Raw genomic sequence first — 57671 nt, 5'->3', positions numbered from 1 at the left:
GCAGCCTCAGTTTCCATACCACCGACCAGGGCACCACCCTGCAGGCCTGGCTGCCCTTGCCGCCGCCCTTCTCCGACGCCTCCGACGCTTCCCGACCCGCATGACCGACCCTGGCTCCCCCATCCGACTGCTGCTGATCGACGACCACCCGCTGGTGCGCGACGGCCTGCGCCTGCGCCTTGAGACCGTGCCCCACCTGCAGGTGGTGGGCGAAGCCGGCAACGCCGCCGCCGCCCTGGCCTTCCTGCAGGCCTGCCTGGCCGAAGACCCCCAGGGCGGCACCCTGCCGCAACTGGTGTTGATGGACCTGAACATGCCGGGCGTGGGCGGCCTGGAACTGACCGCGCAGCTGCATGAACGCTATCCGCAGATCGCCGTGCTGGTGCTGTCGATGCACGACAACCCTGAATACATGCTGCAGGCCGTGCGCGCCGGCGCCCGCGGCTACCTGCTCAAGGACGAGCCGGCCCAGGAGATCCTGGCGGCCATCGATAGCGTCATGACCGGCCGCAACTACTTCAGCGCCGCCGTGTCGCTGCGCCTGTCGCAAGCCAGCGCCCCCGCCACCCTGCTGACCCAGCGCGAGCGCGACGTGCTGCGCCACATCGCCAGCGGCCACGCCAACAAGCAGATCGCCCAGGCGCTGGGCCTGTCGGTGCGCACCGTCGAAACCCACCGCCTGAACATCAAGCGCAAGCTGGGCATCGACGGCCAGGCCGAACTGATCAAATACGCGGTGGAAAACCGCGGCGTATAACCCCTCCATCCGTCAGGTTTCCGGCTGCGAAGCGGGCCCGCGCTGGAGTAGACTTGCGTGTTCATCGCCATCGCCGGCGCGCAGCCCCCAGGAGTTCCCATGTCATTGGAAAATCACTACACCGCCATTCTCGAAGCCCTGGGGGAAGATCCGTCCCGCGAAGGCCTGGTCGACACGCCGGCGCGCGCGGCCAAGGCCATGCGCCACCTGTGCCGGGGCTATAACCAGAATCTGGAAGAAATCGTCAACGGCGCCCTGTTCACCTCCGATACTCGCGAGATCGTGCTGGTCAAGAACATCGAGCTGTATTCGCTCTGTGAGCACCACATGCTGCCCTTCATCGGCAAGGCGCATGTGGCCTATCTGCCCAACGGCAAGGTGCTGGGCCTGTCGAAGGTGGCGCGCATCGTCGAGATGTACGCCCGCCGCCTGCAGATCCAGGAAAACCTCAGCCGCCAGGTGGCCGAGGCGGTGCAGTCCGTCACCGGCGCCGCCGGCGTGGCGGTGGTCATCGAGGCCCAGCACATGTGCATGATGATGCGCGGCGTCGAAAAACAGAACTCGTCGATGGTCACCTCGGTGATGCTGGGCGAATTCCACGACAACCCGTCAACCCGCGCCGAGTTCCTCAGCCTGATCCGCTGAAGCGCGTGCGCCCATCGCGCGAAACGGCCGGCCCCCGATGGGGCCGGCTTTTTTTCGCCCGCGCCCTGCGCCAAAAGGCGCGGGGCGCGGGGCTTGGCTCCTATCGAATACGGCATCTGGCCCTAGCGCTGCGGCCCCATCCGGGCAAACTGGCACCACAGGCCGCACCGGCACAAGCCGGTCGCGTCGGGGCGCGGCCCATTCTCTACGGGAGATCACCATGAACGCGTTGTACCGCCTCATCCGCCGCGGCATCCTGGCCGGCCTGGCCGCCACCCTGCTGGCCGCGCCCGCCCATGCCCAGACCCGCCTGACCGTGGGCTACCAGCTCATCGTCGGCCCCTTCCTCACCGCCATCGCCGACGGCAGCTTCGATGCCGCCCTGAAAGACGCCGGCTACCAGGTCGACTGGCGCCAGTTCACCTCGGGCGGCGACATTTCCACCGCCCTGGCCTCGGGCAACGTGCCGGTCGGCGTGCTCGGCTCCACCGGCATCACCTCGGCCGCCACCCGCGGCGTCGACCTGCAACTGTTCTGGATCCTGGACAACATCGGCAAGTCGGAAGCGCTGGTGGCGCGCAACGGCTCGGGCATCAACGGCACCGCCGACCTGAAGGGCAAGCGCGTCGCCACGCCGTTCGTATCGACCTCGCACTTTCACCTGCTGGTGGGGCTGGAACAGGTCTGGAAGATCAACCCGCGCGACGTGCGCATCCTGAACATGCAGCCGCCGCAGATCGTGGCCGCCTGGCAGCGCGGCGACATCGACGCCGCCTACGTCTGGCCGCCCGCCCTGACCGAGATCGAGAAGACGGGCAAGGTCATCGCCGACTCCGAAGCCATCGGCCGCGCCAGCGTGCCGACCTTCGACGGCCTGGTGGTCGATCGCGCCTGGGCCGCCAAGAACCCCAAGTTCATGGCGGCTTTCACCACCGTGCTGGCCAAGTCGTACGCCGCCTATCGCGCCAACCCGGCTGCCTGGACCGCCGATTCGGCGCAGGTCAAGAGCATCGTCAAGCTGATCGGCGGCAAGCCCGACGACGTCGCCACCGCGCTCACGCTGCTGACCTTCCCCACCGCCCAGGAACAGGCCTCGCCCGAATGGCTGGGCGGCGGCAAGGAATCGGGCGCCGCGCGCGCCTTCGCCGCCAGCGCCAAATTCCTCAAGGACCAGAAGCAGATCGACAAGGCGCTGGACGACTACAGCGCCCACGTCACCGACCAGTACGCCAAAGCGGCCGCCAAATAGCCGCGGCGAGACGCCGGGCGCGCCGCAAGCCGCGCCCGGTCCCGGCGCCCGCCTGGCCGCGGGCGTCGCACCATGCAAGGGGACCCCGCATGACTGCACCCGCCACGTCCGCCGCGCAGGCCCTGCGCGCGGACCACGTCAGCGTCACCTACCCCGGCCTGCACGACAGCGGACCGGTGATCGCATTGCAGGACGTCAACCTGACCATCGAACCCGGCGAATTCGTCGTCGCGCTGGGCGCCTCCGGCTGCGGCAAGACCACGCTGCTGAGCCTCCTGGCCGGTTTCCTGTCGCCCACCGACGGCGAGATCACGCTGGGCGGACGCCCCATTACCGGCCCCGGCGCCGACCGCGGCGTGGTGTTCCAGAAGCACGCATTGCTGCCCTGGCTGAACGTGCTGGAAAACACCGAATTCGGCCTCAAGCTGCAAGGCGTGGACAAGGAGACGCGCCGCGCCCGCGCGCGCCGCAACCTGGAGCTGGTGGGCCTGAAGGACTTCCACCGTCACATGATCTACCAGTTGTCGGGCGGCATGCAGCAGCGCGTGGGCATCGCCCGCGCCCTGACCTGCGACCCGGCCATGCTGCTGATGGACGAGCCGATGGCGGCGCTGGACGCGCTGACGCGCGAGACCATCCAGGAGCTGCTGCTGGATATCTGGCGCCAGACCGGCAAGATGTTCTTCTTCATCACCCATAGCGTGGAAGAGGCGCTGTTCCTGGGTTCGCGGCTGATCGTCATGTCGCCGCGCCCGGGACGCATCACCCACACCTTCCAGCCGGACTTCAACCGGCGCTACCTGGAGACGCGCGATGGCCGCGGCATCAAATCAAGTCCCGACTTCATCGCCATGCGCGAACAAGTCCTCGGCATCATCTACGGCGACGAACTTGCCGCCGCCGACGCGCAGGCCGTCCATGCCTAGCGGGCTGGGCGGCCGCCGGCCCGCCGCGCCCGGCAAGGTGTACGGCGCGCCCGGGGCCGGCTACAGCGGCCACATCAGCCTGCTGACCAGCATCGCGCTGCTGGCGCTGTGGTTCCTGGCCACCAACGCCGGCTGGGTCAAGCCGCTGTTCCTGCCGTCGCCGCAGGCGGTATACGGCAAGTTCGTGTCCGCCATGACCGACGGCGTGGCCAACTCGACCCTGGCCGAGCACGCCCTGGCCAGCCTGACGCGGGTGTTCTCGGCCTTCTTCCTGGCCTGCGCCACCGCCATTCCGGTCGGCATCCTGATGGGCGTGAACCGCTACGCCCGCGGCATCTTCGATCCGCCGATCGAGTTCTACCGTCCGCTGCCGCCGCTGGCCTACCTGCCGCTCATCATCATCTGGTTCGGCATTGGCGAGTTCCCCAAGATCCTGCTGATTTACCTGGCCATCTTCGCGCCCATGGCGATCGCCGCGCGCGCCGGCGTGCGCTCGGTCTCGATCGAGCAGATCCACGCCGCCTACGCCATGGGCGGCACCCGCCTGCAAATAGTCTGGCACGTGATCCTGAAGGCCGCCATGCCCGAGATCTTCACCGGCATGCGCATCGGCATCGGCGTCGGCTGGACCACGCTGGTGGCCGCCGAGATGGTGGCGGCCGATCGCGGGCTGGGCTTCATGGTGCTGAACGCCGCGCAGTTCCTGGCCAGCGACACGGTCATCATGGGCATCATCGTGATCGGCGTGTTCGCCTTCGCGTTCGATCTGCTGGTGCGGTATCTGGAGAAATTCGCGATTCCTTGGAAGGGACGGGTCTAGGACGCTCACCGTTCCATTTTTTCGCCGATACGCCAACGCCATATCCATTGACAGGGCAATCCCGCATTCCTTTTTTTCGCACGGCTACTCTATCCTGGGAGCGCGTCCCCGGTGTCGGCCGCTCCAGCGTGCCGACCGGGCCAGACGCGCCCCCTACAAGGAGCCGCCATGTCCAGCCAGGCCTCGATGCTCAAGCCTGTGTTGTGGGAACGCCTGTTCGAACGGGAAAGCGCCCCCAACCTCAGCCTGCAAGGCCGCGTGCGGCAGATGCTGGTGTCGGCGATCCTCAGCGGCCACCTGCCGCCCGGCGCGCCGGTGCCATCCAGCCGCTACCTGGCCGATCAGTTGAGCATTGCCCGCAACACCGTGGTGTTCGCCTATCAGCAACTGGTCAGCGAAGGCTACCTCGAATCGCGCGAACGCAGCGGTCATTTCGTCCACGACGGCGTGCTCGAAGGACGCGCCGCGCCTCCCAGCATGGACGGCGACCCCCCCTCGTCGGTCGACCACGTTCGCTGGGACGAGCGGCTGCGCTTTCGTCCCAGCCGCCAGCGCAACATCGTCAAGCCGCGCGACTGGCAGAAGCAGCCCTACCCCTTCGTCTATGGCCAGTTCGACCAGGACCTGTTCCCCACCGCCGAATGGCGCGAATGCTGCATCAAGGCCCTGTCGGTGCTGGACATCCGCAGTTGGGCGCCCGACCTCATCACCCATGACGATCCCGCGCTGATCGAACAGATCCGCACCCAGGTGCTGCCGCGCCGCGGCGTGTGGGCCGATGCCGAGGAGATCGTCATCACCGTCGGCGCCCAGCACGCGCTCTACCTGCTGGCTGACCTGCTGGTCAACGAGGACACCGTGGTCGGCATGGAGGACCCCGGCTACCCCGACGCGCGCAACATCTTCGCCAGCCATACCCGCCACCTGCTGCCGCTGCCGGTGGACGACCAGGGCCTGCGCACCGGCACCCACCTGTTGGGCTGCGACTACGTGTTCGTCACGCCCGGCCACCAGTGCCCAACCACCGTGACCCTGTCACCGACGCGACGCGAGGAACTGCTGACACTGGCGCGCCAGGCCGACAGCCTGATCATCGAAGACGACTTCGAAAGCGAAAGCCGCTGGGGCGACGGCGCCATCCCGGCGCTCAAGAGCCTGGACCGCGACGGCCGCGTGATCTATGTCGGCAGCCTGGCCAAGTCATTCGCGCCGGGACTGCGCATCGGCTACATCGTCGCGCCGCGCGAGCTCACCGCCGAACTGCGCGCGCTGCGCCGCCTGATGCTGCGCCACCCGTCCGCCTATATCCAGCGCGCGTTCTCGCTGTTCATCTCGCTGGGGCACCACCATTCGCTGCTGCGGCGCCAGTCGCAGGCGTACCAGAAACGCGGCGCGGAACTGGCCGATGCGCTGGCGCGCTGGCTGCCCGACTTCACCGCCGTGCCCATCACCGGCTCGTCCTCATGCTGGCTCAAGGGTCCCGAATGGCTGGATGCCACAGAGCTGGCGCAGGCGGCGCAGGCCGAGGGCGTGGTGGTGGAGCCGGGCCAGGTGTTCTTCATGGAAGCCGCCCGCGCGCCCCGCAACTTCCTGCGGGTCGGCTTCACCTCGATCCGCGCCGAGCATATCGGGCCGGGTATCGAGAAGCTGGCGCAGGTGGTGCGCCGCTTCCGTCTGCGGGCGGCGGCCTGATGCGGCGTTGAAATGGAAGCAGTCCGATTTATCGGCTGATTCAACGCGAGACTCCCCAAACTCAAGTTCAATCTGAACGAGCGGCCGGCGTACGCCGGCCGCTCCTTTTGCAGCGATGTCGAAAAAGCGGGGGCTTCCAAGCGCGCTTCGACCCGTCCCGCCGATCGAGATCGCGATGGCGCCCCGGCCACGGGCCGCGTCGACACCCGATCGCTCGAAAACCGCTATGGCAGCCCCTCGTTCCAATGGGTGCGCGCCCCACCACCATGAACAAGATCTACTCGCTCAAATACAATCATCGGCACCAACTGATCGCGGTATCCGAGTTATGCGGCGGACGCCAGCGCGGCTCGACAACCGGCCCCCCCCGGCCGACGGGCAAAAGAACGCCGCTCGGCAAGATAAAGGCCGCCCTGCCGCTGTTGTTCGCCGGCCTGTTACCGGGCATCGCCGGCGCCAGTTACGTAAGCATCGACATTCCCTACCAGACCTACCGGGATTTCGCCGAAAACAAGGGCGCGTTCCAGCCCGGCGCCCTGAGCGTTCCCATCCATGACAAGTCTGGCGCCCTGCGCGGCCGATTGAGCGGCGACATCCCGTTCATTGATTTTTCCAGCGTCAGCGACGACAACGGAATCGCAACGCTGATCGCGCCGCAATATGTCGCCGGCGTAGCGCACAACGGCAGACATGACAGCACCCGCTTTACCGGCGTGACCTACTCCCAGATCCGCAGAGACATACACCCGGATTACCACCGCGAGAGGGACTGGACCCAGGAGTGGGATTTCGATCTCAACCGCCTGGGCAAGCTGGTGACCGACGCGGCGCCGATCGCCATGTTTCCGGTATCGCGAACATCGACACCGCTGCTCTCCCTGGGCGACCCCGATCTCTGGACTGAGGAAGAAAAAAAGAAATTCCCCGTGTTCTATCGGGTCGGAATGGGCATCCAGTTCGTCGGCGACCATCCCGAAAATGGTCACAATCCCTTGACGGGCAAGCTCGCGCCCGGCCTGCACGAGATCGGCTACGCGTACAAATGGGCGACAGGCGGCATCGTCACCCCGATGTGGTCCAACGACACCTTTGTGATCGCGCGGGGAGACAATGGTCTGTTGCCCGCATTCGTGCAACACGGAGACAGCGGTTCGCCCCTGTTTGCCTGGGATGCCGAGCATAAGCAGTGGGTACTTGCGGGCGTGGCGGCAGAAATCGAATTGCCCGCCGGCGAGGCGGGCTATGTCTATTGGTCGCATCCGCCAATGGACTTTCTCAATAGCGTTTACGCCAGGGATAACGATCCGGAAGTCGCCTACGCGGATGGCAAGGGGCCGTTGCTTTGGTCATTCGATAGCGCCCGGGGCGCAGGCAGCCTGGCCCAGCAGGGCCGCCAGTTCCTGATGCATGGCTACAAGAAGACGCCAGGCCTGAGCTACGCGGACGGCAACAGCGCGCTCGACTTCGAAGGGCTCGACGCGGGCAAGAACCTGGCCTTCCGCACCGAAAGCGGCGCAGATCACGGCGAAATCACATTGCACGACCCCATCAACCAGGGAGCCGGCTCGCTGACCTTCCATGACAGCTATATCGTTTCCCCGGAGACGGATCAGACATGGATGGGCGGCGGCATCGACGTGAAGGAAAACGCCACCGTGGTCTGGCGCGTCAACGGCGTGGCCGGCGACAACCTGCACAAGATCGGCCGCGGCACCCTGACCATTGCAGGCAAGGGCGTCAACCCGGGCGGCCTGAAAATCGGCGATGGCAAGGTGATTCTGTCGCAGCGGCCCGACGAGAGCGACAACGTTCAGGCGTTCGACGGCATCACCCTGTCCAGCGGTCGCGCGGAAGTCGTGCTTGGCGACGGCCGGCAGGTCGACCCCGACCATATCGCATGGGGAGCCCGGGGCGGCGTGCTGAACCTCAATGGCAACGACATCACGTTCAATCAACTGCACGCCAACGCAAAAGACCATGGCGCCACGATCACCAACACCGCGACGAAAACAGCGACCGCAACGATCAACCTCACGCCCGTGACTCCGCCCGAGGTAAGCGACTACATTCTGATGCCGGTCAGGGCGGGCACCGGAGAGCGGGGCGATCTCTACAAACAAGGGCTCAGCTACTTCGTCCTGAAGCAGAACAATTTCGGCGCCGTCCCGGTCTACGGCACCCAGGCCAGCGACGACTACTGGGAATACGCGGGGACCTCGAAAATACTCGCGCTGGCGAAGGCCAATGAGCGCAAGCGGGAATACTTCCCCGGACAGACGGAATTCCTCTTCCCGGGAACCCTGCAAGGCAATATCGACGTCAGCATCGCCAACCCGTCGAAAACGGTGTTCATCGCCGACGGCGGCATGGACCTCGGCGAAAACTCGTTCACGCAGCGGCAAGGCGAACTGGTCTTCCAGGGCCACCCGGTGATCCATGCGATCAACACCCCGGATGATGCGCGCAAGCTGCTCGATCTCGGGGATGACTCCGTCCGGACGCAATCCGTGTCGTTTGACCAGCCGGATTGGGAAACGCGCGAGTTCGCCGTCGGGAAACTGGCGCTGACAGACACCACCTTCCGCTTGTCACGCAACGCCACCCTGCTGGGCGACATTGACGCGCAACGCGCGCAGATCATCCTGGGCAGCCCGCAGTTGTACCTGAACAAGAACGATGGCGGCTCATTGGCCCAGGAACCGGTGAAAGGCACCGCCATCGCCAATACGGACGCCGACAAGAGCCGTTACCAGGGCAGGGTTTCCCTGAGCGAGCATTCAACACTGGACATCCACGAGAAATTCGCGGGCGCCGTCGATGCCAGCGACAGCATCATCAATGTCTTCTCCGACCAGGCCGCGCTGACGGAATCCAGCCGCTTCACCGCCAGCGCTTTGACGCTGCACCCCGGCGCGCACCTGCGGGGGGCTGCCGGCTGGTATGGCGACGGCGCCATCGCGGTGGCCAATGGCGCGGCGCTCACGCTGGCCGGCAGCGCCACGAGCCCGTCCTCGACCGAAATCCACACGGCTTATTACTTCACCCGCGGCATCAATCTGCTGGGCAGCGATGCCAGCGTGCACATGGCGCCCGGCAGCCATTCGTTCAGCGATGTCTCCAGCCTGACCGCCAGCGACATCACGCTGGGCGCCCCGGCCGCGGCCGGGGCGCCCCAAACCGTGTACGCCGGCGCGGTGACCGCCGCCGAGGCGAACCTGCAGGCGAACGACAATTCCCGCTGGATCATTACGGGCGACTCGACGCTGAAATCGCTACGCGCCAGCAATGCGATCCTGAACTTCGACGACAATGACCTGACGCGACGAGCCTTCGTGGTGCGGGCCAATCCCGGCTCGCCGCTGGCATCGAGCCGGCCGCTGGCGGCGACAACGAAGACATCCTCCTACACATTGACGGCCGGCACCGTTGCCGCGTCCGATAGCGTCTTTGCCTTTCGTGTCGACCCGTATAGCGGTGAGCATGACCAGTTGACGGTCGCCACTGAGTTGAACGGCAACGGCAACCGTTTGCGCGTGACTGACTTCGGCGTCCCTCCAGCCAGCGCCGCCGTGCAAGCCAGGGAAACCCTGTTGCTCAGCGCCCCGCGGTCCACGCGGGCCGATCTGTTCACGTTGGAGCAGGCTTTCGAAAAACCCGACCCCGCCGATGCGCCCGCGCGCGACAATCCATGGTTGGGCGGCCTCGCGGTGAGCCATGACGCGGACCAACGCCAATGGTGGCTCATCAGCATGCGCCAGGATGCCCCCTGGCGGTTGACGCAAGACCGGCAGTTCGATTCGCTGCAGTTGCCGACAGCGGGCCGCGTGGAACTGTCCCAGTCTGGGGCGGACTGGACGCCGCACACCCTGCAAACCGACACCATGAACGCCAGCGGCGTGCACTTCGCCCTGAACGCGCGACCTGAAGACGGGGAAAGCGACAGTATCGTCATCACCACCCTGGCCCAGGGCGGCGACAACCACCTGGATCTCACGCTCCTGGTTCACGATCCCGCGCCGGCCAGCAGCAGCGGCGCCCTGCTGTTGGCGACCGCGCCCGTAACGACCGCGGACGGCTATTTCAAACCCGGTTCTGTGACGCAAGGGCTCACGATCTACGCGCCCAACCTCGAAATCGTCAGCACGGCCACGCAGAAAAACTGGCAATTGGCATACAAGAGGCTCCCGGAGGCGTTGCCGCCGGGCGAGACCGCGGCGCCCGGAGATACGCCGGCGCCGCCATCGCCAGATGATGCCGATTCCGGCGTCAAGCCCGCGCCGCCGCCCGATACCGGCTCCCCAGCCAAGCCGGACAGCGCCGCAGACCCGGGTTCCTCCGGCCCTGCCGACACGCCATCGGCCGACTCGGGCTCCACCGCCCCCACCGACACGCCATCGGCGGACTCGGGTTCCTCCGCCCCCACCGACACGCCATCGGCGGACTCGGGTTCCTTCGCCCCCACCGACACGCCATCGGCCGACTCGGGCTCCACCGCCCCCACCGACACGCCATCGGCCGACTCGGGCTCCACCGCCCCCACCGACACGCCGTCGGCCGACTCGGGCTCCACCGGCCCCACCGACACGCCATCGGCCGACTCGGGCTCCACCGCCCCCACCGACACGCCATCGGCGGACTCGGGCTCCACCGGCCCCGCCGACACGCCATCGGCGGACTCGGGTTCCTCCGCCCCCACCGACACGCCATCGGCGGACTCGGGCTCCACCGCCCCCACCGACACGCCGTCGGCCGACTCGGGTTCCTCCGCCCCCACCGACACGCCATCGGCGGACTCGGGCTCCACCGGCCCCGCCGAGGCCCACGCCGAAAAGGATCCGGCGCAGGATTCCGCGCCCGGCGCCACGCCGGACACCGGCGCCGCCGGGCACGGCTCGGGCGCCCTGTCGCCATTCACGCCATTTTCCTTGAGGCTGTCCGAGTTGGACGCCCTGCAATCGCGCGAAAGCATCATCGACCGCTTGCAGCAGTCCGGCATCACCGCGGACGACGACACCGTCAAGCAGATTACCGCGGTACGGCGGCAGATCCTCCGCACCGGCGTGCTGGCCAGCCTGCCGAGGGTCGCTTTCGTGCTTGAAACCAATCAGCTCAACAAACGGTTGGGAGATGTGCGCCAATTGAATGAACAGGCCGGACTGTGGTTCAAGACCAGCCACGGACAGGCCGACTATGAGCAACTCCACCTGAAACACACCACGCTGCAGCTGGGTCTTGACCGCAAGCTTGGCAAGCAGTTGTACGGCGTCATGGGAAGCTACACCCAAGGCTCCGGTCAGGGCGAAGGCAGCCTGTCGGAGAAACACACCACGGGCGGTATCGGCCTCTACTACGCCTGGATCAGCGAGGACGGCCCCTTCATCGACGTCGTCGCCAAATACTTGAGAACCAACCAGACCTATCATCTTCCGGCCAACCTGAACATTGACGGACAGGGTGCGCGATCCACGACCTTGCTGGCCAGCGTGCAGGCGGGATGGCGGAAAAACCTGTTCAATGACCGCGCCTTCATCGAACCCTCCATCGAAGTGGTCACCGGCCGCACCAGCGCCTACACGCTGCATGGCGATAAAAGCGGCGTCGATGTGCGGATCAATGCCAGCACGCCGATCTATGCCAAGATCGGCGCCGCTGCCGGGGTGACCCTGCAGTCGGATGACCAACATGCGCTGAGCCTGTCCGCCGGGCTGTTCCGGCTGCAGAACCTGCGGCGCGCGGGCAGCGTCGAGATCCTGAACAACAGCGTTGCGGGGGATCGGCTGAGCCAGCCGATCGCGGACGACAGCCGCTATCTGGTCAACCTGTCGCTCAATGCCAGACTGTCCGCCAACTGGCGTCTATACAGCCAGATCGAAAGCAGCTTCGCCGGCAAACTGAAACACGATTACAGCGGCCAGGTCGGTGTGCGCTATCAGTTCTGAGCGAAGCGGGCGCGCGCGGCTACCGTCACCGTCGGTAGCCGCGCGCGCGTCGACACGAACCGCCGCCGTCACCGCTACAGCACCTCGTCGCGCAGGTAATACCAGCGGTAGAGCAGCGCCTGGCCGATGCGGCGGAACGGCGCGAACAGATGGCCGGGCAACGGCGTGTTGTAAATCGGCAAACTCCAGTTCACCCCGTCCTGCCCCATCATGCGCTGCGCCAGGCGGCGGCCCGCATGCGCCGAGAACGCCACGCCATTGCCGCCGTAACCGAAGGCGTAGAACACCTGGCGCGCCGGATCGGGCTGCGTGATGCGCGGCATCATGTCATGGCTGACGTCGACCCAGCCCGTCCATGCGTAGTCCACGTCGATGCCCCGCAACGCCGGGAACTTGCGCGCCAGCCCGTCACGCAGCAGCGCCAGGTGGCGGGGGTGCTGCGCATCGGCGCCGCGCAGCGCGCTGCGGCTGCCGATCTGCATGCGGCCATCGGGCAACAGCCGATAGTAGAACCGCAAGGTGCGGGTGTCGGTGATGAACACCGTGCTCTTCAGGCCGGCCTGCGCTCGCTCGTCGGGCGTCAGCACCCGCGTCACCATCGAGTTGGACAGGATCGGCATGATGCGGTTGTCCAGCAGCCGGTTCACCCCCTGCGCGGTGTAGCCGCCGGTGGCGAACGCCACCCGCCTGGCCCGCACGGTGCCGCCCGGGGTCTGCAGGCGATAGCCGCCGCCCTCTTCGGTCCAGCCCAGCACCGGGCTGCCCGGATGCAGCCGCACTCCCAGCGCGCGAGCCTGCCGCATATAACCATAGGCCAGCTTCAACGGATGCACGCCGATGCCGTCGGGTTCGAGCAAGGCGCCCATCGCCTCGTGGTCATCGACGTAGCGCTCGCGCAGCTCGTCGCGGGTCAGCATGCGAGTGTCGTAACCGAACTGCTCGCGCATCACCCGCGCCTCGTTGCGCAGGAAATCCATCTTTTTCTCGCGGTGCGCAGTGTAGAGATGGCCGCCCGGCTGCGCATCGCAATCGATCTGCGCCACCAGGCTCTTCCAGTAGTCGAAACCCTCGTGGATCTCGGCGTCCAGGCGCCGGGCGGTCTCCAGCCCCCAGCGCTCGATCCATTGCGAGCGATACAGACGCCCCGAGGCGTTCTGGCCCTGCCCGCCGTTGCGGCTGGTGCAGCCCCACACGGCGCGGTTGGCCTCCAGCACCACCGCCCGCACGCCATAGTCGCGCGCCAGCGCCAACGCCGCCGACAGGCCGGTGAAGCCCGAGCCGACGATGACCACGTCGGCCTCGATGTCGCCCTGGATCGGCCCATCGTCCGCCGGCGGCGGTCCGGCCGTGGCGACCCAGTAGGTGGGCGCGTATTCCTGCCCGCGTCCGGGAGGCGACACCAGCGGGTCATAGGTCGGGTTGTAGGCGCTGGCGGCCGGGCTGGCGGCCGGCGCGCTGGTGGGATCGACGAACGTGCCGGCGGTATTCGGCAGATCGGAGGACATAGCGGCATCCATGGGGCGGGGTCCGGTGGCGGCGTCGGCTCAGGCGCGGGCCGGCAGCGCCGGGCGTTGCTTGCGGAAGGCGTTCTTGACGCGGATCTTGCCGTCCTGGAAGGTGAACACATCGACCATGTCGGCTTCGACCCGCGAGCCGTCCGCGGCCGTGCCGGTGAAGGTGCTTTCCGACACGCCGCGCTCGCCCGCCACCCAGTGGCGGCCGTTGTTCCATTGCGCATCGGGAAAGTTCTTCCAGGCCGCCGCGAAGGCCGCGCGCACCGCCTCGCGGCCGCTGTGCCGGGCGCCCCAGCGCTCGGGCCCGCCCACCGTTTCGAAGACGCAGTCCTCGCTCATGAAGGACATCAGGGCGTCGATATCGTGGCGGTTCCACGCGGCCGCGAACTCGGCCAGCATGTCCACGGTGACGGTCTTTTGCATTGCCTACCCTCCTCGATCGCCGGACGCGACATGCGCCCAGGCTCTGGACCCAAGGTACGCGGGGGGTCGGGCAGGGTCTAGAACCAGACGCGGCAAATCGCTTGCACCAGCCGGCCGTCCGCGCGGACGATGGCGCCGCGACTCAAGCCGCCGCCGGCGCCAGCCGCGCCGCGACCTCTTCGCCCCGCGTCAGGCCGCGCATGCCGATGAAGACCAGCCCCGGCGACTGCACCTCGGCCGGACGCGCCGCGCGCGTGTCGAAACGCACCCGCCGCCCGGCCAGTTGCACCAGCACCCATCCGTGGCGTTCCGTGCGCACCCAGCCCTTGGCCCGCAACCAATGGCGCGGGAGTTGCCGCAGGGCGTCGGCCAGGCGGTCGGCATGCAACAGGGCCGGCGCCGGCCACAGCCAGCTTTGGAAGGGATGCCGGTGATCGTCGCCCCGCGGCGCCCGCGCCGCGCCGGCGGCATCCATCGGCAAGCCCGCCGCCGGCCCGTGCGCCGCGTGGCCGCAATGTGGGCCGCAGGACGCATGGCTCTCGGGCAGGCCGCCGGCCAGCATCGCCAGTTCCACCCGCGCCTCCCGCGTCGCCACGATCGGCGCGCCGCCCGACTGCAGCCGCAGCCAGTCGCGCAGCGCCGGCAGGCCGGCCGCCGGCAGCAGGTCGGTCTTGTTCAGCACCAGCAGGTCGGCCGCGCGCAGCTGGCGTTGCGCGGTATCGGCCAGCAGGGGATCGGCCAGCGTGTCGCGGATGCCGCTGGCGTCCACCAGCACCACCACCGCCTCCAGTTGCAGCAGCGGATCCGACAGGCCCACCTGCGCGATGCGTCCGGGGTCGGACACGCCGCTGGCCTCGATCACGATCCATTCGGGCGCGGGGTCCAATGCCAGCACCCGCGCCAGCGCGTCGTCCAGGCCGCCGGCCATCGAGCAGCAGACGCAGCCGTTGGCCAGCCGGATCACCTTGTCCGCGCGCTGCGCCAAGAGGCCGGCGTCGATATCCACCGGCCCGAAATCGTTGACCAGCACCGCGGCGCGGCGGCCGGCCGCCAGCACGTGGTTCAGCAAGGTGGTCTTGCCGGCGCCCAGGAAACCGCCCACCACTGTCAGCGGGATGCGCGCCATGTCAGGCTGCCTGGAGCGCCAGCGGCCGGCCGCCGATGACCGTGCCCAGCACCTCGATGTCCTTGAGCCGTTGCGGCGGCACGTCCAGCGGATCGTCGCGCAGCACGCAGAAATCGGCGTGCTTGCCGACCTCGATCGAGCCGACCAGGTGGTCCATGTGCAGCGTGTAGGCCGCGCCCAGGGTGATGGCATGCAACGCCGCCTCGACGCTGATGCGCTCGGACTCGCCCAGTACCCGCCCCGAGGCGGTCTGGCGGTTGACGGCGCACCAGGCGGTGAACAGCGGCCCCAGCGGCGTGATCGGCGCGTCCGAATGAATCGCGAACGGCACCCCTGCCCGCGCGGCCGAGGCGCAGGCGTCCATGCGATTGGCGCGGTCCGGCCCCATGGTCAGGGCATGGTGGGCATCGCCCCAATAGAAGATATGGTTGGCGAACAGGTTCACGCACATGCCCAGGCTGGCCATGCGGCGGAACTGGGCGGCATCGGCCATCTGGCAATGCTGCAGCGTGTGGCGGTGATCGCGCCGCGGGCTGCGGCGCAAGGCGCGGTCGATGGCGTCGATCGCCAGCTCGGTGGCCTCGTCGCCATTGGTGTGGATGTGCAGCTGCGCGCCGGCCTCGTGATAGGCCTGCACCAGCCCGTCCAGCTCGCCCGGCGCGATCACCCAGATGCCGTTGGGCGCGCCGTTGTAATAGCCCGGCCAGCGCACCCTGGCGGTGAAGCCCTGGATGGAGCCGTCCACCACCAGCTTGACCATGCCCAGGCGCAGCTTGCCATGATTGAGCCGGCCCGCCTCGCGCAGCTTCGCCAGGCAGGCGGCCGGGTCGCCGGCGTAGGTCAGCGCCGACGCCGCCGGCACGATACGCACCGGGTAGTCGGGCTCGGCCGTGACCCGCGCCAGCGTCGCCAGGCCCTCATCGCCCAATTCGTTGACGAGATCCGTGGCGGTGGTGACGCCGGCCCACTGCGCCACCTTGCCGAACATGCGCAGGCCGCTTTCCGACAGGCCCACGGTGCGGAACGGATTGCCGATCAGCCGCATCACCGGAAACATGGCGGCGAATTCGCACAGCTCGCCGCTGGGCTGGCCGTCGGCGAAGCGGCTGATGCCTTCGATATCCGTATCGCGGTCGATGCCGGCGCGGGCCAGCATCGGCGTGTTCACATTCATGAGATGCATGCTGGCATGCATCACCACCACGGGCCGCTCGGCCGACACCGCGTCCAGGTCGCGCACGCTCATGCGCTGGCCACCGAAGAAAATGGGATCGAAGCCCCAGCCGATCAGTGTCTGTTCCGGCGCGAGGCCGGCGGCGAATTCCCGCAGGCGCGCGGCCACCGCCGCGAAGCTTTTCAGGCCTGGCCACACGCGGCCGTCGGGCCCACGGCGGTCGTAGTAGCCGACGTAGGCGAACTGCCACATGCCCCCTTCCGGCAGATGGCAGTGCCCCTCCACCAGCCCCGGCATCAGGACGTGGTCGGCGTAGCGCTCGTCCAGCTCGGCCGGTCCCCAGCCGGCCAGGTCTTCGCGGCTGCCCACGCCCAGGATGCGGCCATCACGCACCGCCACGTGCGTGGCGCGCGGCTGGGCCGGGTTCATCGTCAGGATGGCGCGGGCGGCAAAAATGGTGGTGCGGGCGGCTTGGGCCGGTCCCGGATGCGGGGCGTCATGCATGCTGCTTGCTCCTGTTCGTGATGTCCGACAGCGCCTGAAGGTCGGGCTTGTTCCAGGCCTTGCCCGGCACCGAATCGATCAGGCGGCGCGTGTATTCGTGTCGCGGGTGATAGAAAATCGTGGCGGCGCGGTCCAGCTCCACCAGTTGCCCGTGTCGCATCACGGCAATGCGGTCGCAGATCTGCGCCGCGACGCGCAGGTCGTGCGTGATGAACAGCACCGACAGATCGAACTGGCCGCTGATGGTCTTGAGCAGGTCCAGCACCTGCGCCTGGATCGACACATCCAGCGCCGAGACCGCCTCGTCGGCCACCAGCAGCCGCGGCTTGAGCGCCAGCGCGCGGGCGATGCCGACCCGCTGGCGCTGGCCTCCCGAGAACTGGTGCGGATAGCGCTCGCCCGCGTCGCCGCCCAGCCCCACCAGGGCCAGCAGTTCGCGCGCCTCGCGCAGCGCGGTCTGGCGGCTTTCGCCGAAACCGATGGGCCCCTGCGCAACCGAATCGACCACGCGCTGGCGCGGGTTGAGCGAAGCGTAAGGGTCCTGGAACACCATCTGGATCTGACGCCGGTAGGGCCGGAAATCCCTTGGCGTCATGCCGACCAGTTCGCGGCCGTCCAGGCGCACACTGCCGCTGTCTGGCGCCACCAGGCCGATCAGCGCGCTGCCCAGCGTGGACTTGCCCGAGCCCGATTCGCCCACCAGTCCCAGGGTCTCGCCCTGGCGGATCTCCAGCGAAATATCCCGCAAAGCCTCGACCCGGCGGCCGCCGGTGACGTAGGTCTTGCACAGCTTGGCCACCGTCATCAGCGGCGGCGTGGCCGCAGCCTCCTCCTTGCCCTCGGGCTTGTGCGGCACCGCCGCGATCAATTGACGGGTGTAGGGATGTTGCGGCCGGTTCAGGATCTCGGCGGCCGCGCCCGCCTCCACCACCGCCCCGTGGCGCATCACCACGATGCGGTCGGCAATGTCGGCCACCACGCCAAAATCGTGGGTAATGAAAATGACGCCGATCCCCATGCGCCGCTGGATGTCCTTGATAAGCGCCAGGATCTGCGCCTGCGTGGTCACGTCCAGCGCGGTGGTGGGCTCATCGGCGATCAACACGTCCGGCTCCAGCGCCAGCGCCATCGCGATCACCACGCGCTGGCGCTGGCCGCCGGACAGCTGGAACGGATAGGCCGCGTACATGGCGCGGGGATCGGGCAGCAGCACTTGGCCGAACAGCTCCAGCACCCGCTGCCTGCGCGCGTCGGCGTCCATGTCCGTGTGCCAGGCCAGCACCTCCTCCACCTGCCGGCCCACGCGCATGACGGGATTGAGCGCCGTCATGGGCTCCTGGAACACCATGCCGAACTTGCGGCCGCGCAGCCCCTGCCATTCGGCCGCCGACAGGCCCACCAGGTCACGCCCGTCGTACAGGATACGGCCCTGGGTCACGCGCAACTGATCCGGCGGCAGCAGCCCCATGATGGCCTGCGCGGTGACCGACTTGCCCGATCCCGACTCCCCCACCACGCACAGGATTTCGTTGCGGTTGACGGTGTAGGACACGCCGCGCACCACCGCCGGGCCGCCGTGGGCGGCGGACACGCCGAGATCGCGGACTTCAAGCAAGGCGCTCATCAGCTTCTCCGTTTGCTGGCCAGCTTGGGATTGAGGGCATCGTTCAGGCCGTCGCCGATCAGGCTGACCGCGAGAACCGTCAGGAAGATGGCCGCGCCCGGCAACGTCACCGCCCACCAGGCGGTCAGGATGTAGGGCCGGTTGCTGCCGATCATCAGGCCCCAGCTCATCACGTTGGGATCGCCCAGCCCCAGGAACGACAGGCCCGCCTCGAACAGGATGGCGGTGCCGATGGCCAGCGTGGCCGAGACGATCAGCGGCGCCAGCGCGTTGGGCAGGATCACCCGCCAGATGATGCGCGCGTTGCTGGAGCCGATCACTCTTTCGGCCAATACGTATTCGCGCCGCTTCAGGCTCAGGAATTCCCCGCGCGCCAGGCGCGCGGTGGCGGTCCAGCTGACCACGCCGATGGCCACGGCGATGGTGACGAGCGACGGCGAGAACAGCGTCACCAGCACCATGGCGAACAACAGCGCCGGCAGCACCTGGAAGAACTCGGTGATGCGCATCAGCGTTTCATCGACCCAGCCGCCGTAGTAGCCGGCCAGCGCGCCCACGGTGATGCCGATGGCCATCGACAGCACCGCCGCCACCACGCCGACCAGCAAGGTGGCGCGGCCGCCATGGATGATGCCGGTCAGCACGTCGCGGCCCATATAGTCCGAGCCCAGCAGCAGCTCGCCGCCGGGCGGCTCCATCGGCGCGCTGGCGATCTCGAAGGGATCGGCCGGCATCACCAGGGGGCCGATCAGCACCACCGCCAGGATGGCGGCCAGCAACAGCAAGCCGATCAGCGCGCCCGGATTGCGGGCGAACGCGCGCAGCGCTTCGTACGATGGCCGCGCCGCACGGGCGACCGCCGGCGCGGGCGCGCCGGACAAGGCGGGAGGAACGTGGCTCATGAGGTCTTTATCCTGGGATCGATCAGCCGGTAGGCCAGGTCGGTAAGCTGGTTCATCACCACCACCAGCAGGGACGCGAACAGCAGGATGCCGAGCAGGGTCGGATAGTCGCGCCGCAGCACGGAATCGAACGCCAGCCTGCCCAGCCCCGGCCAGTTGAAGACCGTTTCCACCAGGATGGCGCCGGCCAGCACGTTGCCGAATTGCAGGCCCAGCATGGTCATCACCGGCAGCACGCCGTTGCGCAGCGCGTGCCGGTACAGCACGATGCGCTCGGGCAGGCCTTTGGCGCGGGCGGTGCGGATATAGTCGGCCGCCAACGCGTCCATGACGCTGGCGCGCGCCAGCCGGCTGTACTGCGCCAGGTACACGAACGCCAGCGTGAAGGCCGGCAGCACCAGGTGGTGCAGCACGTCCAGCGCGCCGGCCCAGCCGCCCTCGGGCCCGCCCGCCGAGCGCATGTCCGACACCGGGAACCACGGCAGCAGCGACGCGAACAGGATGATCAGGATGATGCCGGTCCAGAACACCGGCGCGGAATAGCCCACGATCGACAGCAGCGTGATGCCCTGCGACAGCGGCCCGTTGGGCTTGCGCGCCGCCAGCGCCCCCAGCGCGGTGCCCGCCAGGAAGGCGCTGGACACCGACGTCAGCACCAGCAGCAGCGTGGCCGGCACCCGCTCCCAGATCAGTTGCGCCACCGGCAGGTTGAAGAAGTAGGAATAGCCCAGGTCGCCGCGCGCCACCTGCGACAGATACAGCCCCAGTTGAACCAGGAACGGCCGGTCCAGCCCGTACTGGGCGCGCAGCTGGGCCCGCAGCTCCTCGCTGATGCCGCCCATGGAGCCGGCGATGGTCTCGACCGGATCGCCCGGCGAGATGTGGATCAACAGGAAGTTCAGCGTCACCACCGCCAGCAGCAGCACCACGGCATAGCCGATGCGACGCGCGAGATAGCGCAACATGGCCGCTCTCCTATTGCAGCCAGGTGTCGTCCAGCGGCGACAGCAGGCCCCAGATGCCATCGGGCAGGCCATGCACCTTCCTGGAGGACAGCGTGTGGTACGGAATGATGGTCAGGAAATCGATCGGCAGGTCCTCGGTCACGATCTGCTGGAACTGCGCATACAGCGCGCGGCGCCGGGCCTCGTCGGTTTCGGTGCCGGCCTGCGCCAGCAGTTCGTCGACCTTGGGATTCCTGTAGGACTGCGTGTTGGTCCAGATGATGTCGCGGATATTGCTCGACAGATAGGTGCGGTGCACGCCGATCACCGGATCGCCCCAGTTGAACACGATGTCGGTGGTCATGTCGAAGTCATGGCTGGCGATACGCTTGGCCCAGGTCGGGAAATCGGGCGAGGCGCGCACCTGCACCGCGATGCCGATCTTCTTCAACTGGCTGCGCAGGTACTCGGCGACGTTCTTGCCCTGCACGTCGCTGCCCGGCATGTAGTCGACCGTCAGCGCCATGCGCTCGCCCTTGCCGTCCTTCTTGAAGCCGGCTTCATCCAGCAGCTGCTCGGCCTTCTTCAGGTCCAGCGGATACTTTTTCAGGTCCTGGGTCGCGTAGGGACTGGAGGCCACGATCGGCCCGTCCGCCGGCTTGGCGAAGCCGGCGTTCAGCGCCTTGGTGATGAACCCCTTGTCGGTGGCGTAGGCGATGGCCTGCCGCACGCGCACGTCGTCCAGCGGCTTGCGCGCGGTATTGAACGCCAGCCAGCCAAGCGCGCCGATGCCCTCGTAGCCACGATCGGTCATGACGATCTGCGGGTTGTCCTTGGCGCGGCGCAGGATGGTCGGCTCGGTCATGTACGGCAGCACGCCGATGTCGCCGCGCTCCAGCCCGATCAGCAGGTTGGTGGCGTCGGGATTGATCTTCACCACCACCCGGTCCAGGTAGGGCTTGCCCTTTTCGAAGAACTTGTCGAAGCGCTCCAGCACGATCTCCTGGCCCGGCTTGAAGTCCTTGAGCGTGAACGGGCCCGAGCCGACCACGTTGGCGGAATTGCGTGGATGGTTCTTCAGGTCCTGGCCGTCGCCGTAGATGTGCTTGGGCAGCACCGGCATCAGCGCCGGCGACAGCGCCAGCAGGATCGCCGGATGCGGCTTGCTCATGCGCAGCACGGCGGTGTAGGGATCGGGCGTGTCGACGCGTTCAACGGGCGCCAGCATGCTTTGGAACGGATGATTCTGCTTGACCGCCATCACCGAGAACGCCACGTCCTCGGACGTGACCGGCTGGCCGTCGTGGAACAGCGCGTCGTGGCGCAGGTGCAGGGTCAGCGATTTGGCGTCCGGCGCCAGCTCCCACGATTGCGCCAGGTAGGGTTGCGGCTTCCAGTCGGCGTCGTAGCGCAGCGGGCTGGCGAACAGCTGGGCGCTGGGCAGCGCCGTGGCAATGCCCGATTGCACCGCGCCGTTCAGGTGCCGCGGCACCTGGGTCGAGCCGATCACCAGCGTGCCGCCCGGCTTGGGCGCATCGGCGGCCCGCGCAGCCGGCGCACCGGCCGCCATTGCCCATGCTGTCAGTATTGCGGCAAAGCCGCGTGTCGCGCTGCGCATCATCCACCCCTTGGCATTGTTGGCATGAGCCATTCACACGATGGCTATGACGCTAGCCTAGTCAACCTGGGGGTCCCGGCTTAGTACCAAACCGCGGGACTTGATGGTGCCAGGCCGGCGCGCGCCCCGCTTCAACGCGCGCCGGCCGCCAGGGCCCGCGCATACAGCGCCGCCACCGCGCAGCTGTCGACCCGCGCCTGCACCGCGTCCGAACGGCTGGTCAGCAGCACCGGCACGCGCGTGCCCAGCACCAGCCCGGCGGTGGCCGCGCCGGCCAGCCAGGTCAGCTCCTTGTAGAGCATGTTGCCGGCCTCGATGTCGGGCACCAGCAGGATGTCCGCGTCGCCCGCCACCGGCGAGACGATGCCCTTCTGCTCGGCCGCCTGGCGCGAGATGGCGTTGTCGAACGCCAGCGGACCGTCGATCTGGCCGCCGCGGATCTGCTGGCGGTCGGCCATCTTCGACAGGGCCGCCGCATCCAGCGTGGCCGGCATCGCCGGGTTGACCGATTCGGTGGCGCACAGCACCGCCACCTTGGGCCGCGCCACGCCCAGCGCGCGCGCCAGGTCGATGGCGTTCTGCGCGATGTCGGCCTTCTCCTGCAGGGTCGGGGCGATGTTGACGGCGGCGTCCGTCAGGATGAACAGCTTGGGATACGCGGCCGCCGCCATCACGAAGGCATGGCTGATGCGCCGGCCGGTGCGCAGGCCCGATTCGCGCGCCACCACCGCCGACATGAAATGGTCGGTGTGCAGGCTGCCCTTCATCAGCATGCCGACGGCGCCGTCGCGCGCCAGGCCGGCGGCGGCGCGCGCGGCCAGCGCCTCGTCATCGGGCGTGTCGACGATCTCCAGCGAGCCGGCGCGCAGGCCCAACTCGGCCATCAAGGCCGCCAGCCGGACCGCCGGCCCGACCAGCAGCGGCTCGATGTAGCCGGCCTCGCGCGCCTGCACCGCGGCGCCCAGGCTGGACGCGCACAGCGGATAGGCCACCGCCGTGCGCACCCGCCCGGCCGACAGCGCCGCGGCCCGCAGCGGCTCGAACAAGCGGTCGCTGGCCATGGCGTCAGCCGCGCACCGGGTCGATCGGCAGCGGCACCTCGCCCGGCTGGAACGGCTGGTTGACGTAGCGCTTGTACTTGTCCAGCAGGCGCAGCGGCTGCTTGAGCGCATCGCGGCGGAACGGATCGCCCAGCTCCTGGCTCACCATCATCTCCAGCACCGTGGTCTTGCCCTCGGACTGCGCCTTGCACGCGGCCTGCAGCGCCGCGCCGACCTGGTCGGCATGCTCGACCCGGATGCCCTCGGCGCCCATGGCCCGCGCCAGTTCCGCGAAGTTGGGATTCTGCAGGTTGCTGCCGACGAAACGGCGGCCGTAGAAGTCCACCTGGTTCTTCTTTTCCGCGCCCCACTGGCCGTTGTGGAACACCACCGCCGTCACCGGGATGCGCTCGCGCACGCAGGTCAGCAGCTCCTGGAAGCTCATGCACCAGGCGCCATCGCCAACGTAGGCCACCGCCGGCCGGTCCGGGCGCCCAAGCTTGGCGCCGATCAGCGCGGGCAGCGCGTAGCCGCAGTTGCCGAAGCTCATGGCCGCCAGCATCGAATCCGGCTCGTCGAAGCGCAGGTAGCTGTTGGACACCGAGCAGATGTTGCCGATGTCGGTGGACACCATCACGTGCTTGGGCATGGCGCGCTCCAGCTCGCGCAGCATGCGGCGCGGATGCATGCGGCCGCCGCCGTGCTCGATGATGTCCAGGCTCCAGTCGTCGCGCTCGTGCGACCAGCCGTCCAGTTCCTTTTCCCAGGCGCTTTTCTGCGCCGCGATCTCTTCGCCGCGCGCCGCCTTGGTGGCCACGCAGGCGACCTCGCGATCGCGCAATTTCGCGGCCAGCGCCGCCGCCGCCGGCTTGGCGTCGCCGCAGATGCCCACCGACACCGGCCGCACCAGGCCCAGCATGCGGTGGTCGGCGTCGACCTGGATGATGCGCGCGTTCTGCGGCCAGTAGTCCAGCCCGTGCTGCGGCAAGGTGCCGAAGGGTCCCAGGCGCGTGCCCAGCGCCAGCACCACGTCGGCCTGCGACAGCAGCTTCATGCCGGCCTTGGAGCCCTGGTAGCCCAGCGGCCCGCACCACAGCGGATGGCTGGCCGGGAAGGCGTCGTTGTGCAGGTAGCTGGTGACCACCGGCGCGCCCAACAGCTCGGCCAGCGCCACGCATTCGGCCTGGCCGGCCGAGAACAGCACGCCGCCGCCGGCGACGATCACCGGGAATCTGGCGCTGGCCAGGAGACGCGCGGCCGCTTCCAGGTCTTCTTCGGACCCCGGGCCGCGGCGGATGCGGCGCGGCTCCGGAATGGCCACGTCGATCTCGCCGTAGAAATAGTCGCGCGGGATGTTCAGCTGGGTCGGGCCGCGCTCGGCCAGCGCGTTGTCGAAGGCCTTGGCGGTGAATTCGGCCATGCGGTCGGGGCGGTTGACGTGCGCCTGGTACTTGGTGATGCGCGAGAAGATCGGCAGCTGCTCGGTTTCCTGGAAGCCGCCCAGGCCCATGCCGGAAGTGCCGGTCTCGGGCGTGATCGCCACCACCGGGCTGTGAGCCCAGTAGGCCGCGGCCACGCCGGTGACGAAGTTGGTGATGCCGGGTCCGTTCTGCGCGATGCAGACGCCGTGGCGGCCGGTGACGCGCGAATAGCCGTCGGCCATGTGGGCGGCGCCCTGCTCGTGCACCGTCGGCACGAAGCGGATGCCGGCGGCGGGGAACAGGTCCAGCGCGTCCATGAAGGCCGAACCGACGATGCCGAATACGTCCTTGACGCCCTGCGCCACCAGCGTCTCGACGAACGCTTCGCTGGGGGTCATGTGTTGCTTGCTGCTCATGGTCTCTCTCCTGGCGGACCGGCGCGGCTTGGATTGCATATTGGCCGGGGTGAACCGATACTGCAGCAGAACTCCCGCATTTCCCACCCTGCGGCGTTCCATTTTCTGCAGAATCCGCACCAACCTGGCGGCCTTTCGCCAAATCTTCAAATATTGAAAGATGAAAGACGAATCCTCCGCGGCGCTGCGCGCGCTGACCCTGCTGGAACAGGTCGCCGGTTCCGAGACGCCGGTATCGCTGGCGGCGCTGACCGAGGCCACCGGCCTGCCCAAGCCATCCGTGCTGCGCATCCTGTCGCGGCTGGTGGACGCCGGCATGCTGCTGCGCGAGCCCGCAGGCAAGCGCTACATCACCGGCCCGCGGCTGGCGCTGCTGGCGCGCGACACCCTGCTCAATTCGCCCCTGCGGGCCGAGCGCCACCGCATCCTCGACAGCCTGGTCGACGAAATCGGCGAAACCTGCAACTGCACCATGCTGGATGGCGACGAGGTCATCTACCTGGACCGGGTCGAGACCGCCTGGCCGCTGCGCGTCAACCTGCAGCCCGGCTCGCGCGTGCCGCTGCATTGCAGCGCCAGCGGCAAGCTGTTCCTGGCGCACATGCGGCGCGAGGCGCGCGCGCGGCTGCTGGCGGCGGCGCCGCTGCCGCGCTACACGCCCAACACGCTGTGCGAGACCGCCGCGCTCGAACGCGAGCTGCAGGCGATCCGCAAGGAAGGCGCCAGCTTCGACCGCGAGGAATTCCTGCTGGGCATTGTCTGCATGGCGGTGCCGATCATGCGCGGGCGCCGCGCCATCGCCGCGGTGGCGCTGCACGCGCCGATGGCGCGGCTGTCGATCGACGGCGCGCGCGCCTGGCTGCCGCGCATGCAGGAAGCGGCGCGGGCGCTGGCGGGCACCTACGAACCGTCGGCCGGATAGCGCCACGCGCCCCCGAATTGGCGCGCGCCCGGCGGCCGGTGCGTGCGCCGGTCCGGGCGCCCTGGGGACCCGCAGGCCTTACACTGTCGGCCGAATCCGTATTTATCGCAGTTCCTGCGAGAGCCCCTGCCGTGACCCAGACGCCCTTTACTTCCCTGCCCCTTTTGCCCGCCCTGCTCGACAACCTGCAAAGCCTGGGGTTCGAGCAGATGACGCCGATCCAGGCGCAAAGCCTGCCGCTGATCCTGGAAGGCCGCGACCTGATCGCGCAGGCCAAGACCGGCAGCGGCAAGACCGCGGCCTTTGGCCTGGGCGTGCTGCAAAAGCTCGATCCCACCCGCCTGACGCCGCAGGCGCTGCTGCTCTGTCCGACCCGCGAGCTGGCCGACCAGGTGGCGCAGGAACTGCGCCGGTTGGCGCGCCAGATCGCCAACGTCAAGATCCTGACGCTGTGCGGCGGCGCCGCGGCCCGCCCGCAGGCCGAATCGCTGGCGCGCGGCACCCACATCGTGGTCGGCACGCCCGGCCGCATCCAGGACCACCTGGAACGCGGCAGCCTGGACCTGTCCGGCCTGACCACGCTGGTGCTGGACGAGGCCGACCGCATGGTCGACATGGGCTTCTACGACGATATCGTGGCCATCGCCTCGCATTGCCCCGCCAAGCGCCAGACCCTGCTGTTCTCGGCCACCTACCCCGACAACATCCGCAAGCTGAGCGCGCGCTTCCTGCGCAACCCGGCCGAGGTCAAGGTCGAGGCCCAGCACGACGCCAGCCGCATCGAACAGATCTTCTACGAGATCGACCCCGACGAGCGCCTGGACGCCGTGGCCAGGCTGCTGGCGCATTTCCGCCCGGTCTCGACGCTGGCCTTCTGCAACACCAAGATTCGCAGCCACGATCTGGTCGAACGCTTGCAGGCCGACGGCATCAGCGCCCTGGCGCTGAACGGCGACCTGGAACAGCGCGAGCGCGACGAGATCCTGATCCAGTTCGCCAACCAGAGCTGCGCCGTGCTGGTGGCCACCGACGTGGCCGCGCGCGGCCTGGACATCCAGAACCTGGGCGCGGTCATCAACGTCGACGTCACCAAGGACACCGAGGTCCACGTGCACCGCATCGGCCGCAGCGGCCGCGGCGAGCAGAAGGGCCTGGCCCTGAGCCTGTGCTCGCCCGACGAAATGCGCTGGGCCAACCTGATCGAGCAATACCAGGGCGCGCCGCTGACCTGGGGCGACCTGAAATCGCTGCGCCCCAAGGCCGACCGGCCGCTGCGCGCGCCCATGGTGACCCTGTGCATCCAGGGCGGCAAGAAGGACAAGCTGCGCCCCGGCGACCTGCTGGGCGCCCTGACCGGCGACGGCGGCCTGGCCTTCGAGCAGGTCGGCAAGATCAACATCACCGAGTTCAACGCCTACGTGGCGCTGGACCGCAAGATCGCCAAGCAGGCCTTCTCGCGCCTGTCCAACAGCAATATCAAGGGCCGACGCTTCCGCATGCGTTACCTCGAGGAACTGTAAGCATTCGTCAGCGCCGGCCCGCCGGCGCGCGGCAAGACGCTTGCTGGTCACATTCCGGATTTGTAATAATGGCCCACCCCGCGCCGGCCGGCGCGGGAGCGGGAACCAAAGGCTCGGCGTGCGCTCAAACCGGCGCATCGCATCCCCCTTAACCACCATAAAGAGAAATCCACCATGATCAAATCCGACGACACCGGCAAGCTGATCCTGCGCCTGACCCTCGGCATTCTGATTCTGCTCCATGGCCTGTTCAAGATCACCGGCGGCGGCGTCGGCGGCATCGCCGGCATGCTGTCCTCGCACGGCCTGCCCGGCTTCCTGGCGTATGGCGTGTACATCGGCGAAATCATCGCGCCGGTGCTGCTGATCATCGGCGTCTACACCCGCCTGGGCGGCCTGATCATCGCCATCAACATGGTGGTCGCGATCCTGCTTGCCCATACCGGCCAGATCGGCAGCCTGACCAACAACGGCGGCTGGGCGCTGGAACTGCAAGGCATGTTCCTGTTCACGGCCCTGGCCATCGCCTTCATGGGCGCCGGCCGCTTCAGCCTGGCCGGCAACGGCGGCCGCTGGAACTGATCCCGCCGGGAGCTCCTCTACCCCTGCACCCAGGCCGCCGCGAGGCGGCCTTTTCTTTTTCCTCGCCGAGCCGCCTCAAGAGGAAAGCGCCCCCCTTGGGGGGCAGCAAGCCGAAGGCGCGGCGTGGGGGCCCTCTCCTCGCCGAGCCGCCTCAAGAGGAAAACGGCCCCCTTGGGGGGCAGCAAGCCGAAGGCGCGGCGTGGGGGGCCCTTTCCTCGCCGAGCCGCCTCAAGAGGAAAGCGCCCCCTTGGGGGGCAGCAAGCCGAAGGCGCGGCGTGGGGGGCCCTTTTTCCTCGCCGAGCCGCCTCAAGAGGAAAACGGCCCTTCTGACCCGAACAATTGCTACGAACGACATCAACGGTCACGCCGGCGCAAACATCCGTCACCTGAAAGCTGTTTCGGAACCATTACAGGCCTCGAACTCGGCCCCCTGGCCATGGCCTAATCCCTACGAGCCAGGAAACGGCGCGATACGCGCCAGGCGCTCGGCAGGAGATTGACCATGAAGAAGACGATATTGCTGATGCTGGCGATGGCCAGCGCCCTGACCGGCTGTGTAGTGGTGCCGGCGCGCCCGGCTTATTACCGGCCGGCGCCCGCTTATTACTACTACCCCGCGCCGCACTATTACTATCACGGTGGCTACTACCACGGCTATTGATCCGCGCGCCCCCGCCGCGCAAAGGAAACGCCATGAACGCCCTCGCTTCGGTTCCCCGCCTGCGCCCCCTGGCCGCCGCTGTATTGATGACGGTCTGCGCCGGCGCCCTGGCGCAGACGTACGCGCCGCCGCCCGCCCCGGCCGCGCCCGCCTATGACAATGGCGATCCGGCCAACGCCAACCTGGCGCCGGTCGACCGCAGCCCGCAACCGCCGCCGCCCCTGCCCGTCTACACCCAGCCGCCCGCGCCCGGCGACGGCTACATATGGGTGCCTGGATACTGGAGCCTGAACCGCTACGGCTTCTTCTGGGTCCCGGGCGCCTGGGTGCTGGCGCCTTATACCGGCGCGTTGTGGACCCCCGGCTACTGGGGCTTCGTCGACGGCGTCTATCTGTGGCACGCCGGCTACTGGGGGCCGCACATCGGCTTCTATGGCGGCATCAACTATGGCTTCGGCTACATCGGCATCGGCTACGTCGGCGGTTACTGGGATCACGACCGCTTCTTCTACAACCGCGCCGTGACCAACGTGAACGTCACCCGCGTCACCAACGTCTACAACCACACGGTAGTGGTCAACAACATCGACAACCGCCGCATCAGCTACAACGGCGGTCCCGCCGGTATCCAGCGCCGGGCCGATCCGCGCGAAGTCGCCGCGCGCAACGAACCGCATCATCCGCCCACCGACGTGCAACGCGGCTTCGTGCGCAACGCCGGCGCCAACCGCGCCCAGTTCTTCGACCACAACCAGGGCCGTCCGCCGCAGGCGTTCGTGGACCATGCGCCGGGCCGCGGCGGCCCGGCCGCGGGGATGCGCCCCGGCGCGGGCCCTGGCAACGGGCCGGGAAATGGACCAGGCAATGGACCAGGCAATGGACCAGGCAATGGGCCAGGAAACGGACCGGGAAGCGGCGCGCAGAATCGACCGGGCAATGGCCCGGACCGTGGACCGGGCACCGCAGCGCCCGGCGGCCCGCGCCCGGATTTCAACCGTGGCGGTGCGGGCGGCCCGCCGGCGGCACAGACGCCGGGGCAGCAGGCCCGGCCGCCGCAAGCACAGACGCCCGGCCAGCCGCAAGCGCGGCAGCCGCAAAACGCGCCACAGGCCCAACCGCCGAGTCCATTGCAATCGCGGCCGCCACAGGCCCCGCCGCCCAGTCAAGCCCAATCGCGACCGCCGCAAGCCCAGCCGCAGAATCAGCCGCAAGCTCGACCGCCGCAAGCCCAGCCCCAGGCGCGGCCGCAGCAAGGGCCGCGCCCCGGCCCGGCCCCGGACAACCTGGCGCCCCGCGCGCCGCGCGAGTCGCACGCGGCCCCCGCCAACCGTCCCGAGGCCCGGCCGCAGGGCAATCCGCAGCACGGCGGCGGGCGGCCATCCGGCGGCCAGGAACCGCACCGCGGCGGTGGCGGCGAGCGCGGCGCGCCGCATGAACGGGGTGGCCGCGACTGACCTCGCGAGCACGGCCGCGTTGTCCGCCGGGCTGGATTCCTGCGGACGACGCGGCTACAGTGGTCAGGCCCGGCCCCGTCGATGTCCACGCGGCCCACGGCCCCCCAATTCGCGGAGACCCCTATGAAGCGCCTTGCCCCCCTGTTCCTCGCCTGCGGCCTGCTGGCCGGCCCCGCCGCCCAGGCCGCCCTCAACGTCGGCGCGCCCGCGCCCGACTTCAGCGCCCAGGCCTCGCTCGGCGGCAACGTGTTCACCTTCAAGCTGGCCGAGGCGCTCAAGAAGGGTCCGGTGGTCCTGTATTTCTACCCCGCCGCGTTCACGGCGGGCTGCACCATCGAGGCCCATGATTTCGCCGAGGCCACCGACGAATACAAGTCGCTGGGCGCCACCGTCATCGGCGTCTCGGCCGACGACATCGACACCCTGAACAAATTCTCGGTCAGTGCATGCCGCAGCAAGTTCGCGGTGGCCGCCGATGGCGACGGCAAGATCATGAAGGCCTACGACGCGGTGCTGGACGCGCGCCCCGAGCGCGCGCAACGCGTGTCCTACGTGATCACGCCCGATGGCAAGATCCTGTACGAATACACCAACATGAATCCCGAGGCCCACGTCAGCAACACCATGCGCGCGCTGCGCGACTGGAAGGCCGGCCAGAAATAGGCCGTGGCGGCCGGACGTGGAAACGCGGCTTGATCGGCGCGCGCGGAGCCGTCGGGATCCGTCCGCGTGACGAGCCCCCCTTTGGCGTCAGGGCGTGGCGCGATCCGCTAGTTGAACGGCCACACCGTCGGATGCGTGCCCGGCGGGCTCGACGGCCGCGTCCAGCGCGCCGGCGTCAGCGAGAACTGCGCCGCGTGGCGCACCGCCGTCAGCTCGCCGAAGCCCGAGGGCTCCGTTTCCAGCAGCCCCGCGAAGCCCGGCGTCGCACAGGCCAGGCCGCCGTCGACGCGGCCCAGCGTGCGCAGCCAATGCGCGGTCTGCGCCAGCGATACGCGCACGTGCCAGCTGCCGCCCTCGGTGGCCTGCCGCGCCAGCGCCACCTGCGCGCCGAACGCCATCAGGTAGCCCGAGGCGTGGTCCAGGATCTGCATCGGCAACGGCTTGGGCGCGTCCTGCCCGGCGGCGGCCGCTTCGGCATGGTTGAAACCGGCAGCGGTCTGCACCAGCGAATCGAAGCCGCGGCGGTTGGCCCAGGGGCCGGTGGCGCCGTAGGCCGACAACGACACATACACGATGCCGGGCCGCAGCCGGGCCGCGTCCTGCGGCCCGAAGCCCAGCGCCGCCATGCCGCCCGGCCGGTAGCCCTGCACGAACACATGCGCGCTGCGCAACAGATTGGCCAGCGCGATGCGGCCGTCGGCGGTATCCAGGTCGGCATGAACCGACAGCTTGCCGCGGCTGGTGTCGATAAGGTTGGCGATATTCGGCAGATGCGGGGAATTGACCAGCATCACGTCGGCGCCGTAGGCCGCCAGCGCGCGGCCGCAGACCGGGCCGGCAATGATGCGGGTCAGGTCGAGCACGCGGATGTCCTTGAGGGGACGCGCATCGTGGCCGTACTTGGGCAGCGGCCGCGGATCGGCCTCGCCGATGCGCTCGATCGTCAGCAGCGGCTGCGCCGCGATTGCCTGGCCCTGCGGGTGGCGGTCCCATTCGTCGAAACTGCGCATGGCGGCCACCACCATGCCGGCATCGGCCGCCACCTGTTCGAAATCCAGCGCGCGCCAACGCCCCAGCGCCTGCTCCACCGCCTCGCGGGTGGCGCCGTCCCCGGTGGGACAGCCCAACAGCGCCAGGGCGCCGTCGCGATGGTGCGGGAAATTGGCGTGGATGCGGACCCAGCCGCCATCGCCGCAGCGATAGGCGCCGGTGATCGGATCGCGCGGATCGGGCGTGACACCGTTGATGGTGAAATGGCTGCGGCATTCCTGCGCGGCGTGCCGCAGGTCGACACCGACCTGCTGGCGTTCGCCGCCGCGCAGGTGCCAGATTTCCGCCGCCGCCAGCGCCGCGGCCGCCATGCTGGCCTGGGCCGCGGTGCCCACCGCGAACGAGGACGGCAACACCGGATCCGCGCCGGTCAACACCAGATGCTCGAGCGCCTCGTCGGGCAGATCGAGCGAGCGCCACAGTTGTTGCAGGACGTCGCGCGACGTCTTGGCGGCGGGTGTGCGTCCTTTGAGAAAGGACGGGCGCAGATCCATCAGGTGTCCCATATCGTCGTCTTCTTTATCTGTTGAATGAATTACATGGCGGCGGCGAGGGCCGCGTCAATACAGGGAAAGCGCCAGCGTGTTTCATGGTTTGACGGCGTGGCGCGGCAAGCCAGGGGGGCTTTGGCTGTGGCGCGCCCCGTCCGTCGGCCCGCCGGCCGCGCCACGATCCGTCACATCTACTCGTAGTTTTTACAAGGTGTGCGCGGCGCGGCCGCGCCCCCGGGGCCGCACGCTAGAATGCCAGCCTTGCCGCGCGTCCCGCCCTATTCCACCGGATTTACCCCAATGCACACCCTGATCTGGCTGCGCACCGACCTGCGCCTGCACGACAACCCCGCCCTGGCGGCCGCGGCCGCGGACGGCACCGTCACCGCGCTGTTCATCGCCGCGCCCGGACAATGGCGGCTGCATGGCGATGCGCCCGCCAAGGTGGACTTCTGGTTGCGCAACCTGCACACACTGTCGCGCGACCTGGGCCAGCTCGGCATTCCGCTGAAACTGTTGACCGTCGAAACCTGGAAGCAGGTCCCCGACGCCCTGCTGCGCTTTTGCCGCGAGCACGACATCGCGGCGGTTCACGCCAACACCGAATGGGCCGTCAACGAACGGCGCCGCGACGACGCGGTGGCCTGCCGCCTGGCCGAGGCCGGCATCGACTGGACGCTGCACCACGGCGCCTCGCTGCTGCGCCCGGGCACGGTGGTGACCGGCAAGGGCGACTGCTACCGCGTCTACACGCCGTATGCGCGCGCCTGCCGCGAGCGCCTGCGCAGCGCGCCGCCGCGCGCGATCGCCGCGCCCAAGCCGCAGGCGGCGCCCGCCTGGCAGGCCGATCCGCTGCCGCCCGCCTTCGACGGCTACGCGCCCGCCAGCGATGCCATCCGCGCCCTATGGCCGGCCGGCGAGGCCGCGGCCGGCGACCGGCTCGACGCCTTTGCCGACGGAGTCATCGACGCCTACCGCGACGAACGCGACTTCCCCAGCCTGCCGGCCACCAGCTGCCTGTCGCCCTACCTGGCGGCCGGCGTGCTCTCGCCCGGCCAGGCCCTGCGCGCGGCGCAGGCGGCCAACCACGGCGAGCTGGAAAGCGGCAACGCCGGCGCGGCCACGTGGATCAATGAACTGCTGTGGCGCGAGTTCTACCAGCACCTGCTGGCCGCCTGCCCGGCACTGTCGATGCACCAGCCGATGAAACCCGAGACCGCCGCGGTGCCCTGGCGCGATGCGCCTGATGACCTGCGCGCCTGGCAGGAAGGCCGCACCGGCATCCCCATCGTCGACGCCGCCATGCGCCAGCTCCTGGCGCTGGGCTGGATGCACAACCGGCTGCGCATGGTCACCGCCATGTTCCTGAGCAAGAACCTGCTGATCGACTGGCGCCTGGGCGAAGCCTGGTTCATGGCGCACCTGGTGGACGGCGACCTGGCCGCCAACAACGGCGGCTGGCAATGGAGCGCCTCCACCGGCGCCGACTCGGTGCCCTACTTCCGCGTCTTCAATCCGCTGTCGCAATCGCGCAAGTTCGATCCGCGCGGCGTGTTCCTGCGTGAATGGCTGCCCGAGCTGGCGCATCTGGACGACAGCGCCATCCACGATCCCAGCCCGATGGAACGGGCGGCGGCCGGTTACCCCGCGCCCATCGTCGACCTGCCGCAAAGCCGGCTGCGCGCGCTGGAGGCCTTCGGCAACCTGCCCAAGGCCTGAACGCCGACCAAAATCGTCCATCACATCACGGCCGCGCCTGATCGCGGCCGGTTACGTTTCGTATGGTTTCAGAATGTTTTGACGTAGATCAACCCGGCGATACCGCGCGTCCCCGATGATCCGGCAGCAACACGCCCCCGCCGCCCATCACAGGACGAAAGACGCATGCGCAACAACCAGCCGGTCTACGACAAGGAATACACGCTGCACGACGAGCAGTACCTGATCTCCCGCACCGACGCCCGCGGTCGCATCATCTACGCCAATCCGGCGTTCGTGGAGGTCAGCGGCTTCACCCGCGAGGAACTGGTGGGCGCGGCCCACAACATCGTGCGCCACCCCGATATGCCGCAAGAGGCGTTCGAGGACCTGTGGCACACCATTCAACGCGGCGAGTCCTGGACCGGCGTGGTCAAGAACCGCCGCAAGGACGGCGGCTACTATTGGGTGCTGGCCAACGTCACGCCCATCATCGAACGCGGCGAGACCGTCTGTTATGCCTCGGTGCGGGTCAAGCCGACCCGCGCCCAGATCGAGGCCGCCGACGCCGCCTACCGCCGCCTGCGCGAAGGCCGCGCGCGCGGCTTCAGGCTCAGCCGCGGCCAGGTCCAGCCCACCGGGCTGCGCGGCGTGCTGGCGCGCCTGAAACTGTGGCGCCTGACCGGCGTGCGCTCGCGCATGCTGGCCTGGGCCATGCTGGCGTCCAGCCTGTTCCTGGGCGCGGCCGGCGTGGCGCTGTACGGCATGCTCGACCGCATGAGCACCGAGGAAATCGCGCTGGCGGCCGCCATGCTGGCCGCGGGCGTGATCCTGATCTTCGCCTCGGGCTGGGGCTTTGCCCGCTCGATCACCGGCCTGCTCGTCACCGCCACCGACTTCACCCGCCAGATCGCCGCCGGCAACCTCAGCACGCCCCTGCCGCCGGCCAGCATCCGCGACGAGATCGGCGCGCTGAAGTTCTCGCTGGAAGTGATGCGCAAGAGCCTGGTCAGCATCACCCGCGACGTGCACAACGGCATCGAGAGCGCGCTGACATCAGCCGCCGAGATCGCCGACGGCAACGCCGACCTGTCGGCCCACACGCAGCGCCAGGCGGCCTCGCTGGAGGAAGCCGCGGCCAGCATGGAACAGCTGGCCTCCACCGTGAAACAGACCGCCACCAACGCGCACGGCGCCGACCAGATGGCCAATCAGGCCTCGGACGTGGCGCGGCGCGGCGGCCAGGTGGTCGATGACGCGGTGCGGGCGATGCAGGGCATCGTGCAGAGCACCGCGCGCATCAGCGAGATCGTCGGCATCATCGACGGCATCGCGTTCCAGACCAATATCCTGGCGCTCAACGCCGCGGTGGAAGCGGCCCGCGCCGGCGAGGCCGGCAAGGGTTTCGCGGTGGTGGCCGCCGAAGTGCGCGCCCTGGCGCAGAAAAGCGCCACGGCGGCGCGCGAGATCAAGGAACTGATCGAGGCGTCGAACCACAAGGTCGAGGACGGCGTGCGTCATGTCGAGCGCGCCGGCGAGGCCATGCTCGACATCGTCGGGTCGGTGCGGCAGGTGACCGAGATCGTCAACGAGATCGCCGCCACGTCCAACGAGCAGCACACCGGCATCGACAACGTCAGCCGCACCATCTCGGAAACCGACAGCGCCGCGCAGAGCAACGCCGCGCGCGTGGAGCAGGCCAGCCGCGCGGTGGACAACCTGCGCACCCGCGGCGCACAACTGCGCCACGCCATCGAAGTGTTCCGCATCGCCGGCGCCCAGACCGTGCTGCCCAAGCGCGCCGCCGCGCCGGCGCCGGCGGCGTTGATACCCGCGCCGCGCCAGGGGCAGCCGTTGCTGGAACAGCGCGCCTCGTGACGCCCGCGGCGACGCGGATCCGGGCGCAGGCGCCGGATCGGCCCCCGGTTCAGGCGCCGGCCGCGGCCGCCTGGATCGCCGCCAACTGGCCCGCCAGTCCGGCGCGCGCGGCGGAAAAGCGGCCATCCAGCGCCGCCGTGCCCACCGTGAACCCCGCCGCCCCGGCGCGGCACGCCGCCCGGATGCGCTCGGGCGTGTCGAGCGAGCCGGCCACGATCACCGGCGCGCCCGCCGCGCATACCTGCGCCATCAGCGCCGGCACATCGACGTCGGCGCGGTAGGCCAGCAGGTCCAGCCCATGCACGCCGGGCAGGCCGGCCAGTTGCGCGGCGCTGCGCGCGATCTCCTCGCGCGTGCCGCCGAGGATGCTGGGATGCCCATGGACCCGGCCGGGAAACGGGTAATAGCGGATGGGCGAGCCGGCCAGCAGCGGCAGCGCGTCGGCCGCGTGCGTGCCGCCCAGCAGACAGTCGACCTCCAGTTCGCGCGCGGCGCGCACCGACGCCAACTCGCTGTCCCGGTCCTGCGACACCACTTCCAGGTAGCTGCGCGCGCCCGCCGCGCGGATGGTGGCGTTGAGCCGCCGCAGGACCGCTGGCGGCTGGCCGATGTCCTTGAAACCGATATGGCGCACCCCGCACGCGAGCGCCGTGTCCAGGTGGGCGTCGGCGTCCGCCACGGTGCGGTCGTTGCGGGTCAGCATGAAGATGAAGTCGGCGGGCATGATGTCCAGGATGATAGGAGGTTCAAAGGGATGCCGCATGGGCGGCGAGCCGGAAGGCGTGGTCGATGGCGATCCGCAGGCTGGCGGGATCGGCGATGCCCTGCCCGGCGATGTCGAACGCGGTGCCGTGATCGGGGCTGGTGCGCACGAACGGCAGCCCCAGGGTGATGTTCACGCCCTGCTCCAGGCCCAGGTACTTCACCGGGATCAGGCCCTGGTCGTGGTACTGCGCCACCACCACGTCGAAGCGTCCCTGCCGCGCCTGCATGAAGACCGTGTCGCCGGGCCACGGGCCGCTGGCGTCGATGCCCTCGCGGCGCGCGGCCTCGATCGCCGGCCGGATGATGCGCTGTTCCTCGTCGCCGAACAGGCCGCCCTCGCCGGCATGCGGATTCAGGCCGGCCACCGCCACGCGCGGCGCCGGCGCGCCGCGCGCGCGGCCGCCCTGGTGGGCCAGCCGGATCGCCGACAACTGCGCCTCGAAGTCGGCGCGCTCGATGGCCTGGCGCAGCGAACAATGAATGGTGACCAGCACCGTGGCGATGGCGTCGTTGGCCAGCATCATCGCCACGCGCCGCGCGCCGCCGCGCTCGGCCAGGATCTCGGTATGGCCGGGATACGGCACGCCGGCCGCGGCCAGCGCTTCCTTGTGGATCGGCGCGGTGACCAGCCCGGCCACCCGCCCCTGGCGCGCCAGGTCGATGGCCAGGCAGATCGCCTGGTACGCCGCACGGCCACAGGCCGCGTCGACCCGGCCGAACGGCGGCGGCAGCGGCAGCGCGGACGACGGCACCAGGCAGACGCGGTCCGGCCGCAGCTCGGCGTCGGCCACGTCGGCCACCACCCGCAGCCGTTCGGCCGCGCCCAGCGGCGCCAGCGCGCGCGCCATGACGGCGGGATCGCCCACCGCCACGCAGCGCTCGGCGTAACCCGGCAACAGCAGCGTCTTGGCGACGATCTCCGGCCCGATGCCGGCGGGGTCGCCCAGGGTGATGGCCAGGGGCAAGGCGGGCGCGGGCAGGTCGGCGACCGCGCGCGAAGGATTCATCGGCACAGCAGTCTCCAGGCGGCGTCGCGCAAGGCCTCCGGGCCGCCGAAGCCGCCCGCTTTCATGGCGATCGCCAGTTGCCGACCCGCGCACGCGGCCGTCCCGGCGGGAAAGCCGGGCGCCAGTTCGCAGGTCAAGGTAAATGTGTCGATGGCCAGCGCGTCGAGCAGCGCCGCCAGGGTGTCGCCGCCGGTCGCGATCAGGCCGTCGAAGCGGTGCCGCGCCAGCGCCAGCGTCGCCTGCCGCGCCAGCGCCGCCAGCACCGCGGCCGGATCGGCCTGGGGCGAGCCGGGCGCCATCAGGCAGACCAGCCCGGCGTCCGCGGCGATCTCGTCGGCACGATGCGCCACCTGCGCGCCAGCGGCCCGCAGGGTCTCGCCTTGCGCCCGGCTGGCCGGGTTGGCGCTGCCGATCACCACCAGCACCCGGCACGCGCGCGGCGGCCGCGCCGGACCGGCGACCGCCTCGCCGCAGCGCGCCGCCAGCGCCCGGGCCATGCCGGGAGAGCCGGCCCACAGGCAGGACCCGTGCGTCCACAATTGCGCGACCCGTTCGTCCAGCGCCGCCTGCGTGGTGGCGTCCAGCACCAGCGTCCGGGCTTGCCGCGCGGCATCGCGCAATTGCGCCGCGTCCGCGTCCTCGGGCACCACCCGGGCCGGCCCGATGGCCGGATCGATCAGGTCGAGCAGGCGCGCGGTGCGCGCCGGATGTACCGGATCGGCGGCATAGACACTGGCGTCGACCCGCTCGCCGTGCACGTACTGGATCCCGCCGCGCGTCACCCGCCCAGCCGCGGGAAAGGCCGGCGCCACCACCAGCAGGCGCCGGCCGCTGGCGCGCAGGGCCGTGGCCAGCTCCGCCCGGACGTGGCCGCGCAGCGTCGAATCCAGGGTCTTGTAGAGAACGCCGCGCCCGGCCAACCCGGCGGCGGCCCGCTCCACCGCGTCCACGGCGCCGGCTTCGGCCTGCCCGCGGCTGCCGGTGTCGACCGACAACACGCGCTCCCCGGCTGGCGCGGCGGCGCCCCGATGCACCCGCGCCGAACCGGCCCAGGGCAGGAACGGGCCGGCGCCATCGGCGGCGCTGGTCAGGTCGTCGGCAATGATGCCGACTTGTCGGGATAACGATTCCGGTGTGTCCATACCGGTGATTAAAATGCAGATCACCCACCAGGAAAATCCATCATTTCTGACGTTTATTCGTGATCTATCATCACCAATGCCCGCTACCCGCCGCCCCTCGTTGAACGACCTGCGCGCCTTCGAGGCGGTGGCGCGCCTGGGTTCCGTGCGCGCCGCCGCCGACGAACTGTCGCTGACCCATGGGGCGGTCAGCCGCCGCGTGACAAAGCTGGCCGACGACTTGGGCCTGACGCTGGTGGAACCGGCCGGACGCGGTCTGCGCATCACCGACGGCGGCCGCTTGCTGGCCTCGTCCATGGGCCGGGCGCTGGCGTTGATCCACGACGCCATCGACACCTTGCAGGCGCGCGACGCGCAGCGCCCCGTGGTGCTGTCGTGTGAACGGTCGATCGCCATGCGCTGGCTGATTCCGCGCCTGTCGCGGTTCCAGGACCGGCACCCGGACATCGAGCTGCATCTGTCGGTCGGCGGCGGGCCGCTGGACTTCGCCCGCGACCAGGTCACGCTGGCGCTGCGGCGGCTGGATTTTCCGGTGCATCCCGACTGGATCGTCACCCCGCTGATGGCGGAGCGCATGGGGCCGGTGATGGCCCCGTCGCTGCTGCCCGCGTTCGAGGCCGGCGACTACGTGGCGCTGTCTTCGCGCACCCGGCCGCGCGCCTGGGACGACTGGCTGCGCCAGGCGGGGCTTCCCGCCCCTCGCGCCACGCGCAGCCTGGATCATCATTTCCTGATGGTGGAAGCGGCCGCCGCCGGCCTGGGCGTGGCGCTCAGTCCGCGCCTGCTGGCGCTGGACGACCTGCGCAGCGGACGCCTGGTCGCGCCGGCCGGATTCGCCCCGGATGGCTCGCACTACGGATTGATCGAGTCGCGCGGCGCCCCGGCGGGCGCCGCGCCGGCGCTGGCGGCGTTGAAGCAGTGGCTGGCCGAAGCGGCGGCCGAGGCCTGAAAAAAAGGACGTTTGCCGGCGCCGTTATTGCGGCACGGCGGCGTCCTTGTCGAGCCGCTTGATGAACACCAGCAATTCCTTTTCGACCTGTTTGTCGCCGCGCGCCTGCGCAGCCTTCAGGCCCGACTCCCAGGCGGCGCGGGCGCCGGCCTTGTCGCCGCGGCCGAGGCAGGCCTTGCCCAGCCATTTCCAGGCCACCGAGTAGGCCGGATCGAACACCAGCGAGGCGCGCAGGTGCGTCTCGGCGTCGCCGTAGCACTCCTGCTCGGCGTAGGCCTTGCCCAGCGAGAATCGCAACAACATGTTGTCGGTGCCCTTGGCCAACATGGTTTCCAGACGATCGATCATTTCCCGCATGGCCGCCCTCCTTTGCGCCGCTTGCGCTGACTGCGATGGCACATGATAGGCCGCTGCCGCCGCGTCGGCCGCAATGGCCCCGCGCCGCGCAGGGAAAGCGGCGGCGCATGGCACAAGCATCGGTTTCCTTGCGTTTCAAGCGGCGTCGCGACGGGAATCGCGGTGCGACTATCCTGTCACACGCTCAGGGCCTGCCGCGTCCCCCGCCGCCGGCCGGCCCTGACCGCCTGCTGACGGCAGGCCGCAACCGTCAACCCGCAAGGTGCCCGCTTCATGCCGAACATGCGCCTCTTCCTGCGCCGCCTGGCGCCCCGGCTGCCGCCGCTGGCGGCCCTGGCGCTCGCCGCGCCCCTGCTGGCCGCGCCCCCCGGCACGGCCCCGCCGCCCGCCGCGCCCAAGCCCGCCGCCACCGGCCACGAAGCCGAAGCCCGGGCGCTCGACGCCGCGCTGGTCAACCGCATCACCTGGGGCGCGACCCCGGCCGAATTGGCGCGCATGCGCGCAATGGGCCCGCAGCGCTACCTGCAGGCGCAACTGCACCCCGATCCGAAGGCGCCCCTGCCCGCCGCGGTGCAACAGCGCATCGACGCGCTGTCGATCTCGCGCCAGAGCGCCGAGGACGCGCACGCCGAGCAGCGCCGCCTGCGCCAGGACGCCAAGGATGCCGGCCCCGATCCGAAGCAGCAGGCCCAGCGCGACGCCCGCGCCATCTCGCGCCAGCGCGCCGACGACACCGCCAGCCGCGCGTTCTACCGCGCGCTGTACTCGCCCAACCAGTTGCAGGAACAGATGACCTGGTTCTGGATGAACCACTTCAACGTCTACGCGGCCAAGAACGACATCGGCACCTACATCGACCAGTACGAGGAACGCGCCATCCGTCCGCACGCGCTTGGCAAGTTCCGCGACCTGCTGGCGGCCACACTGCGTTCGCCGGCGATGCTGGCGTACCTGGACAACACCCAGAACGCCGCCGGACACATCAATGAAAACTACGCGCGCGAACTGATGGAGCTGCACACGCTGGGCGTCAAGGGCGGCTACACGCAGGCCGACGTGCAGGAACTGGCGCGCATCCTCACCGGCCTGGGCATCCACAACCAGGACGGGCCGCCCAAGGTCCGGCCGGCGCTGCGCGACCAGGTGGTGCTGGACGGCCTGTTCGTGTTCAACCCGGCGCGCCACGATTACGGCGACAAGCGCTTCCTGGGGCACACCATCCGCGGCGCCGGCCTGGCCGAGGTCGACGAGGCCGTGGACCTGCTGACGCGCCATCCCGCCACCGCGCGCTTCATCAGCGCCAAGCTGGCCGCCTACTTCATGGGCGACGCGCCGCCGGCCTCCGTGATCGACAAGATGGCCAAGACCTTCCAGGCCAGCGACGGCGACATCGCCGCCACCTTGCAGACGCTGTATGGCTCGCCGGAATTCACGCAGTCGCTCAAGACGGGCGTGTTCAAGGACCCGGTGCATTACGTCTACTCGGCCCTGCGCCTGACCTATGCCGACCTGCCGCCCATCGTCAACCCGCGGCCGGGCCTGGCCATGCTGCGGCAACCGGGTCAGCCGTTGAACCAGCGCCTGACGCCCGACGGCTACCCGCAGGCGCAGTCGGACTGGGCCGGCTCCGGCCAGATGACCGCGCGCTTCGAAGTGGCGCGCGCCATCGCCGCCGCGCCGCAGGCCTTCTATCGCGAAGGCGACGACAAGGGGCCGGTGGAACTGCCGCGCCTGCCCGAGCTGTTGCGCGAGAACGCCGGCGACGGCCTGTTCGCGCGCCTGTCGCCCGCCACCCGCGACGCCATCGCCCAGGCGCAGAACCCCAGGGACGCCAACACCTATCTGCTGGCCTCGCCCGAATTCATGCGGCGCTGAGGCGCCGCGGGAGAAACCCATCATGGACCGCCGCCGCATCCTGCAACTCCTGGCCTCGGCGCCGCTCGTCTTCGGCGCCAACCGCTTGTACGCCGCGCCGGCCGCCGCCGGCAACAAGCTGCTGGTCGTCTTCATGCGCGGCGCCTACGACGCCGCCAGCCTGCTGGTGCCGGCCGGCAGCGACTTCTATTACGAGTCGCGCCCGAGCATCGCCATTGCCAGGCCCGGCAGCGGCGCCGGCGCCGCGCTGCCCCTGGCCGACGGCTGGGCCCTGCACCCGGCGCTGGCCGACAGCCTGATGCCGTTCTACCAGAAGCGCCAGCTGGCCTTCGTGCCGTTCGCCGGCACCGACGACACCAGCCGCAGCCACTTCGAGACCCAGAACCGCATCGAACTCGGCCAAGGCGCGGCCCGCGACACGAATGGCGACTTCCGCTCGGGCTTCCTGAACCGCCTGGCCGCGACGCTTGGCGGCAAGGACGAACAGGCGGCGGCCTTCACCTCCGAAGTGCCGCAGATCTTCCGCGGCGCCGAGCGCGTGCCCAACATCGACCTGGGCGGCGCGGCCCGCAAGTCGCGCCTGTCCGAGGCCGACAACCGCGCCATCGCCGCCATGTACCAGCACACCGACCTGGGCGCCTCGGTCGCCGAGGGTCAGCGCATCATGGGCGCCACGCGCGCCGAACTCGACGCCGAGATGGAGGCCGCCAGCGGCAACGCCGTATCGGCCGACAGGCTGGAACAGGAAGCGCGCCGTATCGGCCGCTTCATGCGCGACCGCTACAACCTCGGCTTCGTCGACGTCGGCGGCTGGGATACGCACGTCGGCCAGGGCGGCGCCAGCGGCTTGTTGGCCAACCGGCTCGGCCAGCTGGGGCGGGCGCTGGCCGGCTACGCCGATGCCATGGGCCCGGCCTGGCAGCAAACCACGGTGGTGGTCATCAGCGAATTCGGCCGCACCTTCCGCGAGAACGGCAACAAGGGCACCGACCACGGCCACGGCACGGTCTACTGGGTGCTGGGCGGCCACGTGCGCGGCGGCCGCATTGCCGGCCGCCAGGTCGCGGTCAAGCGCGAGACCCTGTTCCAGGACCGCGACTATCCGGTGCTCAATGAATACCGCGCGTTATTCGCCGGCCTGTTCTCGCGCCTGTACGGCCTGAGTCCGGCGCGGCTGGCGCAGGTGTTCCCGGGCATCACGCCGCTGGACCTGAAACTGGCCTGAATCCAGACCAAGGGTATACCCGTATCGGCATCAGGGATTTGCGCCGGCGCGCGCGGGCCGCTGCTCTAAAATCCACGGTCCCTTCCCTGCCGCCGCGGCCCCCAGCGCCCGGTTTTCTCCCCGGTTTTCCATGCCCCTGCATCTCATCGCGCTGGCCGCCGCCGCCTTCGGCATCGGCACCAGCGAATTCGTCATCATGGGCCTGCTGCCCAACGTGGCCGCCGACCTGGATGTCAGCATCGACATCGCCGGCCTGCTCATCACGGGCTACGCCATGGGCGTGGTGATCGGCGCGCCCATCATGGCCATCATCACCGCGCGTCTGCCGCGCAAGGCCACGCTGATCGGCCTGGCCAGCACCTTCGTGCTGGGCAACCTGCTCTGTGCGCTCGCGCCCGGCTACGCCACCTTGATGGCGGCGCGCGTCTTCACCGCCTTCTGCCACGGCGCCTTTTTCGGCATCGGCGCGGTGGTGGCGGCCGACCTGGTGCCGCGCCACCAGCGCTCCAGCGCCATCGCGCTGATGTTCACCGGCCTGACGCTGGCCAACGTGCTGGGCGTGCCGCTGGGCACCGCGCTGGGCCAGGTGGCGGGCTGGCGCTCGACCTTCTGGGTGGTCAGCGGCATCGGGCTGGTCGCGGTGGCGGCGCTGGCGGCGTGGCTGCCCGGCCGCATCCCGATGCAGCCCGGCAACATCCTGCGTGAATTCCGCGTGCTGCGCGACGTGCGCGTGCTGTGGCCGCTGGTCGCCAGCGTGCTGGCCTCGGCCGCGCTGTTCTGCGTGCTGACCTACATCGCGCCGATCCTGCGCGACATCACCGGCGTGTCAGAACGCGGCGTGACCGGCGTGCTGCTGCTGTTCGGCGTGGCGCTCACGGTGGGCAGCACGCTCGGCGGCAAGCTGGGCGACCGCAACCTGGAAGTGTCGCTGCGCCGCATCTTCCTGGGCCTGCTGCTGGTGTTCCTGGCGCTCAGCCAGGCCATCCACGCGCTGGCGCCGATGCTGGTGATGACCTTCATCTGGGGCACGCTCGGCTTCGCCGTGGTGCCGCTGCTGCAGACCCTGATCGTCGACCAGGCGGCCGAGGCCCCCAACCTGGCCTCGACCCTGAACCAGGGCGCCTTCAACCTGGGCAACGCCGGCGGCGCCTGGCTCGGCAGCCTCGCGCTGGGCCACGGCCTGCCGCTGACCGACCTGCCGTGGATGTCGGCGGCCATCACCGCGGCGGTGTTGCTGCTGACCCTGTGGGGCACGCGCTACTATGGGCGCCACGCCGGGATGGCGCGGCCGCCGCAAACCGGCGCGCTGGCCTCGTCCCGTTCCGACGCCTGACCCAAGGAGCCCGCATGAGCACGATCTACGATTTCTCGGCCCGCGACATCCACGGCGCCGACCAGCCGCTGGCCGCCTACCGCGGCCGGGTGCTGCTGGTGGTGAACGTGGCCTCGAAATGCGGCTTCACGCCGCAATATTCGGGCCTGGAAGAGCTGTACCGCGCCCTGCGCGACGACGGCCTGACGGTGCTGGGCTTCCCGTGCGACCAGTTCGGCCGCCAGGAGCCGGGCAACGAGGCCGAGATCCTCGACTTCTGCACCACGCAGTACGACATCACCTTCCCGCTGTTCGCCAAGATCGACGTCAACGGCGCCAACGCCGACCCGCTGTACCGCTGGCTCAAGGGCGAAAAGCCCGGCGTCTTCGGCACCGAGGGCATCAAGTGGAACTTCACCAAGTTCCTGGTGGGCCGCGACGGCCAGGTGATCAAGCGCTACGCCCCCACCGACACGCCGGCCGGGCTGAAGGACGACATCGTCCGCGCGTTGGCCGCGCCGGCCGCCTGACGGCCGCCAGGCCGGGCAGCCGCCGCCAGCCGCGCCCGGGTCCTGGCGCCGCCGCAGGACGTGCCGCGCTGGCCCTCGCGCCGGCGACGCGCCCGATTCCGCCGCGCCCGTTCAACGCAACGGCGGCAGCCGGCGGCGCACGGTGTGCGCCTTGACGATAGCGGTGTTGGTCTCGGCGAACTCGGTCACGCGTTCCAGGATGCCGTCCAGATGCGTGATCGAACGCAGCACCACCCGCGCGATGAAGCAGTCATCGCCCGTGACCTTGTCGCATCCGACGAATTCCGGAATTTCCTGGATCAGCCCCTCAACCCGCCGCAACTGTCCGGGCAGCGGCCGGATGCGCACGATGGCCTCCAGCGTGTAGCCCAGCGCCACCGGATCGACGTCCAGCGTGTAGGCGCGGATCACCCCCGATTCCTCCAGCCGCCGCAGGCGGTCGGCCACGCTCGGCGCGGACATCCCGACCTGGCGCGCCAGGTCGGCGGTGGTGGTGCGCGCATTGGCCGTCAGCATCTCCACCAGGCGGCGGTCGATGCCGTCCAGGACTGGATTTTCATTCTTTAGGTCATTCTGCATAAATTCCACCCGAACGAAGGTTCAAACACAAAACTGCCGCAGCAACATCATATAACCGGCCCGATCGGCCTGGGATAATTTCTCCATCGAATCACGGACCGCATGGTCCCCTGGAGCCTTCCATGTCCCCCTCATCCGATCGCGTTGGCCTGGCCCAGATGGCCGCCGCCATGACCCTGTCCGGCACCCTGGGCGTGTTCGTCCTGGAATCCGGCCAGAGCGCCTGGAACGTGGTGTTCTTCCGCTGCGTCTTCGGCGCCCTGTCGCTGTTCCTGTATTGCTGGGCGCGCGGCCTGCTCAAGCCCGGCCTGTTCACGGCCCGCACCCTGGCGCTGGCCCTGGCCGCGGGCGCCGCGCTGGTGCTGAACTGGGTGCTGCTGTTCTCGGCCTACCGGCTGGCGTCGATCTCGCTGGCCACCGCCGTCTACAACGTGCAGCCCTTCTTCCTGATCGGCCTGGGCGCGCTGTTCCTGGGCGAACGGCCCACGCGCGGCAAGCTGGCCTGGTCGGTGATCGCCTTCGCCGGCCTGCTGCTGGTGCTCAAGCTCACCGACCACAGCGGCGGCGACGCCTATCTGTCGGGCCTGCTGCTGGGGCTGGGCGCGGCGGCGCTCTACGGCGTCACCGCCGTCATCGTCAAGCGCCTGAAGGGCATCCCGCCGCAGGTGCTGGCGCTGGTGCAGGTGACGCTGGGCGCGGTGATGCTGCTGCCGATGGCCGACTTCCAGGCACTGCCCGCGGCCCCGCTGCAATGGGGCTACCTGGTGGCGCTGGGCCTGATCCACACCTGCCTGATGTACATCCTGATGTATTCGGCGATCCAGAAGCTGCCGACCACCTCGACCGCCGCGCTCAGCTTCATCTATCCGGCCGTGGCGATCCTGCTGGACCTGGTGGTGTACGGCCACCGCATGGACGCCACCCAGGTGCTGGGCGTGGCCATGATCTTCCTGGCGGCCGCCGGCGTCAGCCTGAACTGGCAGTGGCGCCTGCGCGGCGGCGCCCGGCCCGGCGCGGCCTGAACGGGGCCGGGCGCCAAACCCGCACCGCGCCCCCGGGTATTCGGCCGCCCGCCCGGGGCGCCGCTATCATGGACCTTCCGATCCGCCGGCAGTGGCCGGCGGCGCCAAGACGCTGAGGAATCCCCATGATCGATCTCTATTACTGGACCACCCCGAACGGCCACAAGATCACGATTTTCCTGGAAGAAGCCGGACTGCCTTACGAGATCCACCCGGTCAACATCAGCAAGGGCGACCAGTTCAAGCCCGAATTCCTGGCCATCGCGCCCAACAACCGCATTCCGGCCATCGTCGACCAGCAGCCCGCCGACGGCGGCGCGCCGCTGTCGCTGTTCGAGTCCGGCGCGATCCTGCAGTACCTGGCCGAAAAGACCGGCCGCTTCCTGCCCGCCGACCTGCGCGGCCGCGCCGAGGTCTCGCAATGGCTGTTCTGGCAGATGGGCGGCCTGGGCCCCATGGCCGGCCAGAACCACCACTTCTCGGGTTACGCGCCCGAGCGCATCCCCTACGCCATCGAGCGCTACGTCAAGGAAACCAACCGCCTCTACGGCGTGCTGAACAAGCGCCTGGCCGACCGCGAGTTCGTCGCCGGCGACTACTCCATCGCCGACATGGCGGCCTACCCCTGGATCGTGCCGCACGCCAAGCAAGGCCAGGACCTGAACGATTTCCCGCACCTGAAGCGCTGGTTCGACGCCATCGCCGCGCGTCCGGCCGTGCAGCGCGCCTACGCGCTGGCCGACAAGGTCAACACCGCGCCGTCGGTCAGCGACGACGAGTCGCGCCGCATCCTGTTCGGCCAGACCGCCCAGAACGTGCGCTGAGCGAGGCCGCCATGACCGATTCCCCGCTACGGTTCCGCCGCGCGCGCGCGGGCGACCTGCCCGCCATCGTCGCCATGCTGGCCGACGACGAACTCGGCGCCAGGCGCGAAGACCCCTCGGTTCCGCTCAACCCCCGCTACACTGCGGCTTTTGCCGCCATCGAGCAGGACCCGAACCAGTTCTTCGCGGTGGTCGAGCGCGACGCGCGCCTGATCGGCTGTTTGCAGTTATCGTTCATACCCGGCCTGTCGCGGCTGGGCCAATGGCGCGGACAGATCGAGAGCGTGCGCATCGCCTCGTCGGCGCGCGGCCAGGGCCTGGGACGCGCCATGTTCGAGTGGGCCATCGAGCAGTGCCGCGCGCAGGGATGCGCCATGGTGCAGCTGACCACCGACCGCGCCCGGCCCGACGCCCGCCGCTTCTACGAAAGCCTGGGCTTCGTGGCCAGCCATGACGGCATGAAACTGAGCCTGTAGCGCCGCCCCCGGCGCCAGGCCTGATACACAAAGGAGCGCCCATGCACGGCGAATACAAAGTCCCCGGCGGCAAGCTGGTGGTCGCGGACCTGGAAGTCCGCGACGGCCGCCTGGCCGATGTCCGCATCAGCGGTGATTTCTTCCTCGAACCGCCCGAGGCGCTGGAAGCCATCAACCGCGGCCTGAACGGCCTGCCCGCCGACGCCGGCGAACTGGAACTGGCGCTGGCCGTGCAGTCGGCGCTGCCGCCCGACACCGAAATGTTCGGCTTCTCGGCCGAGGCCGTGGCGGTGGTGCTGCGGAGGGCGCTGGCATGACCCGCACCGACTGGAACGACTACGACTGGCAACTGATCCACGAAGCGCCGCAACGCCCCGCGCTGCACATGGCGCTGGACGCCGTCATCACCGACGAAGTCGGCGCCGGCACCCGCCCGCCCACGCTGCGCATCTGGGAATGGTCGGCGCCCGCGGTCGTGATCGGCCGCTTCCAATCGCTCAAGAACGAAGTCGACCCCGAGGGCGCCCGGCGCCACGGCATCGAGGTCGTGCGCCGCGTCAGCGGCGGCGGCGCCATGTTCATCGAGCCCGGCAACAGCATCACCTATTCGCTGAGCGCGCCGCAGGCGCTGGTGCACGGCATGAGCTTCCAGGAAAGCTATGCCTTCCTGGACGCCTGGGTGCTGCAGGCGCTGCAGGGCCTGGGCATCAAGGCCTGGTACCAGCCGCTCAACGACATCGCCTCGGACATCGGCAAGATCGGCGGCGCCGCCCAGGCGCGCCGCGCAGGGGCAGTGCTGCACCACGTCACTATGTCCTACGACATCGACGCCGATAAAATGGTGGAAGTCTTGCGCATCGGGCGCGAGAAACTGTCGGACAAGGGCACCACCAGCGCCAAGAAGCGCGTGGACCCGCTGCGCACCCAGACCGGGCTGGCGCGCGAGGTCATCATCCAGCGCATGGTGGACACCTTCGCCAGCCTGCACCGGCTGACGCCGGGCCAAGTGGGCGCGGCCACGCTGGCCCAGGCAGAGGCCCAGGCCGCCGAAAAGTTCTCCACGCCCGAATGGACCGCGGTCGTTCCCTGAGGCGCCACGGGTTTGAGTCGGACGGTCGCGCCCGCGGGCGCGGCCGGGTTTTCTGGAGGTAGTTCAATGCGTCTTCCCCGCAAGCCGCGCGGCCTGTCCGCCGCGGGTTTGGGAGCCGTCCTGCTGGCCCTGGCCGGCTGCGGCAGTTCGCCCCCCGCCAACATCACCCTGGACTCGCCGACGGCGGCCGCCAGCACGGCCACGCCCGAGAAGATCGGCGACCTGGCCACCGAGCGCATCAAGTGGGCGTCCAACAAGCCCGATTGCAAGGGCGACTGCCCGCGCATCGAGATCGACAGCGTGGCCTTTCCCGGCATCCCCAAATTGAGCGCGCTGGTCGACCACGTACTGGCCTACATGACCGGCACCGACGCCAATCGCCGCGGCCCGTACGAGACGCTGTCGGAATACACGCAATATTTCTGGTCCACCGCGCGGCCGCGCGACGCCACCTACTTCAAGGCCAGCGTCAAGGACACCGTGGGCGACATCGTCTCGATCGAGCTGCACACCGAGCAGTTCCTGACCGGCGCCGCGCACGGCATTCCCGCCACCCAGTACCTGAACTGGGAACGCAGCCGCGGCCGCGTCATGGCGCTGGACGAAGCGCTGATTCCCGGGCGCCGCGCCGAATACGTCGCCGCGTTGCGGCAGGCCCACGCCAAGTGGCTGGCCGGCAACAGCGACGCCAAGCGCGACCCGGCGGCCTATAACAAGATGTGGCCGTTCCAGGAAAGCGACAACTTCGCGCTCACGCGCGACGGCATCGTGGTCAAGTACGACGCCTACTCGATCGCCCCCTACTCGCATGGCGAACCGGAACTGAGCATTCCGTACTCGGACCTGCGCGGCATCCTCAAGCCGGAACTGCTGCCCAAGTCGTGAGGACCCGCGCGTTCCGGCCGGCGGCGCCGGTGGCCGCCATACCGCCGTAAGCGACGCGCCCCGCCCACTCCGCGGCCCAAAATGGAAACCGCCCCTGTCGGGGCGGTTTTCCTGTCTTCCTCTGGCTCCTCCGCGCGCCGGGCCTGGCCCGGCGCCAGAAGGACTTACGGGTACAGGCCGCGCACCTGGCGGGCCTGCAGGATGCGCGTGCAAGCCACGATGAAGGCGGCGGTGCGCAGCGTCACCTTGTGCTCCCTGGCCACCTGCGCGATCGAGGCGTAGGCCTCGCGCATGATGCGTTCCAGACGCTGGTTGATTTCGTCCTCGCTCCAGAAGAAGCTGGAGAAGTCCTGCACCCATTCGAAGTACGACACCGTCACGCCGCCGGCGTTGGCCAGCACGTCCGGCACCACGTACACGCCGTTCTCGGCCAGGATGTCGTCCGCTTCCGGCGTGGTCGGGCCGTTGGCGCCTTCCACCACGATCTTGGCGCGCACCTTGGCGGCGTTGTCGGCGGTGATCTGGCTTTCCAGGGCCGCCGGGATCAGGAATTCGGTTTCGAGCGTCCAGAACTCGTTCTTGTCCAGGGCCTGGCCGCCGGAGAAGCCGCCCACGCCGCCATGCTGCGACACGTGCGACAGCAGCTTGTGGACGTCCAGGCCGGCGGCGTTGTGCACCGTGCCGGTGTGGTCCTGCGCCGCGATGACCTTGGCGCCGGCTTCATGGAACAGGCGGGCGGCGGTGCCGCCCACGTTGCCGAAGCCCTGCACCACCACGCGCGCCTTGGACACGTCGATGCCCAGGTCGCGCGCGGCTTCGCAACCGACCACGAACACGCCGCGGCCGGTGGCCTCGACGCGGCCCAGGCTGCCGCCCAGCGCGATCGGCTTGCCGGTCACGACGCCGGTGGCGGTCGAGCCTTCGTTCATGGAGTACGTGTCCATCATCCAGGCCATGGTCTGGGCGTTGGTGTTCACGTCAGGGGCGGGAATGTCCTTGGACGGGCCGATGATGACGCCGATTTCCGAGGTGTAGCGGCGCGTCATGCGCTCGAGTTCGGATTGCGACAGCTTGCGCGGGTCGACGCGGATGCCGCCCTTGGCGCCACCGTACGGCAGGTTGACCGCGGCGTTCTTGACCGACATCCAGGCGGCCAGCGCCATCACTTCCGACAGGGTCACGTCCTGGTGGAAACGCACGCCGCCCTTGCCCGGGCCGCGCGAGGTGTTGTGCTGCACGCGGTAGCCCTCGAAGTGGGCCACGCTGCCATTGTCCAGCTCGATCGGCACGTCGACGATCAGCGAGCGCTTCGGGCGCTTCAGGGTCTCGACCCAGCGCGCCAGCGAACCGAGGTACGGGGTGACCCGGTCGACTTGTTGCAGGTAATTACCCCAGGGGCCGAGATCGTCGGCATTCAGATAAGACGGCAAGGCATGGGTGGGAGTTTGAGACATGGACATGCTCTCCTGACAAAGTTGCGCCATTTTATCCATATCCTTATTATGTCCCCATATTTTATGAAAAAATATTAATTGGGGACATAACACGGAAACGGAGACCGCGAGCGTTGCCGAGCCTGCCGAAACGCTGCGCCTATCCTAGCCCCGCGCGCCAGCAGCGTCCAGCCCGCACGGCCCGGCCGACATCCACCGGGGGACCACCAGGCCGGGCAACTTTCCGCCGCGTGACTTGCGACACGCCCTGGCCCCGCCCGTCCCCTTCCCGCGCCGCCGCTCCATCGCATCCGTGTGTCAGCCGCCGCCGGAACGCTGTCGCACCTTGCTTGAAACCGTCATCCACTTGACCCAGAATCAACCGGCCCCGGTTTCAGCGGTACCCGGCACCGGCGGCGTTCCAAAGCTTGTCATCCCGCGTTGCCGGCGGGCGACCCCCGCTTGCATCACTGCACTCATGAAAATCAACCATAGAGGTGCGCATGTCGGATTTTTCCCTGATTGACAGCAATGACCCGCGTTACGCGACCCTGCAAAAGGGTTTCAACCTGCGCTTCCCCACCACGGGCCAGGGCGCCAACGCCATCTACGTCTGCAAGACCCCGCAGGACGTGCTGGACGCGGCCAACGCCGCGCTGGCCCAGGGCTGCCGCATCACGGTGCGCAGCGGCGGCCACTGCTACGAAGGGTTCGTCGCCAACAAACTGCCCGGGGACCACGGCCAGCCGCTGGCCATCATCGACCTGAGCCTGATGACCGGCCTGCGCTACCGCGAGGCTGGCGACATCCCCTCGCCCTGGAACCCCGCCGCGCGCTACCGCTTCGCGGCCGCGTCCGGCAACCAGAACTGGGACGGCTACCTGGACCTGTACAAGACCGCCAACCGCACCCTGCCCGGCGGCTCGTGCTATTCGGTCGGCTCGGGCGGGCACATCGTCGGCGGCGGCTACGGCCTGCTATCGCGCCTGCACGGGTTGACGGTGGACTGGCTCTCGGGCGTGGACATCCTGGTGCCGCAAGGCCCGGGCGCGCGCAAGCTGGTCGCCAAGCACGTCAACCTGCACAGCACCGGCGCCGACCGCGACCTGTTCATCGCCTGCCGCGGCGGCGGCGGCGGCAACTACGGCATCATCCTGACCTACTACTACGCCGACCTGCCCGCCGCGCCCCAGGAAGCCTACTGGCTGTCGCTGTCCTACCCCTGGGCCAGCTTCGGCGCCGGCGCCACGGGCCGCGCCAACTTCGCGCGCTTCATGCGCGCCTACTGGCAGTGGTTCGCCGACCACGACGCCGACTGGAACAGCCCCGACCCGGCCAAGGCCAACGGCGGCCTGTTCACGTTGCTGAAGGTGCAGCACCGCTCGACCGGCGACGTGGTGCTGAGCATCCAGTACACCGGCAAGGACGGCAAGGTCGGCGGCGCGCGCGACCAGCCGTTCCTGGACTTCGTCGCCACCATGAACGCGGCGGCCAGCGCCGCGCCCGCCGTCAACCTGTCCACCCATTGGTACGGCCCGTCGCACCGCGTGGTCCATCCGGCGCCGCGGATGCTGGCCCATGCGGTCAACGATGCGCAGAAGATGGACTGGCTGTGGCTGACGCAGAGCATCAACGGCTCGGGCAGCAACCAGCGCGGCAAGTACAAGTCCGCCTATCACAAGGCCAATTTCAGCGACGTCGAGATCATGGCCCTGTGGGAATACCTGAACGGCTCGGACGACCCGCGCCTGAATCAGGCGCTGGTGCAGATCGACTCGTACGGCGGCCGCATCAACCGCAACGACGAGACGACCAACCCGACCAGCGTATGCCAGCGCTCGTCGCTGCTGAAGTCGCAGTTCCAGGTGTACTGGACCGATCCGGCCCAGGACGCCTTCCACATCAAGTGGATCGCCGACCTGTACGACGAGTACTTCGCGCAGTACGGCGGCAAGCCCAGCAACCAGCCGGGCTCGCCGTTCGAGGGGTGCTACATCAATTACCCCGACACCGACATGAAGTACACCGACGCCAGCCACAGCCACGTCGATCCGCAGTGGCTCGACCTGTACTACGGCAACAAGACCGCCGCGCTGATCGCCACCAAGCGCAGCGTCGATCCCGACAATCTCTTCCACCACGAGATGTCGATCCCGCTGGCCGCGCCGCAGGCGTGAAAAAGCCCGCCGCCATGCGCCGCGCGAGCGGCCATGACGGCGGGCGGGAAGTCCGCGGCGGATCTCGCGCCGCGGACCGTGTCAGGCGGACAGCAGTTGCCAGGCCAGGCGCGCCGCCGCGCGGGCGCCATGGCCGTCGATGTCGAAGCGCGGACTGTACTCGGCCATGTCGGCCAGGCGCAGCTTGCCGCTGGCCTTGACGCGCAGCACGATCTCCTCGATCACCGCCATCGGCACGCCATAGGGCGCCGGCGCCGACACGCCCGGCATCACCGCCGCCGGCAGCACGTCCAGGTCGATGGTCAGGTAGACGTGGCGGGCCCGCGCCAGCAAGGCGTCGACGTTCGCCAGGCGCGCCGCCAGGTGGCGTTCCTGCATGTCGCGGTCCTCGACCCACACCGCGCCCACTTCGGCCGCCCGCGCGTACAGCGCCGGCGTATTGGCCAGCCGCGACACGCCCAGGCAGGAGTATTGCAGCGCCAGCCCCTGTGCCTCGCAGTAATGCGCGATCTGGTCGAACGGCGTGCCGGAACTGCCCGGCCGGCCGGTGCGCAGATCGAAATGCGCGTCCAGGTTCAGCACCAGCACCGGGCCCTCATCGCCGCGGTCCGCCAGCCAGCGCGCCAGGCCCTGGAAGCTGCCCCAGGCGATCTCATGACCGCCGCCCAGCACCACCGGGCGGGCGCCCTGGCGCAACAGGTCGGCCACCGCCAGGCCCAGCCGCTCCTGCGCGTCTTCCAGCTGGTCGCCTTCGCAGGCCACGTCGCCCGCGTCCAGCAGGCGCGTCAGGCCATGCGCCGGCAGGCCGGCCATGTACTTGCGGATGCCGGCCGGGCCGGCGGCCGCGCCGACGCGGCCCTGGTTGCGAGCCACGCCCGCATCGCAGGCGAATCCCAGCAGCACCGGCTCGCCCGCCGCCGGCGCCTGGCCGGCGGCCGGCTCGACGATGTGCGCCAGGCGGCGCGTGTCGCCGCGCTCGGCGCTGTCGTCGCGCGCGGTCCACAGGCTCCGGTCGAGTTGCGCCGCCGTCATGCCGCCCCCTGCCCCGTGCTCAGCACGGCCTGCAGGAACTCGCGGGTGCGGGCCTCGCGCGGCTGGCTGAAGATGACCTCGGGCGCGCCCGATTCCAGGATCACGCCGCCGTCCATCACCGCCACCACGTCGGCCACGTCGCGGGCAAAGCCCATTTCGTGGGTCACGACCATCATGGTCATGCCTTCGCGCGCCAGCAGCTTCATGACCTGCAACACTTCGCCCACCAGCTCCGGGTCCAGCGCCGAGGTCGGTTCGTCGAACAGCATGACCTTGGGCTGCATCGCCAGCGCGCGGGCGATCGCCACGCGCTGCTTCTGGCCGCCCGACAGGCTGGCCGGCATGGCCGCCATCTTCTGCGCCAGGCCGACCTTGCGCAGCAGGTCCTCGGCCAGCGCGTTGGCCTCGTCGCGGCCCATGCCGCGCAGCGTGCGCGGCCCGACGGTGACGTTGTCCAGCACCGACAGGTGCGGGAACAGGTTGAAGCCCTGGAACACCATGCCGACCTGCATGCGCAGGCGGTTCAGCGCCGCCTCGGGCAACTGCTCGCCCTCGTTCTGCAGCATCTGGCCGCAGATCTCGACGGTGCCGCCCTGGGCCACTTCCAGCCCGTTGCAGCAACGCAGCAGCGTGCTCTTGCCCGAGCCGCTGGGGCCGATCACCACCACCACCTGCGACGGCAGCACATCGAAGTCGATGCCGCGCAGCACGGCGTGGTCGCCATAGGATTTCTGCAGGCCGCGGATGCGGATCATTTCTTTCGGATTCGCGGCGTTCATTGCACCATCCCCCCCGCGCGCAGGCGTTGCTCGATCCTGCGCAGTATCAACATGGCGGCCGTGGTCAGGACCAGATAGATCAGCGCCACCACCAGATAGGTTTCCAGCGAGCGGTACGACACGCTGATGATCTTCTGCCCTTCGTGCATCAGGTCATGGATGGTCAACAGCGACACCAGCGCCGAATTCTTGATCAGCGCGATGAACTCGTTGCCCAGCGGCGGGATCATGCGCACCACCGCCTGCGGCAGGATGATGATGCGCATGGCCTGGCCCGACGACATGCCCAGCGAACGGGCCGCCTCGGTCTGGCCTCGGTCGACCGACTGGATCGCGCCGCGCACGATTTCCGACACGTAGGCGCCGGAATACATGCCCAGGCCCAGCACGCCGCAGGCGAACGCCGGCAGCGTCACGCCGAACTGCGGCAGGCCGAAGAACCAGATGAACAACTGCACCAGCAGCGGCGTGCCGCGAAAGAACAGCAGGTAGACGCTGCACAGGTTGTAGATGATGCTGCGCTGCGGGTTGAGCCGGCCGACGCCGACCAGCAGGCCGATGACACAGCCCAGCAGCAAGGCGCCGGCGGTCACCTCGATGGTGACCACCGCGCCGCGCAGCAACGCGTCGAAATCGGCGAAGACGGGAGCAAAATCCAGGTTCATTTCGCGGGCGCCTCGAACCACTTGTTGACGATGGCCTGGTAGCTGCCATCGGCCTTGATCTTCCGCAGCGCCTCATTCAGGCCGCGGGTCAGTTCCGGCTTGTTCTTGGGCACGGCGATGCCGTAGTCCTCGGTGGTGACCTGGTCGGCCAGCACGGTCAGGTCGGTGGTGCTCTGGGCGAACAGCTTGGCGGCCGGCTTGCCGGTCACGGCGGCATCGGCGCGGCCGATCTGCACCAGGTTGAACATCTCCTGGTTCTTCTCGACCTCGACGCGCTGTACCGACGGATAGTGTTCCTTCAGGTAGTTGACCGACTTGGTGCCGACCTGCACCGACACCTTGCGGCCGTCCAGGTCCTTCAGGGTCTTGACCGGGCCGTCCTTCTTGGTCAGCACCACCAGGCCACCGGCGTAGTACGGGTCGGTGAAATCCACCACCTTGCTGCGCTCGGGCGTGATGTAGATGGCGGACACGGCGATGTCGGCGCGGCCGGCCTGCAGGGCGGGAATCAGGCCCTTGAAGTCGATGTCGATCCATTCGACCTTCTTGCCCATGGCGGCGGCCAGGGCCTCGACCAGTTCGATGTCAAAGCCGGTGCGCTTGCCGTCCTTGACGAACTCCATGGGCGGGAAGGTGGCGTCGGTCACGGCGCGGATGGTTTCCTGGGCGTGGGCGGTGCCCATGCTCCAGGCCAGGCCCAGGGTCAGGGCGGCGGTCAACAGGGTGCGGCGAGTGGTCATGGCAAATCCTGAAAGAAGAAGGTGGATGCGGATACGGCGATCGATGCGGCGTAACGGGTGATCTAGAGATGAGGCGGCAATGGCGGGGACAGCGAGGAATCCGGATAGGCGCGGGGTCAGTGCGCCTGCAACTTGCCCGAGATGCGGCGGGCGGCGGCGACGGTCAAGTCGATGAAGGCCTGGGGCCGCTGGGCCGCGCGGGTCGACGGCGCCATCAGGGTGATCGAGGCCACCGCCTGGTTGGCGCGCTGGAAGATCGGCACGCTCACGCCCCAGACGCCGGCATCGACCTCACTGTCGGTCACGGCATAACCCTGGGCACGGATGGCTTCCAGTTCGTCGGCCAGGCGCGCCGGGTCGACGCCCGATTCGCGCGCCAGCACGGCCAGCGCCGCCTGCTGGCGCGCCGCCGGCATGAAGGCCAGCAGCGATTTGGCGGAAGCGCCGCGCGCCAGCGGCAGGCCGCGCCCCTTGGTGAAGGAACAGCGCAACGGATGCTGGCTCTCGACCATGTCCAGGCACACGGCCTGGTCCTTGACCGCCACCAGCAAGCCGATGGTCTCGCCCGACGCGGCGGCCAGCGCCGCCATGTCCGGCTGCGCCTCATGGATCAGGAACGAAGACTGGTCGAAACCCCAGGCCAGTTGCACGCACAGCGGACCGGGGCCGTATTCACCCTCGTGTTCGGCGACGAAACCCCAGCGCTTGAGCAGCGCGACCTGGCGATACAGCGTGCTCTGGGCCAGGCCGGTCTTTTCCGCCAACGCGGCGATGCTCAGGGGACCGTCGTGCCGGGCCAGCGTGGCCAACACGTACAGCACGCGGTCCGCGCCCGCCCCTACCGACTGATCCATCAACAAGCACTCCAGGTTTGATGGCCGCAGATTATCAATTTATGGTTCTGAACGTTGAAATTTTTCCCATCCAATGAGAATTCACAGGGAAAACCCCGAACCCGCCGCCGGCAACGGCCAATAAAAAACCCGCCACGAGGCGGGTTTCGGGACAAGCCAGGCAGGAGCCTCAGGGCGTGGCAGGCTTGTCGTAGTTGTTCAGGCGCACGCCGGACACCCCGCCGACGCTGGACGAAGACTTGGGGCTGGCTTCCGGCGCCGGCGCCAGGGGCGGCGGCGCGGCGGGCGGCGGCGCGGCGG

At 69.2% G+C, this 57671-nt stretch carries 50 protein-coding genes (1 of these 50 running past the window's edge); 28 read left to right on the top strand and 22 right to left on the bottom strand.

Going from position 1 to position 57671, the window contains the following annotated elements; translation table 11 throughout:
- From HV742_RS26665 to HV742_RS26630, 8 genes are all read left to right on the top strand, one after another.
- A protein-coding gene (locus tag HV742_RS26665; protein WP_049074110.1) for a cache domain-containing protein crosses the window boundary here: on the top strand, positions 1 to 104 show its 3' portion. Its footprint begins 1324 nt before the window's first position; 104 of the gene's 1428 nt are visible here — the last part of the coding sequence; its start codon lies off the left edge, out of view; it ends in the stop codon at positions 102 to 104.
- Positions 101 to 757: a response regulator gene (locus HV742_RS26660; RefSeq protein ID WP_049074112.1), complete on the top strand. Its 657-nt coding sequence runs from the start codon at positions 101 to 103 to the stop codon at positions 755 to 757. The genes HV742_RS26665 and HV742_RS26660 overlap by 4 nt, the downstream gene beginning before the upstream one ends.
- 99 nt (positions 758 to 856) lie before the next feature.
- A complete protein-coding gene (folE, locus tag HV742_RS26655; RefSeq protein ID WP_049074114.1) occupies positions 857 to 1402 on the top strand; it encodes a GTP cyclohydrolase I FolE in 546 nt (181 codons plus the stop codon).
- 220 nt (positions 1403 to 1622) lie between these two features.
- Positions 1623 to 2651 (top strand): taurine ABC transporter substrate-binding protein, encoded by a 1029-nt coding sequence (gene tauA / locus HV742_RS26650; protein ID WP_175146797.1) that lies wholly within the window; start codon positions 1623 to 1625, stop codon positions 2649 to 2651.
- 89 nt (positions 2652 to 2740) lie between these two features.
- Positions 2741 to 3577 carry a taurine ABC transporter ATP-binding protein gene (locus tag HV742_RS26645; RefSeq protein ID WP_175146796.1) on the top strand — a complete coding sequence of 279 codons (837 nt, stop codon included), beginning with the start codon at positions 2741 to 2743 and terminating at the stop codon, positions 3575 to 3577.
- Positions 3570 to 4397: an ABC transporter permease subunit gene (locus tag HV742_RS26640; RefSeq protein ID WP_175146795.1), complete on the top strand. Its 828-nt coding sequence runs from the start codon at positions 3570 to 3572 to the stop codon at positions 4395 to 4397. The genes HV742_RS26645 and HV742_RS26640 overlap by 8 nt, the downstream gene beginning before the upstream one ends.
- Before the next feature lie 168 nt (positions 4398 to 4565).
- Positions 4566 to 6089: a MocR-like pyridoxine biosynthesis transcription factor PdxR gene (pdxR, locus tag HV742_RS26635; RefSeq protein WP_175146794.1), complete on the top strand. Its 1524-nt coding sequence runs from the start codon at positions 4566 to 4568 to the stop codon at positions 6087 to 6089.
- Positions 6090 to 6355: 266 nt separating this feature from the next.
- Complete coding sequence (locus HV742_RS26630; RefSeq protein ID WP_175146793.1) at positions 6356 to 12028, top strand: S6 family peptidase; 5673 nt, start codon at positions 6356 to 6358, stop codon at positions 12026 to 12028.
- Positions 12029 to 12102: 74 nt separating this feature from the next.
- Here HV742_RS26630 and HV742_RS26625 read toward each other — a convergent pair whose 3' ends face one another.
- From HV742_RS26625 to xsc, 10 genes are all read right to left on the bottom strand, one after another.
- Complete coding sequence (locus HV742_RS26625) at positions 12103 to 13533, bottom strand: NAD(P)/FAD-dependent oxidoreductase (RefSeq protein ID WP_175146792.1); 1431 nt, start codon at positions 13531 to 13533, stop codon at positions 12103 to 12105.
- Positions 13534 to 13572: 39 nt separating this feature from the next.
- Positions 13573 to 13965, bottom strand: coding sequence for a nuclear transport factor 2 family protein (locus HV742_RS26620; RefSeq protein ID WP_059270213.1), 393 nt, complete (start codon positions 13963 to 13965; stop codon positions 13573 to 13575).
- A 142-nt stretch (positions 13966 to 14107) separates the two neighbouring features.
- Complete coding sequence (locus HV742_RS26615; protein WP_175146791.1) at positions 14108 to 15091, bottom strand: CobW family GTP-binding protein; 984 nt, start codon at positions 15089 to 15091, stop codon at positions 14108 to 14110.
- Between the two features lies 1 nt (position 15092).
- Entirely contained in the window at positions 15093 to 16769 is a 1677-nt protein-coding gene (locus tag HV742_RS26610; protein ID WP_175146790.1) for an amidohydrolase, read from the bottom strand.
- Complete coding sequence (locus tag HV742_RS26605; protein WP_175146789.1) at positions 16762 to 18393, bottom strand: dipeptide ABC transporter ATP-binding protein; 1632 nt, start codon at positions 18391 to 18393, stop codon at positions 16762 to 16764. Before HV742_RS26605 ends, HV742_RS26610 begins: the two co-directional genes overlap by 8 nt.
- Positions 18393 to 19295: an ABC transporter permease gene (locus HV742_RS26600; RefSeq protein ID WP_068980634.1), complete on the bottom strand. Its 903-nt coding sequence runs from the start codon at positions 19293 to 19295 to the stop codon at positions 18393 to 18395. Before HV742_RS26600 ends, HV742_RS26605 begins: the two co-directional genes overlap by 1 nt.
- A complete protein-coding gene (locus HV742_RS26595; protein ID WP_175146788.1) occupies positions 19292 to 20260 on the bottom strand; it encodes an ABC transporter permease in 969 nt (322 codons plus the stop codon). Before HV742_RS26595 ends, HV742_RS26600 begins: the two co-directional genes overlap by 4 nt.
- A gap of 10 nt (positions 20261 to 20270) precedes the next feature.
- Positions 20271 to 21857 carry an ABC transporter substrate-binding protein gene (locus HV742_RS26590; RefSeq protein WP_175146801.1) on the bottom strand — a complete coding sequence of 529 codons (1587 nt, stop codon included), beginning with the start codon at positions 21855 to 21857 and terminating at the stop codon, positions 20271 to 20273.
- A 131-nt stretch (positions 21858 to 21988) separates the two neighbouring features.
- Positions 21989 to 22918, bottom strand: a complete 930-nt coding sequence (locus HV742_RS26585) for a bifunctional enoyl-CoA hydratase/phosphate acetyltransferase (protein ID WP_175146787.1) — start codon at positions 22916 to 22918, stop codon at positions 21989 to 21991.
- A gap of 4 nt (positions 22919 to 22922) precedes the next feature.
- The gene (gene xsc / locus HV742_RS26580; RefSeq protein ID WP_080977440.1) at positions 22923 to 24734 is read right to left on the bottom strand and encodes a sulfoacetaldehyde acetyltransferase; all 1812 of its coding nucleotides are present in this window, start codon (positions 24732 to 24734) and stop codon (positions 22923 to 22925) included.
- Positions 24735 to 24894: 160 nt separating this feature from the next.
- Between xsc and HV742_RS26575 the strand changes: the two genes are divergently transcribed.
- The 6 genes from HV742_RS26575 to HV742_RS26550 all read left to right on the top strand — a co-directional run bounded on the left by HV742_RS26575 (position 24895) and on the right by HV742_RS26550 (position 30536).
- Positions 24895 to 25656 (top strand): IclR family transcriptional regulator, encoded by a 762-nt coding sequence (locus HV742_RS26575; protein WP_175146786.1) that lies wholly within the window; start codon positions 24895 to 24897, stop codon positions 25654 to 25656.
- Between the two features lie 131 nt (positions 25657 to 25787).
- The gene (dbpA, locus tag HV742_RS26570) at positions 25788 to 27176 is read left to right on the top strand and encodes an ATP-dependent RNA helicase DbpA (protein ID WP_175146785.1); all 1389 of its coding nucleotides are present in this window, start codon (positions 25788 to 25790) and stop codon (positions 27174 to 27176) included.
- 174 nt (positions 27177 to 27350) lie between these two features.
- Entirely contained in the window at positions 27351 to 27758 is a 408-nt protein-coding gene (locus tag HV742_RS26565) for a DoxX family protein (protein WP_049074147.1), read from the top strand.
- Between the two features lie 502 nt (positions 27759 to 28260).
- Positions 28261 to 28419 carry a hypothetical protein gene (locus tag HV742_RS26560; RefSeq protein ID WP_006385045.1) on the top strand — a complete coding sequence of 53 codons (159 nt, stop codon included), beginning with the start codon at positions 28261 to 28263 and terminating at the stop codon, positions 28417 to 28419.
- A 32-nt stretch (positions 28420 to 28451) separates the two neighbouring features.
- Positions 28452 to 29873, top strand: a complete 1422-nt coding sequence (locus HV742_RS26555) for a YXWGXW repeat-containing protein (protein WP_175146784.1) — start codon at positions 28452 to 28454, stop codon at positions 29871 to 29873.
- A 123-nt stretch (positions 29874 to 29996) separates the two neighbouring features.
- The gene (locus tag HV742_RS26550) at positions 29997 to 30536 is read left to right on the top strand and encodes a peroxiredoxin (protein ID WP_054416163.1); all 540 of its coding nucleotides are present in this window, start codon (positions 29997 to 29999) and stop codon (positions 30534 to 30536) included.
- A gap of 107 nt (positions 30537 to 30643) precedes the next feature.
- Here the strand turns inward: HV742_RS26550 and HV742_RS26545 are convergent, their stop codons facing one another.
- A complete protein-coding gene (locus HV742_RS26545; protein ID WP_175146783.1) occupies positions 30644 to 32092 on the bottom strand; it encodes a CoA transferase in 1449 nt (482 codons plus the stop codon).
- A 285-nt stretch (positions 32093 to 32377) separates the two neighbouring features.
- On the opposite strand from HV742_RS26545, the gene phrB reads away from it, so the two are divergent.
- Positions 32378 to 33796 (top strand): deoxyribodipyrimidine photo-lyase, encoded by a 1419-nt coding sequence (phrB, locus tag HV742_RS26540; RefSeq protein WP_068952332.1) that lies wholly within the window; start codon positions 32378 to 32380, stop codon positions 33794 to 33796.
- A 165-nt stretch (positions 33797 to 33961) separates the two neighbouring features.
- The gene (locus HV742_RS26535; protein ID WP_049074153.1) at positions 33962 to 35653 is read left to right on the top strand and encodes a methyl-accepting chemotaxis protein; all 1692 of its coding nucleotides are present in this window, start codon (positions 33962 to 33964) and stop codon (positions 35651 to 35653) included.
- Between the two features lie 49 nt (positions 35654 to 35702).
- Here the strand turns inward: HV742_RS26535 and HV742_RS26530 are convergent, their stop codons facing one another.
- From HV742_RS26530 to HV742_RS26520, 3 genes are read right to left on the bottom strand one after another with little or no spacing between them, the layout of a single operon-like run.
- Entirely contained in the window at positions 35703 to 36416 is a 714-nt protein-coding gene (locus HV742_RS26530) for a 4-hydroxythreonine-4-phosphate dehydrogenase (RefSeq protein WP_100508905.1), read from the bottom strand.
- On the bottom strand, positions 36400 to 37398 hold the full coding sequence (gene pdxA, locus HV742_RS26525; RefSeq protein WP_437340604.1) for a 4-hydroxythreonine-4-phosphate dehydrogenase PdxA: 999 nt from the start codon (positions 37396 to 37398) through the stop codon (positions 36400 to 36402). The genes HV742_RS26530 and pdxA overlap by 17 nt, the downstream gene beginning before the upstream one ends.
- A gap of 23 nt (positions 37399 to 37421) precedes the next feature.
- On the bottom strand, positions 37422 to 38567 hold the full coding sequence (locus HV742_RS26520; RefSeq protein ID WP_175146781.1) for a four-carbon acid sugar kinase family protein: 1146 nt from the start codon (positions 38565 to 38567) through the stop codon (positions 37422 to 37424).
- A 76-nt stretch (positions 38568 to 38643) separates the two neighbouring features.
- Between HV742_RS26520 and HV742_RS26515 the strand changes: the two genes are divergently transcribed.
- Complete coding sequence (locus HV742_RS26515; protein ID WP_054416168.1) at positions 38644 to 39516, top strand: LysR substrate-binding domain-containing protein; 873 nt, start codon at positions 38644 to 38646, stop codon at positions 39514 to 39516.
- 24 nt (positions 39517 to 39540) lie between these two features.
- On the opposite strand, the gene HV742_RS26510 is transcribed toward HV742_RS26515, so the two are convergent.
- On the bottom strand, positions 39541 to 39873 hold the full coding sequence (locus HV742_RS26510) for a hypothetical protein (protein WP_080977441.1): 333 nt from the start codon (positions 39871 to 39873) through the stop codon (positions 39541 to 39543).
- Between the two features lie 273 nt (positions 39874 to 40146).
- On the opposite strand from HV742_RS26510, the gene HV742_RS26505 reads away from it, so the two are divergent.
- From HV742_RS26505 to HV742_RS26490, 4 genes are all read left to right on the top strand, one after another.
- Positions 40147 to 41748: a DUF1800 domain-containing protein gene (locus tag HV742_RS26505; RefSeq protein ID WP_175146780.1), complete on the top strand. Its 1602-nt coding sequence runs from the start codon at positions 40147 to 40149 to the stop codon at positions 41746 to 41748.
- A 22-nt stretch (positions 41749 to 41770) separates the two neighbouring features.
- Positions 41771 to 42973 (top strand): DUF1501 domain-containing protein, encoded by a 1203-nt coding sequence (locus tag HV742_RS26500; protein WP_175146779.1) that lies wholly within the window; start codon positions 41771 to 41773, stop codon positions 42971 to 42973.
- A 130-nt stretch (positions 42974 to 43103) separates the two neighbouring features.
- On the top strand, positions 43104 to 44306 hold the full coding sequence (locus HV742_RS26495) for an MFS transporter (protein WP_063583558.1): 1203 nt from the start codon (positions 43104 to 43106) through the stop codon (positions 44304 to 44306).
- A gap of 14 nt (positions 44307 to 44320) precedes the next feature.
- Positions 44321 to 44815 carry a glutathione peroxidase gene (locus HV742_RS26490; protein WP_049074158.1) on the top strand — a complete coding sequence of 165 codons (495 nt, stop codon included), beginning with the start codon at positions 44321 to 44323 and terminating at the stop codon, positions 44813 to 44815.
- A 111-nt stretch (positions 44816 to 44926) separates the two neighbouring features.
- Here the strand turns inward: HV742_RS26490 and HV742_RS26485 are convergent, their stop codons facing one another.
- Positions 44927 to 45394, bottom strand: coding sequence for an Lrp/AsnC family transcriptional regulator (locus tag HV742_RS26485; protein WP_049074160.1), 468 nt, complete (start codon positions 45392 to 45394; stop codon positions 44927 to 44929).
- Positions 45395 to 45516: 122 nt separating this feature from the next.
- On the opposite strand from HV742_RS26485, the gene HV742_RS26480 reads away from it, so the two are divergent.
- From HV742_RS26480 to HV742_RS26455, 6 genes are all read left to right on the top strand, one after another.
- Positions 45517 to 46416 (top strand): DMT family transporter, encoded by a 900-nt coding sequence (locus HV742_RS26480; protein WP_049074161.1) that lies wholly within the window; start codon positions 45517 to 45519, stop codon positions 46414 to 46416.
- A 125-nt stretch (positions 46417 to 46541) separates the two neighbouring features.
- The gene (locus HV742_RS26475; protein WP_054416172.1) at positions 46542 to 47240 is read left to right on the top strand and encodes a glutathione S-transferase N-terminal domain-containing protein; all 699 of its coding nucleotides are present in this window, start codon (positions 46542 to 46544) and stop codon (positions 47238 to 47240) included.
- 11 nt (positions 47241 to 47251) lie between these two features.
- Complete coding sequence (locus HV742_RS26470; protein ID WP_054416173.1) at positions 47252 to 47716, top strand: GNAT family N-acetyltransferase; 465 nt, start codon at positions 47252 to 47254, stop codon at positions 47714 to 47716.
- A gap of 41 nt (positions 47717 to 47757) precedes the next feature.
- The gene (gene lplB, locus HV742_RS26465; RefSeq protein ID WP_006385315.1) at positions 47758 to 48033 is read left to right on the top strand and encodes a lipoate-protein ligase small subunit; all 276 of its coding nucleotides are present in this window, start codon (positions 47758 to 47760) and stop codon (positions 48031 to 48033) included.
- The gene (locus tag HV742_RS26460) at positions 48030 to 48806 is read left to right on the top strand and encodes a lipoate--protein ligase family protein (RefSeq protein WP_049074166.1); all 777 of its coding nucleotides are present in this window, start codon (positions 48030 to 48032) and stop codon (positions 48804 to 48806) included. Before lplB ends, HV742_RS26460 begins: the two co-directional genes overlap by 4 nt.
- A 66-nt stretch (positions 48807 to 48872) precedes the next feature.
- Positions 48873 to 49691: an RsiV family protein gene (locus HV742_RS26455; protein ID WP_059270173.1), complete on the top strand. Its 819-nt coding sequence runs from the start codon at positions 48873 to 48875 to the stop codon at positions 49689 to 49691.
- 164 nt (positions 49692 to 49855) lie between these two features.
- On the opposite strand, the gene HV742_RS26450 is transcribed toward HV742_RS26455, so the two are convergent.
- Entirely contained in the window at positions 49856 to 51145 is a 1290-nt protein-coding gene (locus tag HV742_RS26450; protein WP_049074175.1) for a Glu/Leu/Phe/Val family dehydrogenase, read from the bottom strand.
- Positions 51146 to 51627: 482 nt separating this feature from the next.
- Between HV742_RS26450 and HV742_RS26445 the strand changes: the two genes are divergently transcribed.
- Positions 51628 to 53301: an FAD-binding oxidoreductase gene (locus HV742_RS26445; RefSeq protein WP_175146778.1), complete on the top strand. Its 1674-nt coding sequence runs from the start codon at positions 51628 to 51630 to the stop codon at positions 53299 to 53301.
- Between the two features lie 81 nt (positions 53302 to 53382).
- Here the strand turns inward: HV742_RS26445 and hutG are convergent, their stop codons facing one another.
- The 5 genes from hutG to HV742_RS26420 all read right to left on the bottom strand — a co-directional run bounded on the left by hutG (position 53383) and on the right by HV742_RS26420 (position 57374).
- Positions 53383 to 54333 (bottom strand): formimidoylglutamase, encoded by a 951-nt coding sequence (gene hutG, locus HV742_RS26440; RefSeq protein ID WP_175146777.1) that lies wholly within the window; start codon positions 54331 to 54333, stop codon positions 53383 to 53385.
- A complete protein-coding gene (locus tag HV742_RS26435) occupies positions 54330 to 55112 on the bottom strand; it encodes an amino acid ABC transporter ATP-binding protein (RefSeq protein ID WP_049074181.1) in 783 nt (260 codons plus the stop codon). Before HV742_RS26435 ends, hutG begins: the two co-directional genes overlap by 4 nt.
- Positions 55109 to 55777, bottom strand: coding sequence for an amino acid ABC transporter permease (locus HV742_RS26430; protein ID WP_049074183.1), 669 nt, complete (start codon positions 55775 to 55777; stop codon positions 55109 to 55111). The genes HV742_RS26435 and HV742_RS26430 overlap by 4 nt, the downstream gene beginning before the upstream one ends.
- Positions 55774 to 56517: a transporter substrate-binding domain-containing protein gene (locus HV742_RS26425; protein WP_116793408.1), complete on the bottom strand. Its 744-nt coding sequence runs from the start codon at positions 56515 to 56517 to the stop codon at positions 55774 to 55776. Before HV742_RS26425 ends, HV742_RS26430 begins: the two co-directional genes overlap by 4 nt.
- A gap of 116 nt (positions 56518 to 56633) precedes the next feature.
- Positions 56634 to 57374, bottom strand: coding sequence for an IclR family transcriptional regulator (locus tag HV742_RS26420; protein WP_171904997.1), 741 nt, complete (start codon positions 57372 to 57374; stop codon positions 56634 to 56636).
- Between the last annotated feature and the right edge of the window lie 297 nt (positions 57375 to 57671).

Source organism: Achromobacter ruhlandii (assembly GCF_902859695.1).
Lineage (GTDB): Bacteria > Pseudomonadota > Gammaproteobacteria > Burkholderiales > Burkholderiaceae_B > Achromobacter > Achromobacter ruhlandii.
Note: the sequence above shows the minus strand (reverse complement) of the source record. Positions and strands in the feature narration are given on the sequence as shown.

Coding starts and splice junctions, on each gene's coding strand:
- HV742_RS26435 (WP_049074181.1), bottom strand. CDS start 55,112: ATGAACGCCGCGAATCCGAAAGAAATGATCCGCATCCGCGGCCTGCAG.
- HV742_RS26555 (WP_175146784.1), top strand. CDS start 28,452: ATGAACGCCCTCGCTTCGGTTCCCCGCCTGCGCCCCCTGGCCGCCGCT.
- HV742_RS26490 (WP_049074158.1), top strand. CDS start 44,321: ATGAGCACGATCTACGATTTCTCGGCCCGCGACATCCACGGCGCCGAC.
- HV742_RS26645 (WP_175146796.1), top strand. CDS start 2,741: ATGACTGCACCCGCCACGTCCGCCGCGCAGGCCCTGCGCGCGGACCAC.
- xsc (WP_080977440.1), bottom strand. CDS start 24,734: ATGAGCAGCAAGCAACACATGACCCCCAGCGAAGCGTTCGTCGAGACG.
- lplB (WP_006385315.1), top strand. CDS start 47,758: ATGCACGGCGAATACAAAGTCCCCGGCGGCAAGCTGGTGGTCGCGGAC.
- HV742_RS26425 (WP_116793408.1), bottom strand. CDS start 56,517: ATGACCACTCGCCGCACCCTGTTGACCGCCGCCCTGACCCTGGGCCTG.
- HV742_RS26445 (WP_175146778.1), top strand. CDS start 51,628: ATGTCGGATTTTTCCCTGATTGACAGCAATGACCCGCGTTACGCGACC.
- HV742_RS26500 (WP_175146779.1), top strand. CDS start 41,771: ATGGACCGCCGCCGCATCCTGCAACTCCTGGCCTCGGCGCCGCTCGTC.
- HV742_RS26475 (WP_054416172.1), top strand. CDS start 46,542: ATGATCGATCTCTATTACTGGACCACCCCGAACGGCCACAAGATCACG.
- HV742_RS26560 (WP_006385045.1), top strand. CDS start 28,261: ATGAAGAAGACGATATTGCTGATGCTGGCGATGGCCAGCGCCCTGACC.
- HV742_RS26630 (WP_175146793.1), top strand. CDS start 6,356: ATGAACAAGATCTACTCGCTCAAATACAATCATCGGCACCAACTGATC.
- HV742_RS26620 (WP_059270213.1), bottom strand. CDS start 13,965: ATGCAAAAGACCGTCACCGTGGACATGCTGGCCGAGTTCGCGGCCGCG.
- HV742_RS26615 (WP_175146791.1), bottom strand. CDS start 15,091: ATGGCGCGCATCCCGCTGACAGTGGTGGGCGGTTTCCTGGGCGCCGGC.
- HV742_RS26595 (WP_175146788.1), bottom strand. CDS start 20,260: ATGTTGCGCTATCTCGCGCGTCGCATCGGCTATGCCGTGGTGCTGCTG.
- HV742_RS26585 (WP_175146787.1), bottom strand. CDS start 22,918: ATGGCCAGCGACCGCTTGTTCGAGCCGCTGCGGGCCGCGGCGCTGTCG.
- HV742_RS26610 (WP_175146790.1), bottom strand. CDS start 16,769: ATGCATGACGCCCCGCATCCGGGACCGGCCCAAGCCGCCCGCACCACC.
- HV742_RS26535 (WP_049074153.1), top strand. CDS start 33,962: ATGCGCAACAACCAGCCGGTCTACGACAAGGAATACACGCTGCACGAC.
- HV742_RS26455 (WP_059270173.1), top strand. CDS start 48,873: ATGCGTCTTCCCCGCAAGCCGCGCGGCCTGTCCGCCGCGGGTTTGGGA.
- HV742_RS26575 (WP_175146786.1), top strand. CDS start 24,895: ATGAAAGACGAATCCTCCGCGGCGCTGCGCGCGCTGACCCTGCTGGAA.
- phrB (WP_068952332.1), top strand. CDS start 32,378: ATGCACACCCTGATCTGGCTGCGCACCGACCTGCGCCTGCACGACAAC.
- HV742_RS26495 (WP_063583558.1), top strand. CDS start 43,104: ATGCCCCTGCATCTCATCGCGCTGGCCGCCGCCGCCTTCGGCATCGGC.
- HV742_RS26530 (WP_100508905.1), bottom strand. CDS start 36,416: ATGCGGCATCCCTTTGAACCTCCTATCATCCTGGACATCATGCCCGCC.
- HV742_RS26545 (WP_175146783.1), bottom strand. CDS start 32,092: ATGGGACACCTGATGGATCTGCGCCCGTCCTTTCTCAAAGGACGCACA.
- HV742_RS26565 (WP_049074147.1), top strand. CDS start 27,351: ATGATCAAATCCGACGACACCGGCAAGCTGATCCTGCGCCTGACCCTC.
- HV742_RS26640 (WP_175146795.1), top strand. CDS start 3,570: ATGCCTAGCGGGCTGGGCGGCCGCCGGCCCGCCGCGCCCGGCAAGGTG.
- HV742_RS26505 (WP_175146780.1), top strand. CDS start 40,147: ATGCCGAACATGCGCCTCTTCCTGCGCCGCCTGGCGCCCCGGCTGCCG.
- pdxR (WP_175146794.1), top strand. CDS start 4,566: ATGTCCAGCCAGGCCTCGATGCTCAAGCCTGTGTTGTGGGAACGCCTG.
- HV742_RS26450 (WP_049074175.1), bottom strand. CDS start 51,145: ATGTCTCAAACTCCCACCCATGCCTTGCCGTCTTATCTGAATGCCGAC.
- tauA (WP_175146797.1), top strand. CDS start 1,623: ATGAACGCGTTGTACCGCCTCATCCGCCGCGGCATCCTGGCCGGCCTG.
- HV742_RS26660 (WP_049074112.1), top strand. CDS start 101: ATGACCGACCCTGGCTCCCCCATCCGACTGCTGCTGATCGACGACCAC.
- HV742_RS26510 (WP_080977441.1), bottom strand. CDS start 39,873: ATGCGGGAAATGATCGATCGTCTGGAAACCATGTTGGCCAAGGGCACC.
- HV742_RS26430 (WP_049074183.1), bottom strand. CDS start 55,777: ATGAACCTGGATTTTGCTCCCGTCTTCGCCGATTTCGACGCGTTGCTG.
- HV742_RS26470 (WP_054416173.1), top strand. CDS start 47,252: ATGACCGATTCCCCGCTACGGTTCCGCCGCGCGCGCGCGGGCGACCTG.
- HV742_RS26605 (WP_175146789.1), bottom strand. CDS start 18,393: ATGAGCGCCTTGCTTGAAGTCCGCGATCTCGGCGTGTCCGCCGCCCAC.
- HV742_RS26625 (WP_175146792.1), bottom strand. CDS start 13,533: ATGTCCTCCGATCTGCCGAATACCGCCGGCACGTTCGTCGATCCCACC.
- HV742_RS26485 (WP_049074160.1), bottom strand. CDS start 45,394: ATGCAGAATGACCTAAAGAATGAAAATCCAGTCCTGGACGGCATCGAC.
- HV742_RS26550 (WP_054416163.1), top strand. CDS start 29,997: ATGAAGCGCCTTGCCCCCCTGTTCCTCGCCTGCGGCCTGCTGGCCGGC.
- HV742_RS26600 (WP_068980634.1), bottom strand. CDS start 19,295: ATGAGCCACGTTCCTCCCGCCTTGTCCGGCGCGCCCGCGCCGGCGGTC.
- HV742_RS26480 (WP_049074161.1), top strand. CDS start 45,517: ATGTCCCCCTCATCCGATCGCGTTGGCCTGGCCCAGATGGCCGCCGCC.
- HV742_RS26460 (WP_049074166.1), top strand. CDS start 48,030: ATGACCCGCACCGACTGGAACGACTACGACTGGCAACTGATCCACGAA.
- folE (WP_049074114.1), top strand. CDS start 857: ATGTCATTGGAAAATCACTACACCGCCATTCTCGAAGCCCTGGGGGAA.
- HV742_RS26520 (WP_175146781.1), bottom strand. CDS start 38,567: ATGGACACACCGGAATCGTTATCCCGACAAGTCGGCATCATTGCCGAC.
- HV742_RS26590 (WP_175146801.1), bottom strand. CDS start 21,857: ATGCGCAGCGCGACACGCGGCTTTGCCGCAATACTGACAGCATGGGCA.
- hutG (WP_175146777.1), bottom strand. CDS start 54,333: ATGACGGCGGCGCAACTCGACCGGAGCCTGTGGACCGCGCGCGACGAC.
- HV742_RS26515 (WP_054416168.1), top strand. CDS start 38,644: ATGCCCGCTACCCGCCGCCCCTCGTTGAACGACCTGCGCGCCTTCGAG.